We start from the raw sequence: 53,461 nt of genomic DNA on the forward strand, positions 1-53,461 counted from the left end.
CCGGTTCGCATGCGAAGATCTCGCTCGGATCGAACCACTCGATCTCGGCCCTGTCGGCGGAGATGACGCCGATGCCCGAGGCTGTCTCCCAGGCCTGGTAGTCATCGTCGATCCCCGGCACATCGTCGGGGTTGAAGCCAAGCTGTTCTGCCTCCTCCTTGCTGGAGTACGGGCAGAACACGTAGGCGCGCTCGACGCCCGGGCCGACAACCTCAGCAATGGTGAAGTCCTCCCCGGACTCCGCCGCCTCCCGCAGCCCCAAATCCGTGCCATGCGCGGCGCAGCCCGCAAGGGCGAATACGCCGGCGATGGCAAGAACTCGAGCGCGGACCATGATCTACTTGATGCTCTCCGGTGCCTTGCGCTCCGGGTAGATCTTCGGGCGCACGCCCGCGATCTCTTCGACGACGCGGACCACCTGGTGGGAGTAGCCGTACTCATTGTCGTACCAGACGTAGAGCACGAGATGGTTGCCAGAGGCAATCGTGGCCAGGCCGTCGACCACGGAGGCGTGGGTGGTGCCAAGCAGGTCGGTGGAAACCACCTCAGGTGACTGGATGTAGTCGATCTGCTGGCGCAGGTTGGAGTCGGTGGACACGCGGCGCAGGAAGTTGTTGACCTCTTCCTTCTCCACGTCCTTCTCCAGATCCAGGTTGAGCACCGCCATGGACACGTCCGGCGTAGGCACGCGGATCGCGTTGCCGGTCAGCTTGCCCTCGAACTCCGGCAGCGCCTTGGAGACCGCCTTCGCGGCACCGGTCTCGGTGAGCACCATGTTCAGGCCGGCTGCGCGACCACGACGGTCGCCCTTGTGGAAGTTATCGGCCAGGTTCTGGTCGTTGGTGTAGGCGTGGACGGTCTCCACGTGGCCGTGCTTGACGCCGTAACGGTCGTTGATCACCTTGAGCACCGGGGTAATGCCGTTGGTGGTGCAGGACGCTGCGGACAGCACCTTGTCGTCACCGATCATGTCCTCGTTGATGCCGTAAACGATGTTGGGGATGTCGCCCTTGCCCGGCGCGGTCAGCAGCACACGATCGACGCCCTTGGACTCGAGGTGCTGGGACAGTCCTTCGCGGTCGCGCCATGCACCGGTGTTGTCCACCACAATGGCATCGTTGATGCCGTAGGCGGTGTAGTCCACCTCAGACGGGCTGTTGGCGTAGATCATCTGGATCGGGGTGCCGTTAGCCCAGATGATTTCGTTCTCCTTGTCCACGGTGATGGTGCCGTCGAAAGGACCGTGGACGGAATCGCGGCGCAGCAGGGAGGCACGCTTGATGATGTCGTCCTCGCCCTTCTTGCGCACGACCACCGCGCGCAGGCGCACACCGCCGTACGCCGCCTCGCGCGCGATGAGGATACGGGCCAGGAGGCGACCGATGCGACCGAAACCGTAAAGCACCACGTCGCGAGCCTGCAGCTCAGAGGAAGTACCGACGACCTCGGACAGCTCCTCCTCGAGGAACTCGCGCAGGTCCTTGCCCTCGGTGCGGGAGTAGTTCTTGGCCAGGCGGCCCAGGTCGATGGACGCTGTGCCCAGGTCCATCTTCACCAGTTCCTGCAAGATGGGCAGCGTGTCGTCCAGCGGCAGCTCGCGCTCGACAATGCGGCGCGCGTAGCGGTGCGCCTTAATAATGTCGATGTCGGTCGCGCCCAGCAGCAGGCGACCGTAGATGGAGGTCACGGCGTTGTGCTCGCGGTGCAGCTGGCTGATCAGCGGCAGCATCTCCTGCGCGAGGGTGAGCTTGTGGTTCCAGTCGGCGGCGGGGGTAGTCGATTGTGTCACTGTAGTCCTCAAATACGGTCGTGGGTGTACAAGCAATGTGCCTTTCGGGGGCATTCCGAGGGCCCATATGCACCCTAGCTTAGCGCGTTTCCCAAACATTCAGGCCGCGCGTGCACCCGAAATTACACCCGCGCGCCCCCACTCCCGGCCTCGCTACGTCGGCGTAGCATGGCAGGCATGGATTTAAGCTCTCAATTGAACGCCAACATGCACTCCGGGGCGCAGGATCTGCGCGACGCCCTGTTTACCCCGAACACCGCTTTTCTCCCCACATCTTGGCAGGCTTCGCTCGATCAGCTCAGTTACTCGGTGATCGGTTTGTGGGACTCCATCGTGCGCGCAGTCGAGATGTTCCTGTTCTAGCGAAGCACCGAACGGTACTTCTCCGGGTCAGGCTGCGGCGCGAACTTCGGCTTCTGGTCCTTGTCCACCAGCACGGCGCGCACGCCCTCGGCGAAGTCGGGTTCGTGGCGCATGAGCTCGCCGAGCACACGTTCGTTTTCCAGCGAACCGGCGAGGTCGAGGGCAGCGTTTGCCTCGAAGAGCTCGGTTGCGGCCACCAGTGCCGAGGGAGAGGCCTGGGCGGTGAGCTCTTTCACCTTCTCGCCGAACTCCCCCACGCCGTCGAGACGCGCGTGAATGTCGGCCCACGAGCCGACAAAGACCTCTTCAATCTGCTCGTACCACTGCTCCAGGCTATTTTCCCCTGCGGGCAGCGCGACCTCGTCGAGCACGCCGACCCCTTCCTCGACGATCCGGTCGAGCAGCCCCTCGAGCGTTGCCACCTTGTGCGAGGCAAGCCCCAGCGCGAGCATCTCGTCGGTCTGAAGGCGGTAACCGGTCAGCCCCAGGAACTTGCCGAGCGCCAACGAGGGCTTCCCGGGCAGGTTCTGTAGTTTCCAGGACTGACCCACGTCGGTGACGTAACCGATGTTCATCTCCGGCATGGAGGCGAACGCGCCTTCCTGCACGACCATGTGCGACCCCAGCGCCGAGATCCCCATCCCGCCTCCCATGTTCACTCCAGAAACGAGCGCGATATAGGGCTTCGGGTAGTTCGCGATGTAGTTGTTCATCTCGTACTCCTCGGCGAAGAAGGCGCTGACCTCCTCCCCGTTGCCCGCAAGCACCCCTTCTCGCGCAAGCTTCACATCACCCCCGGAGCAGAAGTGCTTTCCGCTCGAATGCACTACCACCTGAGCCACCGCATCATCGTGCTCCCACGCTTTGAGCGTGGTGTAGATGCCGTGAATCATCTCGTCATTCAGCGAGTTCAAGGCCTTGGGTCGGTCGAGCATGATGACACCGGTGGTGCCGCGGACAGATGTGTTCAAGAATGCAGTCATGCCACCCAGTGTTACACATCACAGCGGCTGGGTCGAGCATTTTTCGCGGGTAGGGTGAGGGCAATGAATACTCCGCGTCTTGTAGCCCTGGATATGGATGGCACCCTGCTCACCCCCGCGGGGGCGATCCCCGAGCCCTTTTGGTCCACGCTCGAGGCAGCCCACGCCGCCGACATCACCGTCGCGCCCGCTTCGGGCCGCCAGCTGGCCACCCTGCGCGACATGTTCGCCCGCAACGCGCCGGAAACCTTCATCGCGGAAAACGGGGCGGTCGTGCAGCACAAAGGGAAAATCGTCGCCACCGCCACGATCCCCGAAGACACCGCCCGCCGCATCGTCGAAGCGCTCGAGCACATGCCCTTTTCCGCCCATCCGGTGCTGTGCGCACCCGAGGCCTCGTACACGCGCGCACACACCCCGCCCGAGGTGCAGCGCGAGGTGGACAAGTACTACCTGGCCAATGCACAGGTGCGCTCGCTTCTCGACGCCCCTTTGCACGAGCTCGTCAAAATCGCCCTCTTCGTCGACGGAGACGCTGAGACACTCGGCCTGCCGTGGGTCCAAGAACTCGCCCCAGAGCTGCACGCGCTGGTCAGCTCGACGCACTGGCTCGACATCATGCCGCCCGCCGCGTCGAAAGGCGCGGCGCTGCTCGCGCTTGCCGACACGCTTGGGATCGCGCAGGAAGACACCGCCGCGATCGGCGACTACCTCAACGACTACTCCATGCTGGAGGCAGCAGGGTATGCCGTCGCGATGGGCAACGCGCACCCGGAGCTCAAAGAGGTGGCCGATGAGGTGATTGGGACCAATGGGGAGCACGCGGCCGTCGCAAAGCTGGCGCAGTGGGCGGGCAAATGATTGACTTTTCGCAGCCTGCCGATATCGTGGCACCGCAACTGTTGGGCTGCCTGGTCACGCACAACGGGGTGACCGTGCGGCTCACCGAGGTCGAGGCCTACACCGGCGACAACGACCCGGCGGCGCACACGCACCGCGGGAAAACCGCGCGAAACGCCGCGATGTTTGGGCCTGGGGGCACGCTGTATGTCTACCTGTCCTACGGGATCCACCTCAACGGCAACATTGTGTGCGCGCCGGAAGGCCAGGGGCAGGGTTGCCTCATGCGCGGCGGCGAGATCATCGAGGGCGAGGCGGTCGCGCGAAAACGCCGACAGCGCCCGGACAGGAAGCCCATCCCCTTTGAAAACTTGGCGCGCGGGCCCGGCAACCTGGGGCAAGCCCTAGGGCTAGGCCTGGAAGATAACGGCACGCCGGTCGAGCTGACGATGCGAAATGCTGAACCCGAATGGGTGGCGGGCCCGCGCATCGGCATCAGCAAGAATGCGGATGCGCCACTAAGATTTTGGATCCCCAACGCGCCCACGGTCTCCACCCCGCGTGGGCGCCCAAAGCTGTGACCTACTTGTGCTTCTTTTTCTTCGACTTCTTCTCGACGCGGCGCTTCTCCAACTCAGCGGCAGCGTCGGGAACGTAGCGGAACTCCTCGCGCGGCGGGCGGGAGTAGTCCGTGATCTCCGGGCGCTCCGGGATCTCAGGCAGCTCAACCTCCACGTGCTCGTACGGCACGGTGGACAGCAGGTGGGAAATCACGTTGATGCGGGAGCGCTTCTTGTCCTCGCTCTCCACCGTGTACCAGGGAGCCGACGGGATGTCGGTGTGGACGAACATCTCGTCCTTCGCGCGCGAGTAGTCCTCCCAGCGAGTGATGGACTCCAGGTCCATCGGCGAGAGTTTCCACTGGCGCAGCGGGTCTTCCTTGCGGGACTGGAAGCGCTTGTACTGCTCCTCGTCCGAGACGGAGAACCAGTACTTGCGCAGCATAATGCCGTCCTCGACAAGCAGGCGCTCGAAGATCGGGGCCTGGTGGAGGAAGCGGCGGTACTCCTGCGAGGTGCAGAAGCCCATCACGCGCTCCACGCCCGCGCGGTTGTACCAGGAGCGGTCGAAGATGACGATCTCGCCGGCCGCGGGCAGGCGCTCGACGTAGCGCTGGAAGTACCACTGGCCGGACTCGCGCTCCGTGGGCTTCGGCAGTGCCTCGATGCGGCAGGTGCGCGGGTTGAGGTACTGGGTGATCCGCTTAATCGCGGAGCCCTTCCCGGCAGCGTCGCGCCCCTCCATCACGATGACGAGGCGTGCGCCAGTGCGCACCACCCACTGCTGCATCTGGACGAGCTCTGCCTGCAGTCGCAGAAGCTCCTTCTCGTAGGCCTTCTTGGAAAGCTTCGGCGGCTTCTTCCCCGCAAATTCTTCGCTCATACACTTCACCGTACTCAGGCGTTATGCATGTAAGCAAAGCGTGTGCACAGGTTAATCCTGGGCAGGCACCTGAAATTCCGCCATCGTGTCCCACTCGGTCTTGCCCTCGATGAGCGTGTTGATGATCGTCGGGGTCTTCTTCAGCACCTTGGGGAAGAGCTCCTGCGCGTCCTTGAAGTGCTGGGAGTTCACGTGCGCCTCCGCGGCATCGTCCTTGAAGGCCTCGATGAGCAGGTACTCATCCGGGTTATCGGTGGAGCGGTACCAGTCAAAAAAGAGGCAGCCATCTTCCGCGCGGCTCGCTTCGGTGAACTCGGCGACCACCTCGCGGAAGTTCTCGACGTATTCGGGCAGGGGCGAAAAACGGACGTTAATGAGAATCATGTGCCCCACCCTAGCGCAGGAAGTACTCCACCAGGTATGCAGTGTTGCCGTCCGCACTGCGGGCGATCGCCACGCCGAAACCAGTCGGGTTCGGGTGCGGAGTCGTGCTCAGGTTCTTGCGGTTGAGGAAGTCGAGGCGCTGCTGCGCGGCCGCATCGTCCAAGCGGTAGATCTGGCCGGTCCCCTCTTCCGTGTGGGTGACCCCGCGGCCGACGTCGCCGTTGAACTTCGCCTTGCCGTCAACAGCCTGCTGCGCCCACTCGGCGGCGATTTTCTCGGCCCGTGCGTCCTTGTGGTGTCCCTCCCGCGTCAGCTGCGCCTCGGAGTCCGCCACCAGCTGGGCGTCGACCTTGGCGCGCGAAGCCTCTTGGTCCTTGGTGCGTGGGTCGACGACGATGCGCTCTGGCACCTCGATACCAGCGCGCCCGGCCGCGTCGCGCACCTCCTTTGGCACCTCGATCGGCGGTACCGTTGGTACCTTGAAGGTGTTGGAAGATGACAAAGTGTCGAGTTGGAGCGAGACCAGCGGCGCGGGCTCGCTGGAGCCTTCCTGCGCGGTGGCGACGCCAGTGCCCGCGAGCATCAGTGCGGTGGCCGCGGCGAGTGCTCGGCGACCCTTACGAAAGTTATGTCCGTTCATTCTCATAAGTAATATTCTGTCACACTTTCCCCAAAAAGTGGCAGGAGAAGCGCGGGTGGCGTTGTCACAATTCCAATTGTTGAACAATTCTGGGATAGGCTTAGACGCGAGTGAAGGCTTGAGGCACAAGTACCGTTACAATGTTGCTTTACGCCTTTTGTTCGATCTTTTGTACATCAGAGCGCTAACTCAATATTGTCCTTGTTTCCCCACTACACACGGATACCATGCTTGCTCAAAACGTCGCCGCTGAAATCCGCCGCGCCATCTCGCGCGGTGAGTTTTCACCCGGCCAGAAGCTCAATGAAGTAGCTCTGGCCGAGCGCTTTGGCGTTTCCCGCAATACTCTGCGCGAGGCATTCGCCATGCTCACCTCCGAGGGCCTGTGTGAGCGCATCCCCAACCGCGGTGTCTTCCTTGCCACCCCTTCGCCGGAGTTCGTCACCGACACGTACCGGGCTCGGGCAGCAATCGAGCCCGCCGCGCTCTTGTGGGGCGAGCACCTCGATGTGGATCGCTTGGTCGAGCTCAACGAAGAAGCTCGCGAGGCAATCGCGCAGGACGACGACGACCTCGTCGCAGCAATCAACCAGGCTTTCCACCACGTCGTGCTTTCCGCGATGGGCTCAAAGACACTCGGCGACACGATGGATCAGCTCGACGCCTTCCTCCGCCTCGCCACCCTACCGATCGTACAGCGCACCCCGACGTTTAATCGCCAGTTCATCTCCGTGAATGAACACCTTGTCGAGCTCCTCTTGGACGGTCGCCGCCAAGAGGCCTCCGACTACCTGCAGGCCTCCCTGGAAGAGCAGGGCCGGATCGTCAACGAGCTCATCGCCAAGATCAACGACGGCGAGCCCATCTAACTAGCCCTCGAGCTCCTCGCCGAGCTCCAGCCATTGCATCTCCAGCTCGTCGCGCTCCTCTTTCAGCGCGCCAAGCGCTTGAGTTTTTTCCCCGATGGCCGCAAAATCGGGCGCGTCGGCGCTCGACATCGTGGCAATTTCAGCTTCGACTGCCTCGATCTCCTCATCGGCCTTGCCAATCTTGCGCTCCAGCGCCTTCATCTTCTTGCGTAGCTCCCGCTCCTCCTGCGAGCTCAGGCCGGTGGGCGCTTCCTGCGGAGCATCACCTTTTTCCCCCAGGTCGAGCGGGCCCGTCTCTTCGGCTGTTGCTGCGCGACGCTCAAGGTACTGGGCGATGCCGCCAGGCAGGTTGGTCAGCTTCCCGTCGCCAAACAGCGCATAAGTGACGTCGGCAATGCGCTCGATGAGGTAGCGGTCGTGCGAAATCACCACGAGCGTGCCCGGCCACGTATCGAGCAGGTTTTCCAGCTCCTGGAGGGTGTCGATGTCAAGGTCGTTCGTCGGCTCGTCGAGAAGCAGCACGTTCGGCTCGCTCATGAGCACGCGGGTCAGCTGCAGGCGACGACGCTCGCCGCCTGAGAGATCCTTCACGGGCGTGCGCTGCCGCTTCGGGCTGAAGCCGAGGCGCTCGGCCAGCTGCGAGGCGGAGATTTCCTTGTTGCCGATGTGGACGTAGTTGGCCACGTCCTCGACCGCGTCGATCACCCGGCGGGAGGGGTCCAAGTCGTCGAGCTCCTGGCGCAACCAGCCGATCCGCGTGGTCTGGCCCTCGATCCGCTTGCCCGCGGCAAGCTCGTATTCCCCGGCCAGCGCGCGCAGCAGCGTGGTCTTGCCGGAGCCGTTCACTCCAACCAGGCCGATGCGCTCGCCTGGGGCCAGTCGCCAGGTGAGGTGGTCAACCAGGGTGCGGCCGTCGGGCGCGTCAATGCGGGCGTCCTCCAGTTCGATGACGACCTTGCCCTGACGCTGTTTGGAAAAGGCCATGAGCTCGACCTTGTCGCGCGGGGCGGGCACGTCCGCGATCAGCGCCTCAGCGGCCTCGATGCGGTAGCGCGGCTTGGAGGTACGGGCCGGTGCGCCGCGGCGCAGCCACGCGAGCTCCTTGCGCGCCAAGTTCTGGCGGCGCTGCTCGATCGCATCCGCCTGACGGGCGCGTTCGGCGCGGGCGAAGGTCCAGTCGTTGTAGCCGCCCTCGTAGACGTCCACCGTACCGTCGTGAACCTCCCAGGTCAGCGTGGCGACGGTATCCAAGAACCAGCGGTCGTGGGTGACCACCACCACTGCCACCTTGCGCGACAGCAGGTGCTCGGCAAGCCACTGCACGCCCTCGACGTCCAGGTGGTTCGTCGGCTCGTCCAGCACCACCAGGTCCAGGTCCTGCACCAGTGCCGCGGCGATATTAACCCGGCGCCGCTCACCGCCGGAGAGGTTGCCCACCTGGGTATCCAGGCCGAGGTCTGCAACGCCGGTGCCCTGCAGCACCTCGCGCACCTTGGCGTTCGACGCCCACTCGTACGTCTGCAGGCCCAGCGGCTCCACCACTGCCTGGCCCACCGTCAGCGTCTCATCCAGATCAAAGCGCTGGGTGACCACCGCCATGCGCAGGTCCGAATTGTGGGAGACGCGGCCGGCGTCCGGGGTCTCCAGGCCGGTGAGCACCTCGAGCAGCGTGGTTTTGCCGCCGCCGTTGACGCCAACGATGCCGATACGGTCGTGCGATTGGACGCCGAGCGAGACGCCGTCCAGCAGCGTTTTTAAGCCCCAGGTTTTGGACACATTTTCCAGATTGATCAGGTTCACCATAGGGGCTCAAGTCTACTGTGCGCCCGGCGACGGCCCGGCGGCGGTCACCACCTCGTAGTCGGGAAAACGCTCCCGCAAGCTGGCCCTTGCTGAATTGGCGGCGTCTGCATCCGTACACAGCGCGGCGATTGTTGGGCCCGATCCGGAGATGATCGCGCGGAGCACCCCGGGTACGTCTTCCGCGGTGCCAATCACCTGCTGCAAACGAGGTTGCATCCGCAGTGCAGCCGCCTGCAGGTCGTTGTGGAGACTCTTGGCTAGGGCATCCTGGTCGCCACGGGTGAGCTGCTGACTCAGCGCGTTGGTGCTCAAGTGCGGGACGAGTGCCGGATCGTTGTGGCGCATATCGTCCAGCAGCCCGAAGGCTTTCCCAGTGGAAATGCCGACCTTGGGGTTGATAAATACCCAGTGCGTGGCACCCCGGGTAAGCATGTCCACCAGCTCGTCGCCGCGGCCGGTGCCGAGTGCGGTGCCACCCCGCAGGCAAAAGGGCACGTCGGCCCCCAGTTGGGCTCCGAGGCGGTGGAGTTGTGCGCGGTCCAGCTCCACGCCCGTGTAGGCGGCCACGTAGCGCGCCGCAGCAACCAGGGCGGCAGCGGCGTCAGCGGAGCCGCCCGCCATGCCGCCGGCGACGTAGACGTGCTTTTCCACCTCGATCCGCACAGGAGGCAGTGCCTGTGCGACCTGCCTGCACTCATCGACTACCGCGTCCACGGCGCGCCAGGCGAGGTTCGCCGGGGTGTCGATGTCCTCAGCCGGGCGCTGGACGAAGAACTCGGTGCGCATCCCGCGCACCACGCTGCCGGTGGTCACCGCCGGGCCGTCTTCGACGTGCAGGGTGACGTACTCGCGCCGGTCGACGGCCTGGAAGACAGTCACCAGTTCGTGGTAGCCGTCCGCGCGGGCCTCGCCCACTCCCAGGTGCAGGTTCACCTTGCCGGGAGCGGAGGCGCGGAAACTTTTTGGTACCTCAGACATCGTGTTCCCCCAGGCGGAGGAAGTCGTCGACGCCCAGCTTCTCGCCGCGCAGGCCCGGGTCGATACCGGCTGCCCGCAGGGCGTCTTCGGCGGCCTGTGGCGTGCCGTAGACCTGGGCGAGTGTGGATCTTAAGGTTTTGCGGCGCTGGGAAAACGCGGCGTCGATAAGCGGGAAGACTGCCTCGCGTTGGGCGCGGCGATCACTGTCAGCGGTGACATCGATGCGCACCAGGCCCGAGGCGATGTTCGGGGCCGGCCAAAAGACGTGCTTGCCGATCGTGCCCGCGCGCGAGACCTCGCCGTAGAAGGCGGCCTTCACACTCGGCACGCCGTAGATCTTCGATCCCGGGGTGGCAGCCAGGCGGTCGGCGACCTCTTTTTGCACCATGACCAGCACGCGGCGGATGGAGGGGAACTGCTCGAGCAAGTGGAGCAACACCGGCACGGAGACGTTGTAGGGCAGGTTTGCTACCAAGGCTGTCGGTGGAGTCTCCACATCCGCGGGCGTGACCGTCAGCGCATCGATGTTGGTGACGGTGAGTTTAGGAGCATGCTCAGGCGCGTAGGTGTGCACGGTCTGCGGCAGCCGCTGAGCCAAGCGCGGATCGATCTCCAGCGCCGTGACCTGGGAGGCCACCTCGAGCAGCCCAAGGGTCAGCGAGCCCAAACCAGGGCCGACCTCCACCACCGTATCCTCGGGCGAGAGATCGGCCGCGGCGACGATGCGCCGGACTGTATTGGGGTCGTGCACAAAGTTCTGGCCGAGCTTCTTTGTCGGCGTGATATCGAGCTCCTCGGCGAGCGCGCGGATCTCGACGGGGCCCAGCAGCTGGGAGGAAGCCATAAGCGCTTAGCGCAGGCCGAGCTTCGCGGTGCAGGCAGGCCACGCGCCCCAGCCCTGCGCCGCTTGGGTCTTCTCCGCGATCGCGATCTGCTGCTCGCGGGTCGCCTGGTCGGCGGTCGGGGCGTAGGCGGTGCCGCCGTAGGCAGCCCAGGTACCCGGGTTGAACTGCAGGCCGCCGTGGTAGCCGTTGCCAGTGTTGATGGACCAGTCGCCGCCGGACTCGCACTGCGCGATCGAGTCCCACACGGAGCCGTTCGCCACAGCCGGGGCCGCGGCACCGGTGTTGCCTTCAGCCTTCTTTGTACCGCGGATGATCACGGCGGGCTTGGCCTCGCGTGTCTCGTGCGCGGAGGCGACGAAGGTGTCCTCCGGCTGGCCGTTGACCAGCACGGTGTGGCGGATGACCTGCTTCTCGCCCAGGACGCCCTCCTCGCGGATCTCCTCGGTGCCCTCTTCCATCTCCGGGTCGTCGATGTACTTGGCCGGGGCCTTCACGTCGACGATCTCGCGGTCCTTGACAATCTCCACGCGGTCCAGGTTGATCTGCATGTTCGGGGTGACCGGTGCGTCCAGCGGGACGTTGAGGCGGTCGTTGGAGTCGAAAGTAATCCCGCGCTCGGTGAGCAGGTCGCCCACCGTCTTCGCTGCCGCGGAGGTGTAGGTCACCGCGCCACCGTCGTTAATCGCGACGATCTTCGGGGTGGTCACGTCCACGTTGAGGCCTTCAGTGACAGGCTGGTCGCGGTCGACATCCGTGGCGGCGTTGGCGGCCATCCCGGCCTCGTCCAGCAGGTCGCCCACGGTGGCGGCGGTAGACGTCAGCTCCTGCGCCACGCCATCAACGACCACAGCGACCGGCTTGGCCGTGCGCACGGTGAGCGTGTCGCCGTTGGCCAGCTTCTGGCCAGGTGCGGGGTAGACCAGGTCAGCGTCCGTGACCTCGACGCCCGCGGCCTGAAGCGCCTTATCCACATCACCGGAGAAGGTGGAGACAGTCGTTGCCTCACCGTTGACGTCGACGGTGATCTCCTTCTGTGCGGCGACAGCGGCGGTGGCGCTACCTACAATGGCCGCGCCGGCAACGGTGCTGGCGACAACGCGCTTAACGGCGGGGGTGCGGGAAGAGTTGCGGGACATAAGCGAAAAAGGGTTCTTTCTGCGAGATACAACCGTGTACTAATGCGGTAACAATACGGTAACAACGCGACGTTTACAAGATTGTGACCATTGCGCGTGTCGCATCACACACTTGTGCCCCCACAGGACTCTTCCCGCACCTCAGGCACAACTTTGGTCACAGATTAAACACGCGATCGAAGGTCGCCGAGACCTCCTCGGCGAGCGCCTCCACCGGCATGTCGCGGGCTTCTGCAACGACCTTCGCCGTGTGCCCAATCAACGCCGGCTCGTTCCTCGCGCCCCGAAACGGCTCGGGCGTCATGTACGGCGCGTCGGTCTCGATGAGCAGCTGGCCGGCCGGGGCGAGCTTCGCGGCTTCGCGGAGCTCGTCGTTGCGCTTGAACGTCACGTTGCCCGCGAAGCTCAACACGTAGCCGCGCTCAATCGCCTCCTTCGCCACCTCCACCGGCGAGGAGAAGCAGTGCAGGATCACCTCGCGCGGAGCGGGCGCGTCCGTGAGGATCCGCATCAGCTCCGCATCCCCCTCGCGGTTGTGGATCATGAGAGCTTTGCCACTTTCCACCGCCAGGTCGATGTGGAAGCGCAGCGCCTCCTCCTGCACCTCAAGCGGGGCGGTCCGCTCTGCGTCATGCTTCAGCCAGTAGGTATCAATGCCGGTCTCCCCCACCGCCACGCAGCGCGCATCTGCCGCCATCTCGCGCAGACGGGTGCGAGCGGCGTCGTCAAGCTCGTGCGCGCGGGTCGGGTGGATCGCGCAGGCGGCGAAGACTCGCTCGTTCATCTGCGCAGCAGCCAGCGCCAGCTCGGCCTCCTCCAGCCCATCGCCGACGGTGCACATCCGCTCGACGCCGGCGTCGACGGCGCGGTTTACGATTGCATCGACCTCGTCTTTGGTGCGGGCGCCGGTGGAGGCGAGGTGCGTGTGGGCGTCGACAAGCATGGCGATGCGCTCGGCGGGAACTGGTGTGGGGCGTGGCTTCTTTTTGCTCATACAGTAGAGCCTATGGCATTTACAGATTTGGACCCGCAGACCCGCGCCCAGCTCGACCGCGACCTGGCCGAGGCTGCGGGCCGCGGCATCAACGGCGACGTCGACGCGGTGGTGCGAAGCTTCGAGGACACACTCGCCTACTACCTCGGGCTTCCCGCCGACGTGCGCCGCAGCTACCCGCGCGGCGAGACCGCCCGCATCTTCGGCACCGCGCTCGGTGCGGCGCTCGTGCGCGACCACGGCTTTGCGTGGCGCTTGCTTATCGACGACTACGGCACCGACCTCGTCGTCGCCCGCAATGTAGACGACGCCGAACCGAAATACGCCGCACCCCTCGTGATCGTGGACACCCGCTTCGAGGACGAGGAGCCCGGCAAGCTCACCACCTTTGTGCAGCAGTTCCTGGATCGCTAGAGCAAGAGGTTCTCGACGAGCCCCGCCCCCGTCACCTCGCGGGTTCCCGGGCCCAAGCGCGGGTCGAGTTCCTTGGCGCACGGCACCATGTGGCCAAACCCATCGATGGTGACCAGGTGGACCGGGGCGGCGCCCTCCCAGGTGTCTAGGGTGACGTGCTCGCTCAGATGGGTCTCGCTGTGCAGCTGTGCTCCATTACGTTTCGCGAAATACTCGGCGGAGTGGTGCGCCGAGCGGGTCATGCCACGATTGTTGCCACCGATGCCGGCCATGCCGCCCTCGTACGGAACGAGCGGGTCGGCGGTGCCCTGCACGGAGAGAATCGGAGTCGGGTGCCAAGATCCCTTTGGCGGCAAGGTGTTGTCCTCGGTAGGCATGGAGGCACCGAAGAGTGCGGCGGCGGACAGGGTGCGCGGGGCGTCGAGAAGCATGCGGATGAGCATCTGGCCGCCGTTAGAGAAGCCACACCCGATGACGCGCTCGTGCGGGTACCGCGCAACTAATTCGGTGAGGAAGCCGACGTCATCGATGTCGAGTGTGCGCGCCGACTCCTGGAAACCGCGGCGCGCGTCGTTGAAGTGCCGGCCTACCCCGTCCGGGTAGAGGACGGTGTGGCCGAGCGACTCGAAGGAGCGATCCGTGAAATTGCGCGCGACGTTGCCGGATTGGCGAGAGCCGTGCAGGAACAGGATCAGCGTGCCGGTGTCTTCGCCAGGGACCTCGACCCACGTGCGTGTGCGTCCGCCAAATTCCAGCGATTGCTGTTCAGGCATTGATTACTGCACAGGTGCCCACTCGGGGCCGGTCTCGCCCAGCTCCGGGTCGAGCTTGGCCACCAGCGGCTTCGGCTTGGCAAGCTCGGTGCCGGCCTCGATGTTCACGCGGCCCCACACAGCTTGCTGGTCGGTGTAGTCGCCGGTAATCGTCAGGTACTTCTGCCCCTTCTCCGGCAAGCCTGTGCCGACGAGCTCGTAGTCCGCGTCGTCCGTGACCTCCTCGATGCCCGGGGCGGCAGCCCACACGCCGGTGCGCCCTAAGGTCTCGTGGACCTGCTGCGCGATGTGCGGGAGGAACGGGGTGAGCATCGCGTTGCAATCGGAGACCACCTGTAGCGCGGTCCACAGCACGGTGGCCAGGCGCTCGCGCTGGCTGTCATCCTTAGCCAGCTTCCACGGCTCCTGCTCGGCGATGTACGCGTTCGCCTCGCCGACGACGTGCATGATCTTGGTAATCGCAGCCTTGAAGTGAGCCTTGGACAGGTCCTCGCCTGCGGTGGCGAATGTCTGCTCCGCCAGATCCAGGATGCGGTGGTCCGAATCAGTGAGATCGCCCGGGGTCGGCACGGAACCGAAGTTCTTGTGCGCCATCGACACGGTGCGGTTGACCAGGTTGCCCCAGCCGTTCGCCAACTCGTTGTTCACGCGGCGGACGAACTCATCCCAGGTGAAATCCGTGTCGTTGTTTTCAGGACCGGCTACCGCGATGAAGTAGCGCAGCGGGTCCGGGCCGAACTCCTTGAGGAAGTCCTTAACGTAGATGACCACGCCCTTGGAGGAGGAGAACTTGGAACCGGACATGGTGAGGAACTCGGAGGAGACCACCTCGGTGGGCAGGTTCAGCTCACCGAGCTCGTGCGTCTCGCCGCCCTTCGTCCCCTTGCCCGCGTAGCCGAGCAGCTCGGCCGGCCAGATCTGGGAGTGGAAGGTGATGTTGTCCTTGCCCATGAAGTAGTAGCCCTCGGTGGCCGGGTCCTGCCAGAAGGTCTTCCACGCATCCGGGTCACCGGTGTGCGCGGCCCACTCGATGGAGGCAGAGAGGTAGCCCACGACGGCGTCGAACCAGACGTAGAGCTTCTTCGACGGGTTGTCCTGCCAATCCTCCACCGGGATCGGAATACCCCAGTCGATGTCGCGCGTCATCGCGCGCGGACGCATGTCCTCCAGCAGGTTCAGGGAGAACTTCAACACGTTGGGGCGCCACTCCTTGCGGGTTTCCAGCCACTGCGCGAGTGCGTCATGCATCGCGGGCAGATCCAGCATGAAGTGCTCGGTCTCCACAAACTCCGGGGTCTCGCCGTTGATTTTGGACACCGGGTTGATCAGGTCTGCCGGGTCGAGCTGGTTGCCACAGTCGTCGCACTGGTCGCCTCGCGCGCCGTCGGCCCCACAGATCGGGCAGGTGCCCTCGATGTAGCGGTCCGGCAGCGTACGCCCCGTCGACGGGGAGATCGCGCCCTTCGTGGTCTCCTTGAGCATGTAGCCGTTAGCGTAGAGCCCCTTGAACAGCTCTTGGACCACCGCGTAGTGGTTGCGGGTGGTGGTGCGAGTAAAGAGGTCGTAAGACAGGCCCAGGCCGGCGAGATCCTCGACGATCTGCGCGTTGTAGCGGTCCGCGAGCTCCTTGACGCTCACGCCTTCCTTGTCCGCCTGCACCAGAAGCGGCGTGCCATGCTCGTCGGTGCCGGAGACCATGAGCACGTTCTTGCCGCACATTCGCTGGTAGCGGGCAAACACGTCGGAGGGCACGCCAAAGCCAGCGACGTGGCCAATGTGGCGCGGGCCGTTGGCGTAAGGCCAGGCAACGCAGACAAGAACGTTCTCAGATGCAGTCATGGTAATTAAGCATAATCAACGCCAGGCTCGCGGCGAATCCGGGCATAGAAAATCCCCAGCCCCTCTTCACGAGGGTGCTGGGGATTTTCGTATCGGGGGCAGAGGCTAGTTCAGCTTACCGCCAAGAACTCGCTTGACCTGCTCCTTCTTCTGCTCCAGCTCGCGCTGGTCGCGGTGCATGCGACGCTCGATAGCCAGCTGGCGCGCGAAGCGCTCCTGTTCCTTGTGATCCAGGTAGATCGTGTCGTTGGACAGATCCTTCACGATCGCAAACATCAGGAGGATGAGGATGAGCAAGAAGGGGGTGGCGGCGACAATGGTCACCGACTGCAGCGAGTTCAGCGCGTCCGAGCCACCCGAGATCAGCAGGGTCAGGCCGACACCAGCGGTGGCAACGCCCCACATCGCGGCGAGCCACGGCTTCGCGTCCGACTTGCCGTTCTGCGACATCGACGCCATCACCGTGGAGGCAGAGTCCGCCGAGGTGATGAAGAAGGTGGCCAGCAGGATCAGAGCGAACACGCCCATGATGACGCCGCCGGGCAGGTTGTGCAGCAGGTTAAACAGCTGCTCCTCCGAGGAGCCCTCGCCGTAAATGGAGTTGCCCTCCTGCTCCATCTTGATCGCGGTGCCGCCAAAGATGGCGAACCACACGGTGGACAGGCCAGCCGGGACGAGCATGACGCCGAGGCAGAACTCGCGGATGGTGCGGCCGCGGGAAATGCGCGCCAGGAAGGTACCCACGAACGGAGACCAGGAGATCCACCAGGCCCAGTAGAAGATGGTCCAACCAGACAGGAACTCGCCTGCCTCGCCGTCAGCGCTTTCGGCGGTGCGGGCTGCCATCTCAAAGAAGTTCTGCAGGTAGGTGCCCACCGCCGTCGGCAGCATGTTGAGCTGAGCGACGGTCGGCCCGAAGACGAACACGAAGATTGCCAGCACCGAAGCCACGACCATGTTGGAGTTGGACAGCCACTGGATGCCCTTGGACACGCCAGACATCGCCGACAGAAGGAATGCGAGCAGCAGTACTGAGACGATGCCGATGATCAGCGTGTCAGAGGGGTTGTCCACAAAGCCGGAGGCTTCCAGGCCAGCACTAATCTGCAGTGCGCCAAGACCCAGGGAGCAGGCCGTGCCGAAGATGGTGGCGAAGATGGCGAAACCGTCGATGAACTTACCCAGTACACCGTCTGCGGCCTTCTGGCCGATCAGCGGAATAAACGCGCTCGACAGCAGCTGCTTGCGGCCGAGCCGGAACGTGGAGTACGCGATTGCGAGGCCGATGATGGCGTAGACCGCCCAGGGGTGGAGCGTCCAGTGGAACATCGTCTGCGCCATGCCGGTACCCACCTCGTGTGGCTGGTGACCTGGAACCCCGTCAAGGTACATCGACAGCGGCTCGGAGGCACCGTAGAACATCAGACCGATGCCCATACCAGCGGCAAACATCATGGCGATCCAAGAGCTTGTCTTAAACTCCGGCCGCTCATCGGCCGTCCCCAGGCGGATGGCACCGAACTTGGAGCAGGCGATCACGATGACGAAGAGCACAAACATGGTGCCGCCGAGCACGAAGGCCCAGCCCAAGTTGTCAATGACCCAGCCGAAGGCCACGTCAGCAAAATTGGAGAAGTTCTCCGGGGCCAATAGGCCCCAGGCCACCATGGCCACGACCAACACAGCGATGGGAGCAATGATGCCCCAGTCCACCGGAGCATCTGCCGCGTCGGCCTTGCGCTCGACCTGTTCTTCCGGATCGAGGTAGTTGCCGCGCGCGCCCGAGCTATCAGCGTCCAGCAGCGAGGCGAGCTCACCAGCTGCCGAAGGCGTGGGGGCTGTGGAATCGTTTCCAATCTGCGGATCTTCGCTCCGCGGCTCTGCGTCTGGATCGTGCGGATCCAGACCAGTCTCACGCTGAGACATTGATCACTCCTTGAATTTTAGCGGTAAAATCATATGACTTTTGCAGGGTAACGTAAATGAAGTCCAAGCACGAACCGGCGGCGAGCCCCGTGTTCTGGGGGAAAGTGCGGAGCGCCAGTCGTTTCCCCAGCGCGTGTGCATATATTCAGGCTGCGCGCGGCCTACTTCCGAGAGGCAAGCACCTCATCGTACAACTCGCCGGTTTTCACCCCGTGTGCCTTGGCGACGGCCTTGCACGCATCCTTCATCCGCTCGCCTTGCTCCACCCGAGCGAGCACTTCCCCGACGAGGTCAGCGGGTTCCTCTACCGCGGCGCGGCCACCCTCAATCACCACGGTGACTTCACCGCGCACGCCTTCTTCGGCCCACTGCGCCAGCTCGGAGAGCGTGCCACGCTTGACCTCCTCAAAGGTCTTGGTCAGCTCGCGGCACACGGCGGCCCGGCGATCCGCCCCCAGGACCTCTGCTGCCCGCGCCAGAGTGTCCGCCGTGCGATGCGGCGACTCGAAGAAACAAATAGCGCGCTCTTGTCCCACCAGCGAGCGCAGCCAGGTGTCCTTGGCACCGGGTTTGCGGGGTACGAAACCGTCGAAAAGAAAATGCCCGACATTGAGTCCTGACAACGCGAGCGCCGTCGTCACCGCGCTCGGTCCGGGCAGGCAAGTCACGGGGACGCCCTCCTCGTGCGCCGCGGCGACCAGGTTCAGGCCCGGATCGGACACGATCGGCATGCCAGCGTCCGTGACCACCAGCACCACGCCGGAGCGCGCCGCGCGCAGCAGTGAGTCGGTGCGCGCGGCCTCGTTGTGGTCGAAGTTGGAGACGAACTTTCCGCGCGGGTTCACCCCTAAGGCTGTGGCCAGCGCCCGGGTCCGCCGCGTATCTTCCGCGGCGATCACCTCGGCGCGCTCTAACATCTCGCGCAGGCGCTGGCTGGCATCACCGATATTGCCCAGCGGGGTTGCGGCGAGCACCACGCCCGAAGTAGGGAGCGCGTCCTGGGGCAGATCTGTCGAGGCAACCATAAACCTCAAGCATACGCACGACACAGTAAGATCCTTGTCCGTGAGTACCCAAGTGTCCCCCGCTGCCCCAGCCCCTGCCGCGAAGCGTTGGCGGCCAAAGCGCCCCGAACCCGCCGCGCCAAACACGGTGCCGTGGGCCCGGCGCGACACGATCGCCGCGAGCGTGATCGGGGTCTTGGCGCTCTTTACCCGCTTCCTTGGCCTGACGCAGCCCACCTCGGAGGGCACGCCGGTCTTTGATGAGAAGCACTACGTGCCGCAGGCCTGGGACATGGTCCGCGATTACATCAACCCGGTACTCGGCGGTATCGAGTCCAACCCGGGCTACGGCCTGGTCGTGCACCCGCCGCTGGGCAAACAACTGCTGGCGTGGGGCGAGCAGTTCTTCGGCTACGCACCACTAGGCTGGCGCCTGTTTACCGCGCTTTTCGGGGCGGCGACCATCGTGTTTGTCTTCCTCATTGCGCGCAGGCTCAGCCAGTCCACCACCATCGGTATCTTCGCGGGCACCATTGCGCTTTTCGACGGGGTGCTGCTGGTCGCCGCCAAATTCGGCATGCTCGACATGTTCCAGGTCTTCTTCGTCGTGGCCGCGGCCTGGACGTTGGCCGGCGACATGCAGCAGGTGCATAGGCGGTGGCACGACGCGTACCTCACGGGCAAGTTAGATGACGCGGGCCCGCTCGGCCCACGCCTGGGTTTCCGCTGGTGGCGCTTCGCCACCGGCGTGCTGCTCGGCCTGGCGCTTGGGGTGAAGTGGTCGGGCCTGTACTACATCGCGTTTTATGGGCTGCTTTCGGCATTTTGGGACCTGTGGCTGCGCAAGCGCTACGGCGTGGAGAAGCCGCTGGCGGGTGCGCTGCTGCGCGATGTGCCCTCCGCGCTTGCTTCGATCGTGCTGGTTCCAGCGCTGCTGTACATCTGGTCCTGGCGCGCCTGGTTCGCCTCCGAGACCTCGGTGTACCGCCACTCGGTCGCAGACGGCACCGTGGCGAACTCTGAGTGGCCGTGGCTGACCTCCCTGCCCTCGCCAGCCGCGGAATGGCTCTACTACCACTTCTCGGTCCTCGAGTTCCACGGCTCGCTGACCTCCTCATCCGGCCACTCCCACCCGTGGGATTCCAAGCCCTGGGCCTGGCTGGTCGCCTCGCGGCCGATCCTCTACTACTCCAACACGGACTTGAGCTGTGGTAATGGCAACACGTGCCGGGAGATGATCTACCTCTTCGGCACGCCCGCGATCTGGTGGCTGACCATCCCGGTCCTCCTCTGGGCAGCATGGGTGTGGGTCACCCGCCGCGACTACCGCGTCATCCTGCCATTGGTGGCGTTCATGGCCGGTTTCCTGCCCTGGCTTGCGGCCTTTGACCGCCAGATGTACTTCTTCTACGCCACCGCCCTGGTGCCGTTCACCGCAGTGCTGCTCGGACTTGCGCTTGGCAACATCGCGAAGAAGGGCGCGCCCACCGGCAACGCGCTCGTGCTTCGAGTAGCGGGGGCTGACTTGCGCACTGGCCAGCTGGCGGTGCTTGCCTACCTGGCGCTGGTGGTGACCAACTTCTTCTACTTCTCGCCTATCTTCTACGGCTACATGATCCCGGAGGGCTACTTCCAGTCACTGATGTGGCTGCCCAGCTGGAAGTAGCGCGCTAGTTCGGGTTGGCGTCGAGCAGGTGCCAGGCGCGGCGGATCTCGATCCCGCGGTCCGCCACCCAGGTCCACACCAGCCCCATCAGCGTAAACAGAGGGATAAACACGATGCTGGGCACGAACTCGCCAATCGAGAGCACCCAGTCACGCACCGCGAAGCCCGCGGTAAAGGTGAACATCGTGCCCACGATGAGCAACACGCCGGGGATCTGCCGCGGCCGCCACGCGCTCACCCCGAGCGCGAGCGCCACGCCGAAGCGCACCGCCGCGGTCGAGGTCATCAGCCCATCCGATGCATCAGTGCCCAGCAGTGGTTGCACCGCCCACCAGGCCCACACGAGCGCGGCATTAACCAGCGCGATCCGACCGATCGCGAGAGTGACTAGGCGTCGCTGCGCCAGCTTGCGCCACTTCTCGTCCACCCCGGCCAGGATCACTTTGGACAGGTCGCCCGGCGGGGCCATCCCGCCGTCGACCTCAGCGAATCGCACCTTTTCCGAGAGCGCGAGCGAGCGTTCCCAGAAAGCGGTGCACTCGGCGCAGGAGGCCAGGTGGGCGTCGATAAGCGAGTCCTCGAGGCCCGGTGCCTCGCCGTCGATGCGCGCCGAGAGCGCGGCCTGGACTTGTTCGTGGCTAATCACGGGTCAACACCCCGTCCAAGCTCGCGCGGCCGGTACCGAAGACCACGAGCGAGAACAGCGCCGCGGCAAGCACCAAGGTGTACTCCATGCCCCCGTCGGCGACGAAGAAACCGTTGCCCAGGTGCACAAAGTAGGTTGCTGCGACAGTGAGCAAGAGCAGCAACGACGCAGCGATCGTAGTGAGCAGGCCGATCACCAGGAAAGTGCCGCCGATAAGCTCCACGGTCCCAGCGACGTAGGCGCTTAAGGTAGGCTGCGGCACGCCAAAGCGGGCGAATTCCTGGGCGGTTGCGCTCATGCCGGAGGCGAACCAATGCTGGTAGCCGTGGGCGATGAAAACTGCCCCAACGACCAGGCGCATCAGCAGGAGGGCGAAGTCTCGAACGGCGGGCCTGTTCATGCCAATTACCCTACCGATGGAACCGAAGCGCCATAAATTGAGTCAAATATATATGAACAATTTCTACGAAGAACCCAAGTCCCTGCCCATCACCTGCGACGACGGCCTGGTGCGCCCACCCTGGGCCGCCACCGACCCGCTGCTGCGCACCTACTATGACACCGAGTGGGGCATGCCGCTTTTCGACGAAGCGTCGCTCTTCGAGCGCCTCTGCCTCGAAGGATTCCAAGTCGGACTGTCCTGGCGCCTCATTCTGTCCAAGCGCGAGGCCTTCCGCGAGGCCTTCTTCGGGTTCGATCCGGACAAGGTCGCTGCGATGGAATCGATCGATCACCTGATGGACAACGCGTCGCTGATCCGCAACCGGCAGAAACTCAACGCCGCCATCACGAACGCGAAAGCAACCGTTGCGCTTCGCGACGAGGGCACGCACCTCGGCGAACTCATCTGGTCATACAAACCAGAAACGACTCCACGGCCGCGCACGGCAGAAGAAGTGCCCACTTTCTCGCCCGAGTCGAAGGCACTGGCTCGGGATCTGAAGAAGCGCGGTTTTACCTTCGTCGGCCCGGTGACCATGTACGCGCTCATGGAGTCCGTCGGCATCGTGGACACCAACCTCGTCGGCACCTGGCGCCGCGGCGCCTCCGGAGTGTGGGGCGACTAGCACTCGCCCATATCCTCGAAGGCCTCCTCCACCGAGGCGTGCTCCTCGCGGGACTCCTCCCATACTTCCTTAGCCGCCGAAAGGTTGATCGCGGCGATGATCGCCCCGACCACGATGTCGAACCAGGCAGTCGGCCATACGAAGGTGAGCAGGCCCGCGACGATGATGAGCACGTTCGCCAGCGCGTCGTTGCGCGCAGCCAGCCACGCTCCCTTCGCCAGCGAGGATCCCTGGTCACGCAGCTTGAGCAGGATCACCGCGCAAATGAGGTTGACTGCCAACGCGCCCAGCGCCACGCCGGTCAGCCCCTCCGGCGAGGGCGGGACAGGGTTGAGGATCTTGGTCACCACCATGACGATCGCCGCGACCGCCGGAATGAGGATCAGACCCGCAAGCACGCTGCCGGCCACCCGGCGGCGGTGCGCGGGCCACGCCACCGCGAAGAAGACGAGCAGATTAATCGCTGTGTCCTCGAGGAAGTCGGCGGAATCCGCGGCAAGCGACGCCGACCCAATCGCCAACGCGGCGATGAACTCCACGAAGAAGTACGCCAGATTCAGCAGCGCAACGATAAGGACTGCGCGGCGAAGCTTCTCAGTGGTCACGGGTTCCTCCTGTCAGGGGCCGGTAATAGCGGAGCAAGGATACGCCGACGTATCTCTTCGCAGCAAACAGCTGGAGCCTGCGGGGCTACGTAGTAATCGTCGCTCCTTGTCCAATAAGTCATTGGACTCCGTGTCCAAAAACTTCATGCACATAACACCCATTACCTAAATGGAGCTAGCTCCATTTAGACCTGTCCCACCCGCAAAACGCCAGGTCGCGCGAAACCGGACACCCTAAACGGAGCTAGCTCCATTTGGACCTGCCCCGACCACAAAACACCAGGTCGCGCAAAACCAGATCCCCTAAATGGAGCTAGCTCCATTTGGACCAGCTCCCCACCACCGCATGCACGCACACGAAGAAACCCCCAGGCCGTGAAGACCTGGGGGTGTGTATCCAGTGGAGCTAAGGGGAATCGAACCCCTGACCTTCGCATTGCGAACGCGACGCTCTACCAACTGAGCTATAGCCCCGTGCTGGGAAGCAACGTTACTCCTCCCTCACCAGCTGGTGAAATCCGCTGGTGAGAGGCCTGCAACGTTAGCTCGCGCGCGGCGTGTAGTTGCGTGGATCGCCGTAGTACTCGTCGCGTTCCTGTTCGCGGCGGTAGACCGGGAGCGTCTCGAAGTCGGGGTGTTCTTCGTCCATGTCCAGGATGACGGAGCCGACGCGGCGACGCTCGCCAGGCGCGGGCTGCGGGCGCTGGGCGAGGTCCACGCCCATGCGTGCGCGGCGCAGCTGGCGTACGCGTCGCTGGTGGAGGGCACGCTCCTTGCGCACCGCACCGCGGGCGGCAATGAAGAACCACGCATTGAGCCCGACTGCGATCGCAGGCAGGATCCAAGTCCACCCACCCGCGACGAAGGCGATGACGAAGGTGGCCACGAAGAAGATGATCAGGCCAAGGAAGGTGCGCTGACGGCGACGGAAACGCTCCGCGCGCGCGGCACGCTCGCGCTCCGGGTCGTAGCCACCGCGGCCGCGGCGCGTCTTGGCGAAGGCAATGTCGCTGTCGTCCGGCTCGAGCGAGTCCGCACCTACCGGTGCCGGCTCGGGCGTATCCTCCTGCGCGCGCTCGACCTTTGGTGCGTCCTCGTCGACGTAGCCGAAGTCGGCCGGGGACTCGTAGGCCTCGCGAAGCTCGTAGTGCTGATCGTCAGCGTCCTCAGAGTCTTCAGCGTCCTCGGAGTCCTCAGAGTCCTTCATGTCTGCAGCATCCCCCGTGGACTCACCATCCAGCTCCACGCGGGTCGAGCCACCCTCTGCCGTCTCGTCCTGAGTCTCAGCGTCTTCAGCCGCCTCCTCAACCGGCTCGGCGTCGATCACCATGGGGGTTTCCTCGGACGGTTCGACATCTTTGCGGAAGATGGTGCGCAGGGGTGGCGCGTCGTCGATAAGCACCTGCTCATCCTCGGCCTCGACGAGCTCGACGTCCTCATCGGCCTCGGCGTGCTGGTGCACGTCGGCGGCGGTGAGCTTCGGGCGACGGCGCGAGACTACGGGTTCGGTGCCGCCCTCGTGCAGCACGCGCGTCTCCTCATAGCCCTCGCCGGAACGGCGGATCTTCTTCACGCTGCCCGAGAGCATCGGGGCAAGCACGATGATCCACACGACGAGGATGAGGACGATGATCAAGCTCAGGCTGCCCATGGGCAAAGCCACCTTTCAACGCGACAGACGACGGCGATGGAGATAAGAAACTGCACTAACGCTAACCGCGCTAGCCTCGCACAACCGCCAGGCACGCCGAGTGTGGCGGAAGAATTTAGCGTACGCGTCCTTGCTCCCGCAGCCGCGCGACCGCGCTCTGCGGAAAGTCCTCGGCGTTGAGCGCCACGAAGTGATGATCGCGCCATTGCCCGTCGATGTGCAGGTTCTTGCGGAAGTAGCCTTCCTCGCGGTAGCCGTTCGCCGCCAGCACGCTTCTCGACGCCGGGTTGTCCGGCAGAAAGGTCGCCGTCACCCGGTGCAGCCCCACCCTGCCGAGCGCATGGTCCGTCCCCAAAGCACAGGCCGCCGTGGCGATCCCGCGCCCCATAAATGGCGAGTGGACCCAGTAGCCGATCCAGCACTCCCCGACCGCGCCGTGCTGGATGTTGCCAAGGGTGACCTGCCCGGCGAAGTGGCCGTCGGCCTCGATGACTAGCGGGATCACCACCCCGCCGAGCGCCAACTTGCGCAGGTTCAGCCAGTTGGCACGCCAGGCCTGGGCCGAGTGCGCCTCCTCCCACGTCCCGGAGACGGTCGGCTCGACTGGTTTGAGCCACTGCTCATCCAGGATGCGGGTTTCGCGCCAGGCGCGTCCGTCGCTGGATTGTAGGGGGCGGAGTTTGAGCGTGGTGCCGTCGGCAAGCTGCAGCGTGGGTGTGTCTTCGGGCCAGCCGGGCGTGGGCTCGCGGAACAGGGACAGCAGCGACATTGGTTAGCTGCGCTGTTGCAAAAACTCGACATCCACCACATCGCCCGGGCGCACGTCGGTGATGTCCTCCGGCAGGCAGATCATGGCGTTGGCCTCGGCAAAGCCGGCCAGCAGGTGGGCCGGTCCGCCCTCGGCGGTGCCGAGCGACTCCACCAGGTATTCGCCGGTTTCAATATCCCGCATCAGGCGGGCACGGATGAAGGCGCGGCGGCCCGGGATGGACTCGATCGCGCGCACCGAGCGCGCCTGTACGAGGCGGCGCTGCACCTGCGCCTTGCCAAGCGCCTGCCGGATCGCCGGGCGGACGATCGTCTCCGTGATCACCAGTGCGCTGACCGGGTTCGCGGGCAGCAGGAACACCGGCGTGCGCTCCTCCCCCAGCAGCCCGAAGCCTTGGACAGAGCCCGGGTGCATGGCTACGCGCTGGGTGTCAATCTCGCCCATCTCGCGCAGCACGTCTTGGACCACGTTGGCACCGGAGCCGCCCACGGCACCGGTGATGATGACCATCTCCGAGCGGGTGACGTGCCCGGCGATCGTCTCGCGCAGTCGGCGCGGCTCCGCCTGGATCAGCCCGGCGCGCACCACGTCCGCCCCGGCCTCTTCGGCGGCGGCGGCCACGGCGTAGGAGGCCACGTCATAGACCTGGCCCAGCCCGGGTGTGCGGTCCACGTCGACGAGTTCCAGACCAAAGCTGATCACGGTCACGCGCGGGCGGGGGTAGACCAGTACCTTTTCGCGGCCCGCGGCGGCAACCAGGCCGATCTGGGCGGGCCCGAGCACTGCGCCCTGGCGCACGGCGACGTCGCCGGGCTGGATGTCCGCACCCGGCTTACGCACGAAATCGCCGGTGTGCACCGTGCGGGTTGGGGTGAGTCGCTTGCGGCCGCGGTCGGTCCACTCCAGGGGCAGGACGGCGTCGGCAAGCGTGGGCAGCGGCGCACCGGTTGCGACGCGCACTGCCTGGCGCGGCTGCAGGCGCAGCGGCTTCTGCGAGCCCGCCGCGACCTCGCCTACCACCGGCAGGGTGCGGTCGCGGCCTGCGGAAGCTTCCTCCTCTTGAGCCTCGCGGGAGCCACGCAGGCCAGCGGCACCGCCCACGTCAACCGCGCGGACGGCATAGCCGTCGACGGCGGCCTGGGCAAAGCCGGGAAGCGGTGCGGTGGCGGTGATCTCCTCGGCGCACATCAGGCCGAGGGCATCTAAAATTCCGACGCGGATCGGCTCAGGCGTCACCGCCGCGTCAACCACCATTGCTCGCTGGTCTTCAACGCTGCGCATTCGACCAATTCTAGTAAGAGTTAACGGACAACATCGGGGTTCTCTGCTTCGAAGTCGCTGATAATCTGCTTCAGCGCGGTGTAGAGGGCCGGGCCGTACTTCTCGCTGCGCAGACCGAAGTCCACGTTCGCCGGAATGTAGCCGCCCGGGTTACCCAGGTCGTGGCGCTTGCCGTCGTGGACGACCACGTGCACCGGGTGGCCCTCGGTAATCATCAGCTCGATGGCATCGGTGAGCTGCAGCTCACCGCCCTTGCCGGGCGTGATCCTACGCAGGGCGTCGAAAATCGCCCGGTCCAGCAGGTAGCGGCCGGTGGCAACGAGCGTCGACGGGGCGTCTTCCACCGCGGGCTTTTCCACCATGCCAAGCACGCGCTTGACCTCAATGCCCTCGACCTCAGCATCTGCCTCGGCCACGTCGAACACACCGTAGTTAAAGACCTCTTCGGGCGTGACGTTGAAAGCGCACAGCACCGAGCCGCCAAGCTGCTCGCGCACCTTGACCATCTTCTCCATCACACCGGCCGGCAGCACCAGGTCGTCCGGCAGCATGACGGCCACAACGTCCTCGTCCTCATCGAGAGCAACCTCTGCGCAGCCAACCGCGTGGCCCAAACCGAGCGGCTTGTCCTGCGTTACCGAGATCGCGTCGATCAGATCAGCGGCGCGCGCCACCTTCGCCACCTGCTCGTCCTTACCGCGGGCGGCAAGGGTTTCGCGCAGGGTGGAAAACTCCCCGAAGTGCGCCATGATCTCCTCTTTTTGCGGGGCAACCACAATGGCCAGGCGCTGCGCACCCAGCTGTGCGGCCTCCTCCGCAATCAGCTCAATGCCCGGGGTGTCCACCACGGGCAGAAGCTCCTTCGGCACAGTCTTCGTCGCAGGCAAAAAGCGGGTCCCCATACCTGCCGCCGGCACCACAACTGTCTTGACCGCGCCAGAGGTCGACGCGGCGGTCGTTTCGCTAGAATTCCGCATAAATACCCAGCCTACATCGCGCAAAACTGCTATTTCGTTCCGACTCCCGCCCGCACGAAACTTCCCGGGCGTTTTACAAGCATTCACAGTCACCACCAGCACGAAAGGATCCCGATCGATGTCCCCGCGATCTTCCTCAGCAAAGCAGGCACTGCGCGCGCAGCTCACTGAAGCCCGCCGCGCACTGCGCGATGACCCGCAGCGCAAGGCGCTTCTCGACGCCGCGCTGCTCAAACACACCGTGTCGTTTTTACACGACATAGGTGCCCAGGACTCCAACATCGCGGCATACAACCCGCTGCCCACCGAACCCGGCGCGGACAACTTCGCGGACATGTTGCGCGCGCACGCCCGCAGAGTCTTCGTGCCGCTCTCGCTTCCCGACGGCGTACTTGCGTGGGCGGTACAGGACGATGCACCCGCAGCGGAAGGCGCGCTCGGTATCAGCGAGCCCGCCGGGCCGCGCTACACCTCGCGTGTACTCAGCTCCTGTGGCGCGCTCATCGTGCCCGCTTTGGGTGTGGACGCTAGCGGCATGCGGCTGGGCAAAGGGGCCGGGTACTACGACCGGGCCCTGTCAGTCACCGACGCCCCGACCGCCGCGGTGGTTTACGACGACAACGTGGTCAATGCCGTGCCGCACGACGCACACGATGTGGCAGTTCAAGCGGTGATCACCCCGTCTGGCTGGTGGTGGGCAGAAAGAAAGTAGCCAGAAAAAGGGAACCTCGGGGGCGGCGGCTGCGTCTAATAGGCATGGATCTTGCAACGCGCCTGCGCACCCCAGGCTATCGCCGCACCGTACTGCTGCGGCGGGTGCTCGCCGCCCTACTTATTGCCGCCGCCTGCGTCAGTGCGCTGGTGCGCGCCACGCACACCGACCCGGTCGCCGTCGTCTTTGCGCGCGATGTGCCCGCCGGCACCCGCTTAAACCCGGAGGACGTCACGCTGCGCCGCGTGCCCGAAGAGGTGCTGCCGGACCGTGCCTTAAGCGAGGAGGCACTCGCGCACTCCCACATTCTGGCCGCCTCGGCCGCGGCGGGTGAGGTGGTCACCACCACGCGGCTGGTCGGCCCCGACCTGGTCAGCGACCTCATCGCCGACGCTCCCTCCGGGGAGCCGTTTACGATGGTGCCGATCTCACTTGCCGAGCCCGACATCCTGCCGATGCTGCACCACGGTGCCCGGGTAGAAATCGTGACCGAGGGACCGCGCACAGTGGCCACCGGCGGGCGCATCGTCACGGTCAGCGATGAAGACTCGGGTGGGAAAGACACGGTGCTGGTACTGCTGCGCCAGTCTCAAGCGGCGGCGGTCGCGGCGTCGTCGTTAGCCGAGCCGCTCGCGGTGGTTTTGACTCCGGATGAAACTTCGGCATAGACTCCGTACTCTTGACATTTGCCATGGATGATCGCGCAACTTCGCCACCATGGTGACTTTCCCCCATGACTTAAAACAAGGAGTGTTTCCATGCTCAAGGGCTTCCGCGACTTTATTCTCCGCGGCAACGTCATCGACCTGGCCGTCGGTGTGGTTATCGGTGCCGCGTTCACCGCCGTGGTCACCGCGTTCTCTGACGCAATCATCTCCCCGCTACTGAACATCTTCGGCGACGCCGAGGTCGGCGAAGGCTGGAAGATCCCGATCATCCCGGGCCGCCCCGAGACCGCACTTGACCTGGGGATGCTGATCTCCGCGATCATCAACTTCCTGCTCATCGCGGCAGTGGTCTACTTCTTCATCGTCGCCCCGATGAACAAGCTCGACGAGATGCAGAAGCGTCACCGCGGCATCTCCGAGGACACCCCGGCACCGACCGAGACCGAGCTGCTCACCGAGATCCGCGACATGATGGCTGGCCAGACCCCGCAGCAGGCTGGCAGCTCCACTCCGCCGGCAACCGGCGAGAGCCCAGAAACCAAGTAGCTTTTCCAGCTGCTCGTAGCGCCCGCTCGCACCTACTCACCGTGGTGCGGCGGGCGTTCGTTTTCGTAGAAAGCCCGGCCGGTCAGCTCCGGCTCGGCGTCTTCTTCCAACGCAACCTCGCGCAGACTGTCTGCACCGGCGGGCTCGTCCTGGAAGGTGCCCGTCGGCGCGTCTGCGGTGCGGTCGTAGTCCACGTCCGCGACGCGGCGTGCCCTGCGGCGCTGTCGTGCCATCCCTACTGCACCGTGTAGCTGTTGAGTTCGCCGATGAGGTGCTCCACCAGCGGGGCGATCGTGGCAACACCGTCCCGGATGGCCTGGCGGCTCGGCGCCAGGTTCACCACCACCGTCGAGCCGGAGACGCCGCAGATGCCGCGCGAGGTCGCCGCATCTACCGCGCCGCAGGACTGCCCCGAGGAGCGGATGGCCTGCGCTACGCCCGGCACCATCTTGTCAATCACGGTGCGGGTGGCCTCCGGCGTCTTATCGCGCGGGCCCACACCGGTGCCGCCGAGCGTGAGCACCAGGTCGACGCCGCCGACCACGCCGGTCTCGATCACCTTGCGGATCTCCGACTTCTTCGACTTGGTCCGCACGACGCCATCGACGTGGTAGCCGTACTCCCCCAGCAGCTCGGCGACCATCTTGTCGGTATTGTCCCCCGGCGACTCGTAGCGGTGATCCCCCACGAGCACCACGATCGCACGGGTCTGCGCCGGAGCGGACTGCTCGAGCTCCACGGCGCGCAGGAACGTCTCGTCCGGCTCCGCGTCGTCAAACGCACCCAATGTCTTGGTCGTCCCCGTTGTCCCCGTTGTCTCTGCCATAACCTTCTTCCTCGACGTCCCACTCCGGCAGGCACCGGAGTTTTTGCCCATAATGTAGCCCTTAACTTACTCGGAACTGAGCGTCACATCTACGGAAACGGGATCCTCCTCCCCCGGGCGCTCCACCTGCAGGGTGACGGTCTCCCCGAAGTCGTGCGAACGCGTCGCGGCGATCAGCGAGTCGGCCGAATCGATGAGCCGGTCGCCTAGTTTCACGATCACGTCACCGGCGTGCAGTCCGGCCTGTTCCGCGGGGCTGCCGGGTTCGACGGCGGCGACCCGGGCACCCTCGGTGCCGTCGTCGAGCGCGTTGACTCTGACCCCGAGCATGGGCTGGGTGGCCACGCCGTCGTCGATAAGCTGCTGCGCGACGCGCTTGGCAAAGTTCGAGGGGATGGCAAAGCCCAAGCCGATCGAGCCGCCCTGCTGCCCGCCGAACGAGCCTGCGGACAGCGAGGCGATCACCGAGTTCATGCCGATGAGGTTGCCCTGCATGTCCACTAGCGGGCCGCCGGAGTTGCCTGGGTTGATCGCCGCGTCGGTTTGGATGCCGTCCATGAGCGAGCTTTCGCCGCCGCCCTGGTTCGCGCGCACCGGGCGGTTCAGGGCGGAGACGATACCGCTGGTCACCGTCGCGGACAGGCCGAGCGGCGAGCCGACGGCGACGACCTCCTGGCCCACGGCGAGCTGGTCGGAGTTGCCGAACTTCATCGTGGGCAGGTTGCTCACGTTTTCAATTTTGAGCACGCCGACGTCCGTGTTCACGTCGCTGGCCACGTAGGTCGCGTCGTGCCGCGTGCCGTCGTTGAGCGTGACCTGGATGCGCGCCTGCGGGCTCTGCGCATCCGCGATGACGTGGTGGTTCGTCAGCACATAGCCGTCCGAGGAGATGATCGAGCCGGAGCCCTCCGAGCCCCCGCGTGGCGTCTGCACCATGATCGAGACGACCGCGGGGAGCACCTGCGCCGCCACGTCCTCCACCGAGCCCTTCGGTGCCTGCGTTTTCTCCCCCTCAGGCTCGTTTGCCGACTCGGCGGGCTGTGCCTCGAGCGCATTGTAGGTCTCACCCGACTGCTCAGCCCCGCGGCTTCCGGCGACATACCCCGCCCCACCGCCGGCGATCAGCGACGCAACCAGGGCCGTGGCGATCATCGCGCCCGGACCGAAGCGCTTCCCGGATGACGCCTGCTGCGGCGGGTTCGCAACGTGGTAAACAGTCTGCTGGGTGTGGTTCGCGCCTTCTGGGTTGCGCGGTTCCTCCGGAAAAGTCATGCGTCCAATTATGCGGGACCGCGCTGCGCGTGAACTTGAGGCACAGCGCTACCCAACGTAGCACTTCCTGGACACTTCCTGTGCGCGATGCGCTGGGTGAAGTGCCCTACTCGCCCTCTTCAGGGCGGCGGCCCGGGAAGACCACGCGCATACGCGTGCCGCCGTCATCGGACTCCTCCACGAAGATCTGCGCGCCGTGGCGGTCGAGCACCTGCTTCACGATCGCGAGCCCCAGCCCAGAGCCCGGCATTGCGCGCGATTCCGGGGCACGGTAAAAGCGTTCGAAGACGCGCTCGCGCTCGCGCGGAGCAATGCCCGGGCCGGAGTCGTCCACAATCAGGACGGCCTTGGTGGTCGCGGCCTTCAGGGAGATACGCACCGTGCCGCCCGGTGGTGACCACTTCGCGGCGTTGTCGATCAGGTTGATCGGCGCGCGCCCCATGGCGAAGTGATCGCCCTTCATGATCCACGGGTCCGCATGGAACTGGAAGGTCACATCGAGGCGGCGACGGCGCACCCGGTCCAGGGCTTCCTCCAAGATGGCGTCCAAGCGCAGGTCCACAAATTCGGTATTCGGGGAGTCCTCACGCGCCAGGTCAACCAGGTCGCCGATGAGCGTGGACATCTCCTCCATCTGTGCAAGCACGTCGTGCTCGAGGTTGTCGCGCTCCTCCTGGGAGATCATGTCCTGGTGCCCGGACTTGTACATCATCATGAACAGCTCGATGTTCGTGCGCATCGACGTCAACGGCGTCTTCAGCTCATGGCCCGCATCTGCAACGAGCTGCGTCTGACGCGTGCGTGAATCCTGCAGGGTACGCATCATCTCGTTGAAGGAACGGCTGATCTTTGCCAGCTCGTCGTCGCCCTCCACCGGCAGCGGCTTCAGCTCCTCGGTCCGAGTGACCTCGTCCACCGCGCGGTGCAGTCGCCGCAACGGGTAGAGCGCCGCCGCAGCAACAATCGTGGACACCGCCCACGCCATCCCGGCACCCAAGGCCATGATCACGAGCAGAGCCGCACCGGAACTGCCCTGCAGACGCCTCGAGGGGTCGACCTGCTCGGCAAGTGCAACGGATGCGCCACGTTCTGAACGCAGCACCAAGATGCGCTCCCCGCCCGCAGTGCGGGTGGAAATCTGCTCGCCTTCCTTCTGCGAGTGGAAGGCACCGCCAACCGGGACGGCGTCGCCAAAGTACTTGTTGGAGCCCACCGGCGAGACGGCGGCCTTGATCCCCGGGTTGTATTTCTTGAACTGCGCGATCTCCGCTTCGAGGTCAGCCTCTGAACCCTTCTCCGCCTCCCGGGCAATGGCATAAGCCTTCGAGCTCAAGTCATTGTCCATGGAGTTAGTAATCGCAGTCGTGGCAGCCCAATAACTGACCATCGCGGTGACCAGCACCGCAAAAGCCACCATCACCCCGGTGAGCACCACCAGCTGTTGGCGCAGTGAAAGGCCGAGACCTAGAAAGCGCGAATTTCGAAACTGCGTCGGCTGCATCTCCTCTGGAGTAAGCTGCCAGGCGTCCTGGTCGCGCTGAAAGGTCTCGGCGGATTGCCGGAGGATCACGGGGCAGTCTCCCGCAGCACGTAGCCCACGCCACGCACGGTGTGGATCAGACGAGCCTCGCCTGCCGCCTCGGTCTTGCGGCGCAGGTAGCCGATGTAGACCTCAAGTGCATTGCCCGAGGTGGGGAAATCGTAGCCCCACACTTCTTCCAGAATGGTCTGACGCGACAGCACGCGGCGCGGGTTCTGCATCAGCAGGTGCAACAGCGCAAACTCGGTGCGGGTGAGCGAAATCGTCCGGGTCCCGCGAGTCACATCGCGAGTTTCCGGGTTCAGCGTGAGGTCCTCGAACTTCAGCGACGAAGACTCATGCGAGTTCTCGTCGATCGAGTCCGCCCGGGCGCGACGCAGCAGCGAGCGCACGCGCGCGAGCAACTCCTCGAGCGCAAAGGGCTTAGGCAGGTAATCGTCCGCGCCCGCGTCCAGGCCGGCGACCCTGTCAGAGACGCCGTCGCGCGCGGTGAGCATGAGCACCGGCCGGTCGTACCCGGAAGAGCGCAGCGTACGACACACGCCGAGACCATCAAGCTTGGGCATCATCACGTCGAGGATGGTCAGATCCGGCTCCTCGGTGCGGATCATGTCCAATGCCTCTTCCCCATCTTGGGCCAGGCACACCTCGTACCCGTTGAAACGGAGAGAGCGCTTGAGCGAATCGCGGACGGCCTGCTCGTCGTCAGCCACTAAAATTTTCATGTACCTATTATGGCCTATCAGTTATCTTTTCGTACACAACATCACAAAAGGCCGGATCCCGAGAGCGGAATCCGGCCTTTTCGCGCGCTTAGTTAAGCAACAACGCGAGCACTCACTAGAACTGCTCGACGTCGATCAGGCCAGCCTGAGCGGCCTTGACCAGGCGGCGCGGGATGCGCACTTCCTGGCCGTCGATCTTGACAACCTGCAGCTGGGCGTTGTCAGCCTTCCACTGCGAACGGCGCATACGGGTGTTGGCGCGGGACTTCTTAAACTTCGGTGTAGCCATTTCTCAATTCCTCCTTCTACGCCTTTACTTAGCGGTCTTCTTCTTGCGGCGAGCCATGCCACCGAAGCGCTGGTTGAACTTCTCAACGCGGCCAGCGGTGTCCATGAGACGCTGTGCGCCGGTCCAGAACGGGTGGGACTCAGCGGTCACGTCAACGACGATGAGCGGGTACTCGTTGCCGTCTTCCCAGGTATCGGTGCGGTCGGAGGTCTTGGTGGAGCGCGTCAGGAACTTGTGGCCCGTGTTCGCGTCCTGGAAAATCACCGGGTGGTAATCCGGGTGAATGTCCTTCTTCATCTACTTCGTCTCCCTCAGGATTGAACTTCAGGTCGGTTCCCTTGTCTCAAGGGATCGTGCCTGAGTTGGGTGCGAAAATGGTCAAGTGCACAGCGATTGCTGAACAACCTGCAGAATTATACTTCTCCGCGGCACTTTCTCCTAATCGCGTGCTTTCGCTTTTCGACGCCACAGCACCACCGCCCCAGCCAACGCCTGCGCCAGGCCGAGCACTACCCACGCAGCGTTGCCCAGCTCAACCGGATAGGCCAAGCTCAACACCGCAAGCATGAGGTGCATCCCGCCGTGCGAGCCTGCGGCCCACCAGAAGCTGCCAAAGCGGTAGACCAGCGCCGCACCCAAAATGGACATCCCGAAGGGCATCACCAGGTAGACGACGTGGTCCAGCACACTTTGTTGCCCGCCGGAAGAAGTCAGGTGAATCAACGTGAAGGCGGCAGTCGTCCAGGCGATGGTCAGCACCTCGCGGTGGCGCGTGACGTCGAAAAGCCAGCCGCGATAAAGCAGCTCTTCGGGGATGCCTTGTAGCAGGTATGCGCGCACGAGGATCCATGCGATGATTGCGACCAGTGGGTAGTCGCTGGCATCAACTGCTTCAGGTACCGTCGGCTCGGGCCCGAGGATCGCCGCGAGTACTGCCCAGCCTGCGAGCATCGGCACGGCGACCACGAGCGTACCGCCGACAAGCCCCCAGGCCCCGCGCCAATTGATGCTGGAGCGCTCAACGTAGCGCACCCACACGACGACGAACGCGACCACCAGGACTGGAGTCAGGCAGAACAGGAGTGTCTCATCCACGTAGGGGGCGAGCGGGACCCGAGCGAAGTTTGCTCCCATGAGCACGCCCATAGCGATGAGGGCGCGAAGCACAAGACCGAATGCATTGACAGGAATTCTTGGGTTCATGGTGCACGACTTTATGGAGCGCACGCGGGCGTGAATAGTGGATGCGGTCACCAAAAACCATGACCCGAGTCACGGGTGCCAGCCGGTAGGTTGGGCCCATGAACCGTGTCCACCTCTATTTTTTGGACAGCATCTTGGTGTTCACCATCCTGCTGTATCTCAACTTCACGCCCACGGAGCTCGCGCGACAGGGAGTAGCGCTGACGGTCGCCCTGCCCACCATCGTGGCATGGGTGGCGTGGCGCAAGACAGAGCACAAGGTTGCCGCAGTGGGCTTCGCACTGTGCGCGTTCGGCGTCTTTGCCACTGCAAACAACCCGATCAGCATCCTCGTCCTATGGTGCGCGGTCGTTGCGGTGCACGTGAGCCTGGGCAAACGGGCAGCCTATGTCTACGCTGGTGCGATCGTCGTGGCTTCCTTTCTCGTACAGCTCAAGGTCCAGGCCCCGGTGAGCAAGGTCGCACTCGAGACTCTCGCCGGCGCCGCTGCAGCCGCAGCAGGCCTCAACCTGGCTTCCACGGTTGCTCGGCAGCGCTGGCACGAGGCGCACCAGCAGGATATGGCGATGGCAAGGGAGCGCGAAAGAATCGCGGCAACGCTTCACGACGCCCTCGGGCACCGCCTCACCACCATCGGGCTCAGCCTCGACTATGCGCTCCGGATCCCCGACCCGGACAAGCGTGATAGTGAGATCGCGCATGCACGCGCAAGCGTCTCGGAGGCCTTGCACGAGATGCGTGCGACAGTCCGCGCGATGAAGCCTGCCGCGCACCCTGATGAGGACATCGAGTCCGCGCTGTCCCACTTGGCGGAGTCTTTCGCCACCACCTCTTTGGACGTCCAGTTCTCTCACGCTTCTTACGCGCCACAGGCGAAGTACTCCACCGAAGAACAGATGCTCATGCTGCACTTTTGCCAGGAGGCGCTGACCAATGTGCTGCGCCACTCGCACGCGACGAAAGCCCAGATCGTGCTTGATCGCCGGACTCTGACCGTGACCGATAGCGGCATAGGCACGACCGGGCCGGAGGCGTTCGGCATCACCTCGCTTCGCGAACGCGCAGCAGGCCTCGGAGGCGAGATCACTACGCTCGCCCACGGCGGCATTGACGGCGGGTTCCGCATCGAATTGCACCTCAAGGAGAAGTCATGACCATACGCGCGCTGCTTATCGACGACCACGAGATGCTCCTGCGCGGCCTCAGACTCATCTTGGACACCGACGACCGAGTCGAGGTCGCCGCCACGACTACCGACGGTGCCCAAGCGCTGGAGCTCGCCCGCCGCCACAACGTCGACGTGGTGGTTACCGACGCCGCCATGCCGGGAACCGATGGGCTCGGGGTCGTGCGCGCCTGCAGCCCGCATATTCCTGTTCTCGTGCTCACCACGTTCGACGACGCAAACTTGGTGACGAGCCTGCTCGACGCTGGTGCCTCCGGCTACATCCTGAAAGATGTATCCCCGGAAGAATTGGCACACGCCATCGTCGCCACCGCCCAGGGCGGCCTCGTCCTCGACCCGCGCATCGCCCGCTACGCTGCGGGGAACCCGCAACTGGCAATCTTGACCCCGACCGAGCGCTCCGTCGCTGAGCAGGTCGCACGAGGAATGAGCAACCAGGAAATTGCCGGTGTGCTCTTCCTCGCCGAAGGGACCGTGAAAAACCACGTGTCTGCCTTGCTCCGGAAACTCGAAGCGCGTGACCGCACGGTGCTTGCCTTGAGGTTAGCCAAGGCTTTGGGGATCTAGACTCTTCCTCCGTGCGCCTTACCTCTATATTTTGGCCAACGGCTGCCGTCGTGCTGTTCGCCGTCCTAGCGCTGACGGACACCTCTGCCGCCACGGCAGTGGCCGCGCGCCTGTTGCCCGTGTTGGTTTTTGCAGGTGCGATGTCGGCGATGGTCAACCTCGCCGCACAGGCGGGTGTTTTCGAGGCGCTTGCCGCACGGATCGAGCGCACGCGCTTCGTCTGGCCGGCTTTTCTCGTGCTGTGTGTCTTGGTCACCATCTTCCTCTCCCTGGACACCACGGCGATCATGCTTACGCCGCTGGCAGTGGCGGTGGCGCGGCGTAATGGGCTGAGCGTCGTGGCCTTATCGCTGTCAGTGGTGTGGATCGCCAACCTCGGCTCAATGCTGCTCCCGGTCTCCAACCTGACCAACCTTTTGGCGCTGAGGCACTATTCGGGCACATACGACTTTGTCGCCTCATCCTGGCGGCCAGCTCTCGTCGGTATCGCGGTAGCGGTCGCGGCTTCCTACGTTGCGCGCTTCATCTTTGCCGCGGAAAAGCAGCAGCACTCCCCGAGCACCCCGCCTCACCCCGGCGCTCCGCTGTGGATTCTCGGGCTGACCGTTGTCGCATTACTCACCCCAATCCCCTTTTGGGTGACCAGCGTGGTCGGCGCTGTGGCGATGGCGTTGGCGATGGGCGTCGAAAAGCGCAGCGAGCTTGTGCCGTGGCAGTCGCTGGCGCTTGTGGTCGCCATCTCCTCTGCAGTAGCGCTGCTGCCGCCACTGCACCCCGACGCTCCCGCTGCACTTTCTGGCGCGGTTGCCGCAAACCTGGTCAACAACCTCCCGGCGTACTTGCTCTTGGAGGGAGATGAGCCGATGCAGCTGCTCGTCAGCGTGAACTTCGGGCCACTGATTACGCCCTGGGCCTCGCTGGCTACACTCCTGTGGCACAGTCAGCTCAAGCGCGCGGGGATACAGATCCCGTGGCGCGTGTTTATCGCCTTCGGGTGCGTGCTGGCCCCGCTGGCCGTGTGGCTGGGAAGCGCGGTCGCATGAGATTAGGAGATTTGGCGCGAAACATGTATTGTTGACTCTCGCTGTTGTCGAAGTACACGTTTACGCCTACGTCAACCGATTGCACTCGACGCTTTTCGCGGACCCTCACACCGCTTTGTCAGTGGCGTCATCCTCACAAGTGATCAGTGCGTGGGCGGCAGAAGAGAAAGAAGTCAACCCATGTCGGCACATTGCCAGGTCACGGGACGGAAGCCGCAGTTCGGCAAGACCGTCTCGCACTCGCACCGCCGCCACTCGCGCCGTTGGAACCCCAACGTGCAGAAGCGCCGGTTCTACCTGCCCTCCGAGGGCCGTACCATTACTCTGACCGTTTCTACCAAGGGTCTGAAGATCATCGACCGTGACGGCATCGAGTCCGTCGTGGCAAAGATCCGCGCACGAGGTGAGAAGATCTAATGGCACGTAACGATATTCGCCCGATCATCAAGCTGAAGAGCACCGCGGGCACTGGTTTTACCTACGTCACCCGCAAGAACAAGCGCAACAACCCGGATCGCATCACGCTGAAGAAGTACGATCCGGTTGTGCGTAAGCACGTTGAATTCCGCGAGGAGCGATAAAGAATGGCGAAGAAGTCCAAGATCGCTAAGAACGAGAAGCGCAAGGAAATCGTTGCTCGCTACGCTGAGCGTCGCAACGAGCTCAAGGCAATCATCCGCAACCCCGAGACCTCGGACGAGGATCGCCTGGAAGCACAGTTCGAGCTGAACCGTCAGCCGCGTGACGCTTCCCCCGCGCGCGTGCGCAACCGCGATTCCCACGACGGCCGTCCGCGCGGTTACCTCCGCAAGTTCGGTCTGTCCCGTGTCCGTATGCGCGAGATGGCTCACCGTGGTGAGCTGCCTGGCGTTCGTAAGTCTTCGTGGTAAGGAGGATTTGACCAATGAAGCGCAATAATCACCGCAAGGCGCGCATGGAGCAGTCCCGCCGCCCGAAGAAGAACCCGCTCAAGGCCAAGGGCATTGAGTCGGTCGATTACAAGGATGTAGAGACCCTGCGTCTGTTCATCTCGGATCGTCACAAGATCCGTTCCCGCCGCGTCACCGGCTTGACCCCGCAGCAGCAGCGTCAGGTTGCTACCGCAGTCAAGAACGCGCGCGAGATGGCTCTCCTGCCGTTCACCACCCGCTAAGCAGCGGTTGACAGCAGCGTAGAGTCTTTCGACTTAAAAAGCGCCCGCCCCGTCCTCATCGTGAGTACGTGGCGGGCGCTTTTCATTCCTTAAGCACCCCACCTCCGCGCAAAACTACCTTTCAACCGATTGAAAGATAGAGATGCAGTAAACTAGTCAGGCACGTAAGGCACATGGAGAGGAGCAGCGCATGACGCGAACCGTAGGGCGCCCCCGCAAGAACCGGCCCCGCCGCCGCGGGAAGACCGCCCGCGAGGAGATCCTCGACGCTTCCTCGGAGCTGTTTACCCGCCGCGGTTTCTCCACCACCTCTACCCACCAGATCGCAGAGGCCGTGGGCATCCGCCAGGCCTCGCTCTACTACCACTTCCCCTCGAAGAACGACATCTTCCTCACGCTGCTTAAGGGCACGATTCAGCCCGCGCTGGACCTAGCCTCGGACCTGGCGGAGTCCGACGCCTCGCCCGCGCTGAAGCTGTGGGCGCTGTGCGCGGCGGAGACGCGCATCCTGCTTTCCTCGAATTGGAACATCGGCCGCCTCTACCAGCTGCCCACGTTGGACTCGGAGGAGTTCAAGGAGTACCACGAGGACCGCGCGAAGCTGGAGGGCATCTACCGCGACTTGGCGGCGGAGATCGTCGGTGATGACGACCCGCGCATTGACTTGCCCTTCCACATGACGCTCGCCGCGATCGAGATGCGCGATAACACGGGCACCGCGCCCTATCCGCTTGTCGACGATGCGTTGCCTGCCCCCTCCGTCATGATCGCCGATGCCGTGCTCGATGTCCTCCACGCGGAGCTTCCCTCCTGCCGCGGTGAACGCACCCTCGAGCTGGTGGCCAAGGTATCCGGGGAGCAGGCCTAGCCGACAGCGGGCTGGCAAGCCGCCGGAGCAAAAGAGTCTGCCCGCTCCCCCAGTCGCTGCGCCATCGCGGAAAGCATCTGCTGGCCGGTTTCGTAGGTGCCGTCGACAGGCAGCGCCGTGAGCGCCACGGGGACGTAGGTTCCGTCGCCGCGCGGCAGCAGGCCGAACTGGCGCACCTGGTACATCCCGGAATCGTCCGGTCCCCACCCGCCTTTGAACAGCGCGCCCTGCGTGCCGAGCCCATAGGACTGCCCGGGGTCGACCTGACCCATCAGCCCGAGCACCTCGCCCGCCCCGGACACGCACGCCAGGGTGTTGGCCAGGGTCGCCTCGTCCGCCACGCTCAGGGGTGTTTGGCCGAAGGTGGAAAACTCCGGGCGAAGCGGGGCGGTGTTGACGCCGGTGGCAAGCCCGAGCTCAGCAAGCACCGCGTTTGTCCCGGCCTCGCCCGCGACCGCATAGAGGCGCTGGGCGGCATCGTTGTCCGAGGCGGTAATCGCAGCTGCGGCGTCCGCGCTTAGCGACGGGTCGGCGCGAAGGGCAGCGACCGCGATCGGCACCTTGATCGTGGACCAGGCCGGGGTGGGTTCAGTGAGTCCTGCAACCACGATGCCTTCCGGGCCGCCGACGGCCGCGCCGGCGGTGCCGAGGTGCGAGGCGGCCTGCACGGCGGCGTCGACAAGCGGGCGCACATCCGCAGGTGCTGGGGCGGGCTCCGCGGACTCTGCTGGCGGCGGGACGAACTCGGTGGAGGTCACCACCACCGTCGGGGGTGCTTCGGTCGGCCCGCAGGCGCTCAGGTACAGGGCCGCTGCGGCAAGTACGCCGAGCGTGCGACGCGCTACCAAATCTTCACGCGCGCGTTGTCGCCGCCGTAGCAGTACACCGTGGACCCGCCGCTGCACGACATAGTGTAGGTACTGCCGGTGACGGGGCTGTAGACGTTGACCGTGACGTTCGGGCTACCCGTGCTGTTGTAGGCGTCCACGAAAGCGCTGTACACGTTCGCCGCGAACGGGCCCGAGGTTTTACTGGACGCCGCCGCGTAGTGGCCATACGCCTGGCGCGACGCGGCCGGGGCCGACACGGGCTCCGCCGCGGGTGCCGGTGCCTGCTGCTGGGCCGGTTCCTGCTTGAGCGTCTGGGTCTCTACCTCGGTGACCACGACGGGGTCTTGAGAGGCGCTCGAGCGCTGGAAGGCACCCGTGCCGCCCAGGTAGGCCACCACGCCGACGACCGTGGCGAGCAGGATACCGAGCACGCCAATGATCCACGGCAACGCCTTGTTGCCGCTCTGCTGCGGGTATGGGTACGGATTTTGCGCGTAGGCAGGTGCTGGGTACTGCTGGGGCGGATAGCCCTGGGAAGGAAACTGCTGTCCTCCGGCTTCGGGGACTGCCCACTGCTCAGTGTCTGGATTGGGGGCACCCTGTCCGTATTGTCTACTCACTATCGGCCTTTCCCCTCGATGTCGGCTACTGCCTCGGGGTATGTCTGCAAATGGATACGAGTAGATCATAGCCAAACCCTGGACACTTCATGAAAGTTACCGAAAAACTTTCCGGCAATACTGTGCGCAAGCTATCGCGTCGACGTCGGTGTCGTGGTCTTTTTCGGTGTCTTTTTCAGGGTCTTTTTCGAGCTTGTCGTCGTCTTAGCGGAAGCCGATCCGCTCTTCGTGGAACTTCCTGCTGTCTTCTTCGTTGTGCTCTTCTTCGGCGAGGTCTTCGTCGTGGTGTTCGTCGCTGCCGTCTTTGTCGCAGGCGTTGAAGAGGTTGGTGGATGCGTTGTCACGACGCGCGTCGTGGTCACTTCAGTCAGTCGCGTAGACGTCACCACGACTGTGTTCGTCACAGGGTCGGGTGTCTTTCCGCCCTTGGCAAGGCTCATGGCGGAGGCTGCGAGAAGTACACCAATCACGAGAGCTGCGAGCGCAACTAACACTCCGACGACCCAGACACCGGTGCTTCGAGCAGAGGGGCCCTCGTCGGTATCGTCGTCCACATCGTCGTCCCACAGCTCATCCTGCCCGTGGGTGTCCTCAGGGGCGAGTGCAGGAAGCTCTGCGGTAGGCGGGTCGTCGCCCTGATGTGCGTCGGGGTCGACCACGCGCTACCGCCTTCCTCCGCGCTCTTCGTCAGCGCGCTCGTCTTCGTCCAGATCTCGGAAGAGGTTAGCAGCGTGAGGTTGGTAAACCGCCGCGCATTCCCTCAATGCCGCGTGCGAGTTCGTTGAGCATCTGGGTACTCTCGGCGTAGCCGCCGTTGCTGAACGCGGTGATCGCCACCGCGATGTCACCGTTCGGGCCCGGGATCAGGCCGAACTGGCGCGTGAGGTACCCGCCCTGGTGGACGTTCCAGCCGCCCTTGAAGCGTGCACCGCCGATCTGGCCCAGGCCCCAGCGCTGGTCGCGGGTGATCTGGCCCATGAGTTCCAGCACGGGCTCGTGACCTTTCACGCAGCGCAGGCCGGAGGCGAACTGGGCCTGATCCGCGGTGGTCCACAACGCGCTCATCTGGTAGCCGGCGGGCGTGGTCGTCTTTGAGCCGGCCTCGGCAATCACGCCGGCGTAGGCCGAAGCAGGCACCTGCGCGAACATGCGGTGCGCCGCCGGGTTGTCCGAGACGGTAATCGCCAGGCGCGCGTCACCTGCAAATGCCGGGTTCTGGCGCAGCGCCGCAATGGACAGCGGCACCTTCATCGTGGAGAACGCAGGCTCCGCCCGGTTGTCCCCCACCGTGATCTGCCTGCCCTCGCCAGCGATGGAAATCGCCGCGCGCCCGCCGTGGCGACCCACCACGTCCTGGACCAGCTGGTGCAGCTTCGCCTGCGCGTCGGGCGCAACCGGTGTCGGTTTCTCCGGTGCCTTCTTCTCCTGCCCCGGCAGCTTGGGGCGCAGCTGCGGCGGCACCTGCTGCTTCACGTTCGCAGGCAGGTTGTTGTAGGCCTGCACGTACGCATCCCCGATGACGGGGAGTTCCTCCACACGTGGGACGACGGGCAGGGCGATGCCCATGGCCGTCAGCGCAGCGATGATCTGCTTGGCCCAGGGCTGGGAAGAGAGCTGGGAAGACACGGGCGTGCTCCTTTAGTACAAACTGCAAAGACACATGGATGGTAGCAGGAAAAGCACATGCCGCCTATGCAAACGCCGCGTGGCCTTGAAACAGGCCACGCGGCGTCGAAAAGCGGCGAATTAGTGCGCGAAGTGGCGGGTGCCGGTGAGATACATGGTCACGCCGGCTGTCTCCGCGGCGGCGATGACCTCCTCGTCGCGGATGGAGCCGCCAGGCTGCACCACGGCCTTCACGCCGGAGTCGGCGAGCAGCTGGAAGCCGTCGGCGAACGGGAAGAACGCATCGGAAGCGGCCACCGCGCCGTTGGTGCGGTTCTTGCCCTCGTCCAGGGTGTTCGCGCGGTCGACCGCCAGCTTGGCCGAGTCGACGCGGTTGACCTGGCCCATGCCAATGCCTACCGACGCCCCGTTGTCCGCAATCAGGATCGCGTTCGACTTCACACAACGCACGCTGCGCCACGCGAACTCCAGGTCCGCCAGAGTCTGCTCGTCGGCGGCCTCGCCGGCGACCAGCTTCCAGTTTGCGGCGGCGTCGCCCTCAGCCTGGTAGGAGTCGCGCTCCTGGACAAGCCAGCCGCCGGAGATCTGGCGGCGCTCCTCGCCCGGCTGCTGCGGGTCGACCTGCAGGATGCGCAGGTTCTTCTTCTCCTTGAGCACCTCGATCGCGCCGTCCTCGTACGACGGGGCCAGGATGACCTCGGTGAAGATCGGCTGGACCTGCTTGGCCATTTCTACGGTGACCTCGCGGTTCGCAGCAACCACGCCACCGTAGGCAGAGACCGGGTCGCAGGCGTGCGCCTTCGCGTGTGCATCGGCAATGGAGGTATCGGAGACAGCCACGCCGCAGGGGTTCGCGTGCTTGATAATGGCGACGCAGGCGCGCTCGTGGTCCCAGGCCGCGCGCCAGGCGGCGTCGGCGTCCTGGTAGTTGTTGTAGCTCATTTCCTTGCCGCCGAACTGGGTGGCGTTCGCAATCCCCCAGCCCTCGTTGACCAGGCGGGCGGCCTGGTGCGGGTTCTCGCCGTAGCGCAGCTCGTCGCCCTCGGCGGAGCCAGCCTCCAGCTGCCCCTTCAGCCAACCGGACACCGCCGCGTCGTACTGCGCGGTGTGGGTAAACGCCTCCAGGGCGAGGCGCTTGCGGTCTTCCAGCTCGAAGCCGTCGCCCTTCACAGCCTCGATGACCTCTGCGTAGCGCGCGGGGTTGGTCACCACGGCCACCGACGGGTGGTTCTTCGCGGCAGCACGCACCATGGACGGCCCGCCGATGTCGATCTGCTCCACGCAGGCGTCGAAATCCGCACCGGAGGCCACGGTCTCCTCAAACGGGTACAGGTTCACCACGACCAGCTGGAAGGGCTCGATGCCCAGCTCCTTGAGCTGCTCCGCGTGGCTTTCCTTGCGCAGGTCCGCCAGGATGCCGGAGTGCACGCGCGGGTGCAGGGTCTTCACGCGCCCCTCGAGCACCTCGGGGAAGCCGGTCAGCTCGGCGACCTCGGTGACCTTGACACCGGCGTTCGCGATGCGCTTTGCGGTGGAGCCGGTGGAGACGATTTCCACGCCGGCCTCACCCAGCGCGCGGGCGAGGTCCTCCACGCCCGTCTTGTCGTAGACGCTGATCAGCGCGCGCTTAATCTGAATTCCCATTGAAGACTACCTTCCCGTTGGAAATGGAGGCGCGACGCAGCAGATCCACAATCTGCTCGCGCTCGGCCTGTTTGATTCTTTCGTGCAGAGTGGATTTCGTGTCGCCCTCCTCAACGCGCACCGCGCGCTGCGCGATGATTTCACCGGTATCCATTCCGGCGTCCACGTAGTGGACCGTGCAGCCGGTGACCTTTACGCCGTAATCCAGCGCATCATCCACGGCGTGCGCTCCCGGGAACGCGGGCAGCAGGGAGGGGTGAGTGTTGATGGTGCGTCCCTCAAACTTGGTGAGGAACTCCGGCCCAAGAATCCGCATGAAGCCTGCGGAAACCACCACGTCCGGCCGTGCTTTCGCCACGGTCTGGGCAAGCTCCGCGTCCCAGGCGGCGCGGTCTGCTTCCACCGGGACAACCGCGGTGCTGACCCCGGCGTTTTTCGCGCGCTCGATACCGGCGCAAAGTTGATCCGCGACGACAAGGTCGACGCGGTAGGGACTTGCTGTATCGTCCAAAATCGCCTTAAGCAGGCTTCCGGTGCCGGAAACCAGCACCACGACGGACAAAGGTTGGCTACTCACGGCCCATAGCTTAGTCGCCCTCAGGCTTTGCGGCTTCAGGGGCCGGATGCTTCTCGACGCCACACTCCCGCGCCCACGCCACACACCACACCAACAGCGCGATCACGGCCACCCACGCGAACATGAGCCCGCCGAGCATCCAGTAGGTCGGCCCGACCGTGCCGTACGCGCCCGCCACACCGGAGGCCAGCGCACCAAGCACGAGCCCGTAGACGCCGGACCACGCCCCGATCGCGCCCGCGGTGGCCGCACTCGGGCGCACCTTCCACAGCGACGCGACGATCACGGCCGCCGGGATCACCATCGCCACCGGTGCCCAGGCAGGCACGCTCGCCGGCACCGCAGCGAGCAGCGGCAGCGGCGGCAGCGCCACATTGCCGGTAACGAACAGGGAGGTCGCCACGCCCGCGTACTCGAAGGCACCGCCGAGCAGCACCGCGAGCGTGGCGATCGCCGCATTCGGCAGGTAGAGCAGGCAGACAAGCAGAAGCCACACCCCGCCGGTGGCCCCGAGGTTGGGGAAGCTCGCGATGGCCTCGCCCACGCGCTGGTAGTTAAACGCCAAGAGGATGAGGAATACTGCCCCACCGGCGGCGAGCAGGTTGCGGGTGGCGTCTGCGGCGGTGAGCGCGGCGTCGATAAGCATTGGCGGGACGCTGATTCTTTTCGCCAGCGCGCGCCACAGCACGGTGCGCAGGCCGAAGCAGAAGCCGATGAAGTGCAGCGCGAGCGGGTAGCTCAGCGCTTGCCACGCGGGCGGGGCGCTGGTGGCGTAGACCTCCGAAGCATCCGCGACCATAAACAGCGCGATGGCGGAGAGCACGAGCGGGATGGCGAGCGTGAGCCCGAGCAGCGCCCACAGGTCCAGGATGCTCACGCGGTGTTCGGTGGCCGCGCGCACTCGGGTCGCCACCAGCGCGACGACGCCTACGGCGGGCAGCAGCGGGACTGCCCCCAGGGTGACCCCGTCGATGGTGGCGGGCACACCGTGGCCGACGAGCCAGAACTCGCCGATCGTCAGCGGCAGATACGGCAGGGGCCAGCCGCCGATCAGGAGCACCGCGAAGCACACCGCGACGGCACCGAGTGCGAGCACCGCGTTCGGCACAATGGCGAACGCGAAGTAGTGGCGGAGGCGCTCCTGCCAGGTTTCCGGCGCTTTCGTATTGTCGCGCTTCGGGGCGCGCTCGGCGCGCTGCGACCGTGCCTTGGAGCGGCTGCGGGCGGCGGCGCGGTCGCGGGTGCGGCTATCGCTGCGCGCGCGTGATGACGGGGCGGACCGGGGATTCGAATTCGTGCTCATCGTCAACTAACTCTGCCACCTCTCCCCTTATCGCCTGAACTACAACACTCCACCGGCCCGCTACACCCGGATGTGTAACGAAAAGTGAGGTAGGCAACGATTAAGAATTTTTTGAGGAATCCAGTTGCCTTACCGAGACCAATTCGTTACAGTAACCACTCGTAGATAACAGGAAGGTTACAATCCGGGGCCGCCAAGGTCACGGAGTCGGATTTTCTAAGGGGACCTATGTTCAAGGCATCGAAGCAGGGCGGCAAGCACCGGAAGCAGTCTCCCAATAAGGGTCGCGTCGCCATGGTAGCCGTGGCAACTGGTGCAGTCTCCACCGCCGGCCTGAGCGGTGCCGCAGCGGCAACACTCGCCTCCGAGGGCACCGCTGCGAACGACGTCGCACTGGCTGCAGATACCGACCAGCTGGTCGCCGATGCAACCTCCGCCCTGGAGTCCGCCCCGCAGATCCTGGCGATCTCCGAGTACAAGCCGGTAGTCAACCTGGCCGACCAGCTGGACAAGGCAGTCGCCCACTCCGATGAGGTAGCCAAGGCCGACGAGGCCGCTCGCGCACCGCAGGTCGCTCGCCCGGCAGAGGGTGCTTTCACCTCCGGCTTCGGTCCGCGCTGGGGCTCCTTCCACTACGGCGTCGACATTGCGAACGCCCCCGGCACCCCGATCCTGGCTGTCATGGACGGCACCGTGATCGACTCTGGCCCGGCCCAGGGCTACGGCAACTGGATCCGCCTCAAGCACGACGACGGCTCCGTGTCCGTCTACGGCCACATGCAGAGCCTCGACGTTGCTGTCGGCGAGCGCGTCACCGCTGGCCAGAAGATCGCCGGCATGGGCAGCCTCGGCTTCTCCACCGGCTCCCACCTCCACTTTGAGATCCACCCGGACGGCGACACCCCGGTCGATCCCGCTCCGTGGCTGGCACAGCGCGGCATCCAGCTCTAGGCTCATTCCTCTTCGCCCCGGCACTGTTGTGCCGGGGCATTTTTGCGTTTCTTGCCGGTGACGCACCACCCTCGACCAGCCATCACACTGGTAACAATTTTCACTCCAGTAACAGCGCGCTGGCCTGCGCTAACGACTGAAAATGACACACCTTTTCGACAAAACTGCACGTCAAGGCGTTGCTTGGGCGGCAAATGCGCGCTAGATTCTAACGCGGTATTCGCTTTCCTAAAAGAAAAGGTTTGGAGCACATGCATCGTCGCCTGCTTCCCGCGGTCCTGGCCGCGGCGCTTGCGTTTTCCGCCACGCCGGCCATCGCAGCCCCAGCGTTCACGCTCAACGGCGCACCCGTCGCCACCCAGCAGGAGGCAGTACAGCACCTCGCTAACGCCGCCGACTCCATCCTGAAGGACGGCGCGACGCTGACCGTGGGCGACTACAGCATCGTCTACGACCCCCGCGCCCTCGGCCAGGAGATCAGCAGCCAGTTCACCCCCGACGCCGGCACCAGCAACGGTGGAGTGACCATGCAGCGCGGCCGCACCTCCGACGGCCGCACCGTAGTCACCCCGACGACGGGCACCTTTACCTCCGGCTACGGCCAGCGCTGGGGCGCGATGCACCGCGGCATCGACATCGCCAACAGCCTGGGCACCCCGATCTACTCCGTCATGGACGGCACCGTGATCAACGCCGGGCCTGCCCAGGGCTTCGGCAACTGGGTCGTGATCCAGCACGACGGCGGCGAGGTCTCCGTCTACGGCCACATGGCGCACTACAACGTTGCCGTCGGCCAGCGCGTGCGTGCCGGCGAGCAGATCGCCCAGATCGGCAACGAAGGCCAGTCCACCGGCCCGCACCTCCACTTCGAGATCAAGCCGGACGGCGTAAACCAGGTCGACCCGGTGCCCTGGTTCGCCCAGCAGGGCATCCGGATCGCCTAAGCAGCCTAGCTAGAGCTTTTCCATCGGCACCCCGCCGATGAGCATAAGCCGCACGGTGCCGGAGGAACCGAAATCCACCGTCACCGTCTCGCGCACCCCGGATCCCTCCACCGTGAGTACGGTGCCCAGCCCGTACTTGGCGTGGTTGACGCGGTCGCCCGGCGCGAGGTCGAGGTGCTTGTTCACCCGCACCCCGCCGCTGCGGCCGGCACTCGGGCGGCGGTGGGCGCGCTGCCCGCCGAGCGGGGCGGGTTGGCCCCATGCATCGGAGCTGCCGGCAGGTTCGGTCCTGCGCCAGTCGATGAGGTCCTCCGGGACCTCTGCGAGGAAGCGACTGGCGGGATTGGTCACCGGGTTGCCCCAGGAGGAGCGCAGCATCGCGCGGGTCAGGTACAGCCGCTGCTTGGCGCGGGTAATGCCCACGTACGCCAGGCGGCGCTCCTCGGCGAGCTCGTCCGGGTCGCCCAGGGCGCGCAGGTGCGGGAACTGCCCGTCCTCCCAGCCGGTAACAAACACGGTAGGAAACTCCAGACCCTTGGCGGTGTGCAGGGTCATCATGGTCACCACGCCCTGCTCGTTGTCTGGCAGCTGGTCCGCATCCGCAACGAGCGAGACTTTCTCTAGGAAGGCCTGCAGGGAGCCGGGGGCCGGCTCACCTTCCTCCATGACGGAGTCCAGCTCCTCGTCCGTCATGTAGGCGATTTGGTTCGCGGCCTCGGAAGAGAACTCGCGCGCCACGGAGACCAGCTCGTTCAAGTTGTCCAGGCGCGCCCCGTCCTGCGGGTCGTTCGAGGCTTCCAGCTGCTCGCGGTAGCCGGTCGCGTCCAGGATCCGGGAAACGAGCTGGCCAAGGTCCGGCATGCCGGTGGCCTCGTTGCGCATCTCGGGCATTTCTCTGCGCAGCCCGTCCATCAGCTCCACAAAGCCGGCGATGGCGTTTTTGCCGCGGGATGCGAGCATGTCGACCTTGCCCGCTGCGGCGTCGATAAGCGCCTGCCCAAAGCTGATCCCCTGGTTCTCCGCGTGCAGCGCGACCATGGCCTGCGCCTTGTCGCCGATGGCGCGCTTGGGCACGTTGACGATGCGGCGCAGGCTCACGGTGTCATCCGGGTTGTCCAGCACCTTCATGTAGGCGACGATGTCGCGGATCTCGCGGCGCTCGTAGAAGCGCGTGCCGCCGACAACCTTGTACGGGATGCCGGAGCGGATGAAGATGTCCTCCAGCGCGCGGGAGGCGTTGTTGGTGCGGTACATCACCGCCATGTCGGAGTACGGCACGCCGTGATCGGCGAGCTCGTCGATCTCGGCGGCGATGAAGCGGGCCTCGTCGTGCTCATTGTCTGCGACGAATCCGATGATCTTCTCGCCTGCGCCGTGATCCGTCCACAGCTTCTTCGGGCGGCGGCCCTCGTTCTGCGCGATCACCGCGTTCGCCGCGTTCAGGATGTTCTGGGTAGAGCGGTAGTTCTGCTCCAGCAGGATCGTGCGGGCGTTGGGGTAATCGCGCTCGAACTCCTCAATGTTGCGGATCGTGGCACCGCGGAAAGCGTAGATGGACTGGTCCGAGTCGCCCACCACGGCCAGCTCGGGCGCATCCGGTCCGGTGCCGACGAGCGTGTGGATGAGTTCGTACTGCGCGTGGTTCGTGTCCTGGTACTCGTCCACCAGCACGTGGCGGAAGCGGCGGCGGTAGTACTCGGTGACCTGCGGGTGCTCCTTGAAGATGCGCACGACCTCCCCCACCAGGTCGTCGAAATCGAGCGCGTTGGACTGGCGCAGCCGCCGTTGGTACTCGGCGAATACCTTCGCCACCGTGGTCTCAAAAGGGTTGCGGGTTTGCTCCGCCTTCGCCAGCGCCTCGTCCGGGCCGATCAGCTCGTTCTTCAGGTTAGAGATGGCATTCGCCAATGTGCGCGCCGAAAACTTCTTCAAATCAAGGCTAAAGTCCTTCGCGATCATGGAAAGCAAACGGCGAGAATCGTCCGCATCGTAGATGGTGAAGTTTGTATTCAGCCCCGGCACGAGCTGCGCCTGCTGGCGCAGGATACGCACGCACACGGAGTGGAAGGTGGCCACCCACATCCGCTCCGATTCCGGCCCGACGAGCTGGGCTACGCGCTCCTTCATCTCTGCGGCGGCCTTGTTGGTAAAGGTAATGGCGAGGATCTGCCACGGTGCCACTCCGCGCTGTTGTAAAAGGTAGGCAATACGGCGGGTAAGCACCGCGGTCTTGCCGGAGCCTGCGCCGGCGACGATGAGCAGCGGAGAGCCTTCGTGCTGCACGGCAGCCTGCTGCTGAGGGTTGAGTCCTAAGGTGAGATCAGTCATGCACCTCAGGGTACCCACCGCCTACAACATCGCCTGACGGTTGTTCGAACATGCTGGTTGGATTGGCTTGCTTAGGCAGCGTGGCATAATGCAAGACCATGAGCGATTTTGCAATCCGCATGCCCTCCGGCACCGATGACCCCTTATCGGACGCGGAGATTCAGCAGTACCGCAAGGAGATCGACCGGCTCGACCGGGTCATCCTGGACGCGGTGAAGCGCCGCGCGGAAGTCTCCCGCGCGATCGGCAAAACCCGGATGGGTTCGGGCGGCACCAAGCTGGTACACACCCGCGAGGTCGCCATTATTAACCAGTTCCGCGACGAGCTGGGCGAGGAAGGCCCGGCGCTGGCCAACATCCTGCTGCGGCTTGGCCGCGGGAAACTGGGCTAGGCAAAACTGGGCTAGGCCCCCTTTAGTCGCGCTCGAGCGAGTCGAGCACGACGTCAAACTCGAGCAGCTCTGCCTTCTGCGAGACGGGTTTCTTCGGTGCCTCGCCGGAATCGCCGTGCGCGTGCGCGGCCTGGCCAGCACCCTCCCACCAGGCTTGGTAGGCGGCCTCGTCGGCCCAGCGGGTGACCACAAAGTAGCGGTCCTCGCCCTTCGTCGGGCGCAGCAGCTGGAAGCCTTCGAAGCCGGGCTGGGAGTCGATGGCGTGCTTGCGTGCGGCAAAGCGCCGCTCCAGTTCCTCGCCGGCACCTTCGGGGACAGTAATCGCGTTGATCTTCACAATGCTCATGGGCCCCATTATGCACATTCCGGGCGACTTGGTGACGGGTTTTTGACTACCGTGGGTCGTATCCAATCCGATCTTTGCTGGAGGAATGATGACCGACATTACGTCCACGTCTGCCTGGAAGAACCTGGAACAACTGCACGCTGAGAAGTCGCAGACCACGCTGCGCGATCTCTTCGCGGCCGACAGCGGGCGCGCGCAGACGCTCAGCTTCGAGGCAGCCGGGCTGCATGTGGACATGTCCAAGCAGCTTATCGACGCCGACGTGCTCCACGCCCTCACCCAACTCGCCGACGAGGCGGGCCTGGCAGAAAAGATCGAGGCGATGTTTGGCGGCGCCCACATCAACAACACCGAGGACCGCGCCGTGCTCCACACCGCGCTGCGCCTGCCGGCGGAGAAGGACCTCGAAGTTGACGGCCAGGACGTGGCCGCCGATGTGCACGAGGTGCTGGGCCGGATGCGCGATTTCGCCTCCGCGCTGCGCTCCGGCGAGTGGCTGGGGCACACCGGCCGCACGATCAAGAAGGTGGTCAACATCGGCATCGGCGGCTCCGACCTGGGCCCAGCGATGGCCACGAAGGCGCTGCGTGCCTATGCCACCGCCGGGATCACCGCCGAGTTCGTCTCCAACGTCGACCCGGCAGACATGGCCGCGGTGCTGGACCGCTGCAACGCCGAGGAGACGCTGTTCATCATCGCCTCGAAGACTTTTACCACCCAGGAGACGCTGACCAACGCGCACGCGGCGAAGCGCTGGCTGCTCGACCAATTCGACGGTGATAAGTCTGCGATTGCTAAGCACTTCGTCGCGGTCTCCACCAACGAGAAGAAGGTCGCCGAGTTTGGCATCGACACGGCCAACATGTTCGGCTTCTGGGACTGGGTCGGCGGCCGCTACTCCATGGACTCCGCGATCGGCCTGAGTCTCATGGCCGTAATCGGCCCGCTGGACTTCATGCGCATGCTCGAGGGCTTCCACGCGATGGACGAGCACTTCCGCACCACCGAGTTCTCCCGCAACGTCCCGGCCCTGATGGGCCTGCTCAACGTGTGGTACCGCAACTTCTACGACGTCCAGACCCACGCGGTGCTGCCGTACTCGGAGGACCTCTCGCGCTTCCCCGCTTACCTGCAGCAGCTGACCATGGAGTCCAACGGCAAGTCCGTGCGCCACGACGGCACCCCGGTTGCTTACGACACCGGCGAGATCTACTGGGGCGAGCCGGGCACAAACGGCCAGCACGCATTCTTCCAGCTCCTCCACCAGGGCACCACCATGGTCCCGGCCGACTTCATCGGCTTTGCCCGCCCCAAGGAGGACTTCCCCACCGCCGACGGCACCGGTTCCATGCACGACTTGCTCATGGGCAACTTCTTCGCCCAAACCAAGGTGCTCGCCTTTGGCAAGGACCAGCAGACGATCGAGGCCGAGGGTGTCAGCTCCGAGCTGGCCCCGCACAAGGTCATGCCGGGCAACCGCCCCACCACCACGATCCTGGCTGAGGAGCTCACCCCGTACACCCTGGGCGCGCTCGTCGCGCTCTACGAGCACATCGTGTTTACCGAGGGCGTGATCTGGGACATCAACTCGTTTGACCAGTGGGGCGTGGAGCTGGG

Annotated in this window: 61 protein-coding genes and 1 tRNA gene (1 of these 62 cut by a window edge); 22 read left to right on the plus strand and 40 right to left on the minus strand. The window is 64.8% G+C overall.

Annotated elements, in window-relative coordinates; translation table 11 throughout:
* Window positions 1–334: hypothetical protein (locus HMPREF2990_RS13055; RefSeq protein ID WP_168167148.1), on the minus strand; the 334-nt coding region annotated here is incomplete at its 3' end.
* Between the two features lie 3 nt (window positions 335–337).
* Entirely contained in the window at window positions 338–1,789 is a 1,452-nt protein-coding gene (locus HMPREF2990_RS11385) for a glyceraldehyde-3-phosphate dehydrogenase (protein ID WP_070764732.1), read from the minus strand.
* Between the two features lie 177 nt (window positions 1,790–1,966).
* Here HMPREF2990_RS11385 and HMPREF2990_RS12780 point away from each other — a divergent pair, with 177 nt between their 5' ends.
* A complete protein-coding gene (locus HMPREF2990_RS12780) occupies window positions 1,967–2,152 on the plus strand; it encodes a hypothetical protein (RefSeq protein ID WP_141757909.1) in 186 nt (61 codons plus the stop codon).
* Here the strand turns inward: HMPREF2990_RS12780 and HMPREF2990_RS11390 are convergent.
* A complete protein-coding gene (locus tag HMPREF2990_RS11390; RefSeq protein ID WP_070764733.1) occupies window positions 2,149–3,135 on the minus strand; it encodes a 3-hydroxyisobutyryl-CoA hydrolase in 987 nt (328 codons plus the stop codon). The two genes, HMPREF2990_RS12780 and HMPREF2990_RS11390, sit on opposite strands and share 4 nt — an antisense overlap.
* A gap of 63 nt (window positions 3,136–3,198) precedes the next feature.
* Here HMPREF2990_RS11390 and HMPREF2990_RS11395 point away from each other — a divergent pair, with 63 nt between their 5' ends.
* Together HMPREF2990_RS11395 and HMPREF2990_RS11400 are read left to right on the plus strand one after the other, a co-directional pair.
* Window positions 3,199–3,996: a Cof-type HAD-IIB family hydrolase gene (locus HMPREF2990_RS11395; RefSeq protein ID WP_070764734.1), complete on the plus strand. Its 798-nt coding sequence runs from the start codon at window positions 3,199–3,201 to the stop codon at window positions 3,994–3,996.
* Entirely contained in the window at window positions 3,993–4,556 is a 564-nt protein-coding gene (locus HMPREF2990_RS11400) for a DNA-3-methyladenine glycosylase (protein WP_070764735.1), read from the plus strand. The genes HMPREF2990_RS11395 and HMPREF2990_RS11400 overlap by 4 nt, the downstream gene beginning before the upstream one ends.
* Window position 4,557: 1 nt before the next feature.
* On the opposite strand, the gene ppk2 is transcribed toward HMPREF2990_RS11400, so the two are convergent.
* Genes ppk2 through HMPREF2990_RS11415 form a run of 3 tightly spaced genes read right to left on the minus strand, consistent with a single transcriptional unit; the run spans window position 4,558 to window position 6,448 of the window.
* The gene (gene ppk2, locus HMPREF2990_RS11405) at window positions 4,558–5,418 is read right to left on the minus strand and encodes a polyphosphate kinase 2 (protein WP_070764736.1); all 861 of its coding nucleotides are present in this window, start codon (window positions 5,416–5,418) and stop codon (window positions 4,558–4,560) included.
* A 51-nt stretch (window positions 5,419–5,469) separates the two neighbouring features.
* The gene (locus HMPREF2990_RS11410) at window positions 5,470–5,802 is read right to left on the minus strand and encodes a putative quinol monooxygenase (protein ID WP_070764806.1); all 333 of its coding nucleotides are present in this window, start codon (window positions 5,800–5,802) and stop codon (window positions 5,470–5,472) included.
* A 10-nt stretch (window positions 5,803–5,812) separates the two neighbouring features.
* Complete coding sequence (locus HMPREF2990_RS11415; protein WP_141757911.1) at window positions 5,813–6,448, minus strand: hypothetical protein; 636 nt, start codon at window positions 6,446–6,448, stop codon at window positions 5,813–5,815.
* Window positions 6,449–6,669: 221 nt separating this feature from the next.
* On the opposite strand from HMPREF2990_RS11415, the gene HMPREF2990_RS11420 reads away from it, so the two are divergent.
* On the plus strand, window positions 6,670–7,311 hold the full coding sequence (locus HMPREF2990_RS11420; protein ID WP_070764738.1) for a GntR family transcriptional regulator: 642 nt from the start codon (window positions 6,670–6,672) through the stop codon (window positions 7,309–7,311).
* Here the strand turns inward: HMPREF2990_RS11420 and HMPREF2990_RS11425 are convergent, their stop codons facing one another.
* From HMPREF2990_RS11425 to HMPREF2990_RS11445, 5 genes are all read right to left on the minus strand, one after another.
* The gene (locus HMPREF2990_RS11425) at window positions 7,312–9,114 is read right to left on the minus strand and encodes an ABC-F family ATP-binding cassette domain-containing protein (RefSeq protein ID WP_070764739.1); all 1,803 of its coding nucleotides are present in this window, start codon (window positions 9,112–9,114) and stop codon (window positions 7,312–7,314) included.
* Between the two features lie 12 nt (window positions 9,115–9,126).
* Window positions 9,127–10,092, minus strand: a complete 966-nt coding sequence (locus HMPREF2990_RS11430; RefSeq protein ID WP_070764740.1) for a 4-(cytidine 5'-diphospho)-2-C-methyl-D-erythritol kinase — start codon at window positions 10,090–10,092, stop codon at window positions 9,127–9,129.
* Window positions 10,085–10,936: a 16S rRNA (adenine(1518)-N(6)/adenine(1519)-N(6))-dimethyltransferase RsmA gene (gene rsmA / locus HMPREF2990_RS12785; RefSeq protein ID WP_070764741.1), complete on the minus strand. Its 852-nt coding sequence runs from the start codon at window positions 10,934–10,936 to the stop codon at window positions 10,085–10,087. Before rsmA ends, HMPREF2990_RS11430 begins: the two co-directional genes overlap by 8 nt.
* Window positions 10,937–10,942: 6 nt before the next feature.
* Window positions 10,943–12,073 carry a resuscitation-promoting factor gene (locus HMPREF2990_RS12790; protein WP_070764742.1) on the minus strand — a complete coding sequence of 377 codons (1,131 nt, stop codon included), beginning with the start codon at window positions 12,071–12,073 and terminating at the stop codon, window positions 10,943–10,945.
* 157 nt (window positions 12,074–12,230) lie between these two features.
* Window positions 12,231–13,067 (minus strand): TatD family hydrolase, encoded by an 837-nt coding sequence (locus HMPREF2990_RS11445; RefSeq protein ID WP_070764743.1) that lies wholly within the window; start codon window positions 13,065–13,067, stop codon window positions 12,231–12,233.
* Between the two features lie 12 nt (window positions 13,068–13,079).
* Between HMPREF2990_RS11445 and HMPREF2990_RS11450 the strand changes: the two genes are divergently transcribed.
* Window positions 13,080–13,481: a DUF3806 domain-containing protein gene (locus tag HMPREF2990_RS11450; RefSeq protein WP_070764744.1), complete on the plus strand. Its 402-nt coding sequence runs from the start codon at window positions 13,080–13,082 to the stop codon at window positions 13,479–13,481.
* Here HMPREF2990_RS11450 and HMPREF2990_RS11455 read toward each other — a convergent pair.
* From HMPREF2990_RS11455 to rsmI, 4 genes are all read right to left on the minus strand, one after another.
* Window positions 13,478–14,254 (minus strand): CE1 family esterase, encoded by a 777-nt coding sequence (locus HMPREF2990_RS11455; protein ID WP_070764745.1) that lies wholly within the window; start codon window positions 14,252–14,254, stop codon window positions 13,478–13,480. The genes HMPREF2990_RS11450 and HMPREF2990_RS11455 overlap by 4 nt on opposite strands.
* Window positions 14,255–14,257: 3 nt before the next feature.
* Complete coding sequence (gene metG, locus HMPREF2990_RS11460; RefSeq protein ID WP_070764746.1) at window positions 14,258–16,093, minus strand: methionine--tRNA ligase; 1,836 nt, start codon at window positions 16,091–16,093, stop codon at window positions 14,258–14,260.
* Window positions 16,094–16,198: 105 nt separating this feature from the next.
* A complete protein-coding gene (locus HMPREF2990_RS11465; protein ID WP_083317169.1) occupies window positions 16,199–18,019 on the minus strand; it encodes a BCCT family transporter in 1,821 nt (606 codons plus the stop codon).
* Window positions 18,020–18,180: 161 nt separating this feature from the next.
* Complete coding sequence (rsmI, locus tag HMPREF2990_RS11470; protein WP_070764747.1) at window positions 18,181–19,044, minus strand: 16S rRNA (cytidine(1402)-2'-O)-methyltransferase; 864 nt, start codon at window positions 19,042–19,044, stop codon at window positions 18,181–18,183.
* Between the two features lie 40 nt (window positions 19,045–19,084).
* Here rsmI and HMPREF2990_RS11475 point away from each other — a divergent pair, with 40 nt between their 5' ends.
* Entirely contained in the window at window positions 19,085–20,689 is a 1,605-nt protein-coding gene (locus HMPREF2990_RS11475; protein WP_371576191.1) for a dolichyl-phosphate-mannose--protein mannosyltransferase, read from the plus strand.
* A gap of 4 nt (window positions 20,690–20,693) precedes the next feature.
* Here the strand turns inward: HMPREF2990_RS11475 and HMPREF2990_RS11480 are convergent, their stop codons facing one another.
* Complete coding sequence (locus HMPREF2990_RS11480; RefSeq protein ID WP_070764749.1) at window positions 20,694–21,335, minus strand: zf-HC2 domain-containing protein; 642 nt, start codon at window positions 21,333–21,335, stop codon at window positions 20,694–20,696.
* Window positions 21,328–21,735 (minus strand): DoxX family protein, encoded by a 408-nt coding sequence (locus tag HMPREF2990_RS11485; RefSeq protein ID WP_038589254.1) that lies wholly within the window; start codon window positions 21,733–21,735, stop codon window positions 21,328–21,330. Before HMPREF2990_RS11485 ends, HMPREF2990_RS11480 begins: the two co-directional genes overlap by 8 nt.
* Window positions 21,736–21,787: 52 nt before the next feature.
* Here HMPREF2990_RS11485 and HMPREF2990_RS11490 point away from each other — a divergent pair, with 52 nt between their 5' ends.
* Window positions 21,788–22,402 (plus strand): DNA-3-methyladenine glycosylase I, encoded by a 615-nt coding sequence (locus tag HMPREF2990_RS11490; protein WP_070764750.1) that lies wholly within the window; start codon window positions 21,788–21,790, stop codon window positions 22,400–22,402.
* Here the strand turns inward: HMPREF2990_RS11490 and HMPREF2990_RS11495 are convergent.
* From HMPREF2990_RS11495 to HMPREF2990_RS11520, 6 genes are all read right to left on the minus strand, one after another.
* Entirely contained in the window at window positions 22,399–23,007 is a 609-nt protein-coding gene (locus HMPREF2990_RS11495; RefSeq protein ID WP_070764751.1) for a cation efflux transmembrane domain-containing protein, read from the minus strand. The genes HMPREF2990_RS11490 and HMPREF2990_RS11495 overlap by 4 nt on opposite strands.
* Before the next feature lie 401 nt (window positions 23,008–23,408).
* Window positions 23,409–23,481 (minus strand) — tRNA-Ala (locus tag HMPREF2990_RS11500).
* Between the two features lie 67 nt (window positions 23,482–23,548).
* Window positions 23,549–24,658 carry a divisome protein SepX/GlpR gene (gene glpR, locus HMPREF2990_RS11505; RefSeq protein WP_070764752.1) on the minus strand — a complete coding sequence of 370 codons (1,110 nt, stop codon included), beginning with the start codon at window positions 24,656–24,658 and terminating at the stop codon, window positions 23,549–23,551.
* Window positions 24,659–24,773: 115 nt separating this feature from the next.
* Window positions 24,774–25,427: a GNAT family N-acetyltransferase gene (locus tag HMPREF2990_RS11510; RefSeq protein WP_070764753.1), complete on the minus strand. Its 654-nt coding sequence runs from the start codon at window positions 25,425–25,427 to the stop codon at window positions 24,774–24,776.
* A 3-nt stretch (window positions 25,428–25,430) separates the two neighbouring features.
* The gene (gene glp, locus HMPREF2990_RS11515; protein ID WP_070764754.1) at window positions 25,431–26,708 is read right to left on the minus strand and encodes a molybdotransferase-like divisome protein Glp; all 1,278 of its coding nucleotides are present in this window, start codon (window positions 26,706–26,708) and stop codon (window positions 25,431–25,433) included.
* A 20-nt stretch (window positions 26,709–26,728) separates the two neighbouring features.
* Entirely contained in the window at window positions 26,729–27,685 is a 957-nt protein-coding gene (locus HMPREF2990_RS11520; protein ID WP_070764755.1) for a UTP--glucose-1-phosphate uridylyltransferase, read from the minus strand.
* A gap of 118 nt (window positions 27,686–27,803) precedes the next feature.
* On the opposite strand from HMPREF2990_RS11520, the gene HMPREF2990_RS11525 reads away from it, so the two are divergent.
* The 3 genes from HMPREF2990_RS11525 (at window position 27,804) to mscL (ending at window position 29,611) form a co-directional block, all read left to right on the plus strand.
* Window positions 27,804–28,397 carry a 5-formyltetrahydrofolate cyclo-ligase gene (locus HMPREF2990_RS11525; RefSeq protein WP_070764756.1) on the plus strand — a complete coding sequence of 198 codons (594 nt, stop codon included), beginning with the start codon at window positions 27,804–27,806 and terminating at the stop codon, window positions 28,395–28,397.
* A 44-nt stretch (window positions 28,398–28,441) separates the two neighbouring features.
* Window positions 28,442–29,065 (plus strand): SAF domain-containing protein, encoded by a 624-nt coding sequence (locus HMPREF2990_RS11530; RefSeq protein ID WP_070764757.1) that lies wholly within the window; start codon window positions 28,442–28,444, stop codon window positions 29,063–29,065.
* A gap of 90 nt (window positions 29,066–29,155) precedes the next feature.
* Window positions 29,156–29,611 (plus strand): large conductance mechanosensitive channel protein MscL, encoded by a 456-nt coding sequence (mscL, locus tag HMPREF2990_RS11535; RefSeq protein ID WP_070764758.1) that lies wholly within the window; start codon window positions 29,156–29,158, stop codon window positions 29,609–29,611.
* A 32-nt stretch (window positions 29,612–29,643) separates the two neighbouring features.
* On the opposite strand, the gene HMPREF2990_RS11540 is transcribed toward mscL, so the two are convergent.
* The 8 genes from HMPREF2990_RS11540 to HMPREF2990_RS11575 form a co-directional block, all read right to left on the minus strand.
* Window positions 29,644–29,844 (minus strand): hypothetical protein, encoded by a 201-nt coding sequence (locus HMPREF2990_RS11540; RefSeq protein ID WP_070764759.1) that lies wholly within the window; start codon window positions 29,842–29,844, stop codon window positions 29,644–29,646.
* 2 nt (window positions 29,845–29,846) lie between these two features.
* Window positions 29,847–30,437 (minus strand): MogA/MoaB family molybdenum cofactor biosynthesis protein, encoded by a 591-nt coding sequence (locus HMPREF2990_RS11545; protein ID WP_070764760.1) that lies wholly within the window; start codon window positions 30,435–30,437, stop codon window positions 29,847–29,849.
* Window positions 30,438–30,503: 66 nt separating this feature from the next.
* On the minus strand, window positions 30,504–31,709 hold the full coding sequence (locus HMPREF2990_RS11550) for a S1C family serine protease (protein ID WP_083317170.1): 1,206 nt from the start codon (window positions 31,707–31,709) through the stop codon (window positions 30,504–30,506).
* Between the two features lie 106 nt (window positions 31,710–31,815).
* Window positions 31,816–33,279, minus strand: coding sequence for a sensor histidine kinase (locus HMPREF2990_RS11555; RefSeq protein WP_070764761.1), 1,464 nt, complete (start codon window positions 33,277–33,279; stop codon window positions 31,816–31,818).
* The gene (locus HMPREF2990_RS11560) at window positions 33,276–33,974 is read right to left on the minus strand and encodes a response regulator transcription factor (protein WP_038589215.1); all 699 of its coding nucleotides are present in this window, start codon (window positions 33,972–33,974) and stop codon (window positions 33,276–33,278) included. The genes HMPREF2990_RS11555 and HMPREF2990_RS11560 overlap by 4 nt, the downstream gene beginning before the upstream one ends.
* A 115-nt stretch (window positions 33,975–34,089) precedes the next feature.
* Complete coding sequence (gene rpmF, locus HMPREF2990_RS11565; protein WP_038589212.1) at window positions 34,090–34,263, minus strand: 50S ribosomal protein L32; 174 nt, start codon at window positions 34,261–34,263, stop codon at window positions 34,090–34,092.
* A 24-nt stretch (window positions 34,264–34,287) separates the two neighbouring features.
* On the minus strand, window positions 34,288–34,560 hold the full coding sequence (locus HMPREF2990_RS11570) for a type B 50S ribosomal protein L31 (RefSeq protein ID WP_038589209.1): 273 nt from the start codon (window positions 34,558–34,560) through the stop codon (window positions 34,288–34,290).
* A gap of 141 nt (window positions 34,561–34,701) precedes the next feature.
* Window positions 34,702–35,466: a CPBP family intramembrane glutamic endopeptidase gene (locus tag HMPREF2990_RS11575; protein ID WP_083317171.1), complete on the minus strand. Its 765-nt coding sequence runs from the start codon at window positions 35,464–35,466 to the stop codon at window positions 34,702–34,704.
* A 98-nt stretch (window positions 35,467–35,564) separates the two neighbouring features.
* On the opposite strand from HMPREF2990_RS11575, the gene HMPREF2990_RS11580 reads away from it, so the two are divergent.
* The 8 genes from HMPREF2990_RS11580 (at window position 35,565) to HMPREF2990_RS11615 (ending at window position 40,283) form a co-directional block, all read left to right on the plus strand.
* Complete coding sequence (locus HMPREF2990_RS11580; RefSeq protein ID WP_070764763.1) at window positions 35,565–36,620, plus strand: sensor histidine kinase; 1,056 nt, start codon at window positions 35,565–35,567, stop codon at window positions 36,618–36,620.
* Window positions 36,617–37,219, plus strand: coding sequence for a response regulator (locus tag HMPREF2990_RS11585; RefSeq protein WP_070764764.1), 603 nt, complete (start codon window positions 36,617–36,619; stop codon window positions 37,217–37,219). The genes HMPREF2990_RS11580 and HMPREF2990_RS11585 overlap by 4 nt, the downstream gene beginning before the upstream one ends.
* A gap of 11 nt (window positions 37,220–37,230) precedes the next feature.
* Complete coding sequence (locus HMPREF2990_RS11590) at window positions 37,231–38,262, plus strand: SLC13 family permease (protein WP_246817551.1); 1,032 nt, start codon at window positions 37,231–37,233, stop codon at window positions 38,260–38,262.
* 180 nt (window positions 38,263–38,442) lie between these two features.
* Window positions 38,443–38,679, plus strand: a complete 237-nt coding sequence (gene rpmB / locus HMPREF2990_RS11595; RefSeq protein WP_038589200.1) for a 50S ribosomal protein L28 — start codon at window positions 38,443–38,445, stop codon at window positions 38,677–38,679.
* Complete coding sequence (rpmG, locus tag HMPREF2990_RS11600; RefSeq protein WP_006841072.1) at window positions 38,679–38,843, plus strand: 50S ribosomal protein L33; 165 nt, start codon at window positions 38,679–38,681, stop codon at window positions 38,841–38,843. Before rpmB ends, rpmG begins: the two co-directional genes overlap by 1 nt.
* A gap of 3 nt (window positions 38,844–38,846) precedes the next feature.
* A complete protein-coding gene (rpsN, locus tag HMPREF2990_RS11605) occupies window positions 38,847–39,152 on the plus strand; it encodes a 30S ribosomal protein S14 (protein WP_038589196.1) in 306 nt (101 codons plus the stop codon).
* Window positions 39,153–39,166: 14 nt separating this feature from the next.
* Window positions 39,167–39,415, plus strand: coding sequence for a 30S ribosomal protein S18 (gene rpsR, locus HMPREF2990_RS11610; RefSeq protein ID WP_038589193.1), 249 nt, complete (start codon window positions 39,167–39,169; stop codon window positions 39,413–39,415).
* A gap of 190 nt (window positions 39,416–39,605) precedes the next feature.
* Complete coding sequence (locus HMPREF2990_RS11615; RefSeq protein ID WP_070764766.1) at window positions 39,606–40,283, plus strand: TetR/AcrR family transcriptional regulator; 678 nt, start codon at window positions 39,606–39,608, stop codon at window positions 40,281–40,283.
* On the opposite strand, the gene HMPREF2990_RS11620 is transcribed toward HMPREF2990_RS11615, so the two are convergent.
* From HMPREF2990_RS11620 to HMPREF2990_RS11650, 7 genes are all read right to left on the minus strand, one after another.
* The gene (locus tag HMPREF2990_RS11620; RefSeq protein ID WP_246817552.1) at window positions 40,280–41,131 is read right to left on the minus strand and encodes a hypothetical protein; all 852 of its coding nucleotides are present in this window, start codon (window positions 41,129–41,131) and stop codon (window positions 40,280–40,282) included. The two genes, HMPREF2990_RS11615 and HMPREF2990_RS11620, sit on opposite strands and share 4 nt — an antisense overlap.
* Complete coding sequence (locus tag HMPREF2990_RS11625) at window positions 41,125–41,733, minus strand: hypothetical protein (protein ID WP_141757915.1); 609 nt, start codon at window positions 41,731–41,733, stop codon at window positions 41,125–41,127. The genes HMPREF2990_RS11620 and HMPREF2990_RS11625 overlap by 7 nt, the downstream gene beginning before the upstream one ends.
* 131 nt (window positions 41,734–41,864) lie before the next feature.
* Window positions 41,865–42,392: a hypothetical protein gene (locus tag HMPREF2990_RS11630; RefSeq protein WP_070764767.1), complete on the minus strand. Its 528-nt coding sequence runs from the start codon at window positions 42,390–42,392 to the stop codon at window positions 41,865–41,867.
* 64 nt (window positions 42,393–42,456) lie between these two features.
* Window positions 42,457–43,359, minus strand: a complete 903-nt coding sequence (locus HMPREF2990_RS11635) for a serine hydrolase (RefSeq protein ID WP_083317173.1) — start codon at window positions 43,357–43,359, stop codon at window positions 42,457–42,459.
* Between the two features lie 120 nt (window positions 43,360–43,479).
* Complete coding sequence (gene purH / locus HMPREF2990_RS11640) at window positions 43,480–45,003, minus strand: bifunctional phosphoribosylaminoimidazolecarboxamide formyltransferase/IMP cyclohydrolase (protein WP_070764768.1); 1,524 nt, start codon at window positions 45,001–45,003, stop codon at window positions 43,480–43,482.
* A complete protein-coding gene (purN, locus tag HMPREF2990_RS11645) occupies window positions 44,987–45,580 on the minus strand; it encodes a phosphoribosylglycinamide formyltransferase (protein WP_210399985.1) in 594 nt (197 codons plus the stop codon). The genes purH and purN overlap by 17 nt, the downstream gene beginning before the upstream one ends.
* A gap of 10 nt (window positions 45,581–45,590) precedes the next feature.
* Window positions 45,591–46,883: a cell division protein PerM gene (locus tag HMPREF2990_RS11650; RefSeq protein WP_070764769.1), complete on the minus strand. Its 1,293-nt coding sequence runs from the start codon at window positions 46,881–46,883 to the stop codon at window positions 45,591–45,593.
* Window positions 46,884–47,111: 228 nt separating this feature from the next.
* On the opposite strand from HMPREF2990_RS11650, the gene HMPREF2990_RS11655 reads away from it, so the two are divergent.
* Window positions 47,112–47,834 carry a M23 family metallopeptidase gene (locus tag HMPREF2990_RS11655; protein WP_070764770.1) on the plus strand — a complete coding sequence of 241 codons (723 nt, stop codon included), beginning with the start codon at window positions 47,112–47,114 and terminating at the stop codon, window positions 47,832–47,834.
* A gap of 251 nt (window positions 47,835–48,085) precedes the next feature.
* Window positions 48,086–48,778, plus strand: a complete 693-nt coding sequence (locus tag HMPREF2990_RS11660; protein ID WP_070764771.1) for a M23 family metallopeptidase — start codon at window positions 48,086–48,088, stop codon at window positions 48,776–48,778.
* A 9-nt stretch (window positions 48,779–48,787) separates the two neighbouring features.
* Here HMPREF2990_RS11660 and pcrA read toward each other — a convergent pair whose 3' ends face one another.
* On the minus strand, window positions 48,788–51,106 hold the full coding sequence (gene pcrA / locus HMPREF2990_RS11665) for a DNA helicase PcrA (RefSeq protein ID WP_070764772.1): 2,319 nt from the start codon (window positions 51,104–51,106) through the stop codon (window positions 48,788–48,790).
* Window positions 51,107–51,204: 98 nt separating this feature from the next.
* On the opposite strand from pcrA, the gene HMPREF2990_RS11670 reads away from it, so the two are divergent.
* On the plus strand, window positions 51,205–51,498 hold the full coding sequence (locus HMPREF2990_RS11670) for a chorismate mutase (protein ID WP_038589172.1): 294 nt from the start codon (window positions 51,205–51,207) through the stop codon (window positions 51,496–51,498).
* A 22-nt stretch (window positions 51,499–51,520) separates the two neighbouring features.
* On the opposite strand, the gene HMPREF2990_RS11675 is transcribed toward HMPREF2990_RS11670, so the two are convergent.
* Window positions 51,521–51,844, minus strand: coding sequence for an antibiotic biosynthesis monooxygenase family protein (locus HMPREF2990_RS11675; RefSeq protein WP_038589170.1), 324 nt, complete (start codon window positions 51,842–51,844; stop codon window positions 51,521–51,523).
* Window positions 51,845–51,932: 88 nt separating this feature from the next.
* On the opposite strand from HMPREF2990_RS11675, the gene pgi reads away from it, so the two are divergent.
* A protein-coding gene (gene pgi, locus HMPREF2990_RS11680; protein ID WP_083317174.1) for a glucose-6-phosphate isomerase crosses the window boundary here: on the plus strand, window positions 51,933–53,461 show its 5' portion. It continues 109 nt past the right edge of the window; the window shows 1,529 of its 1,638 coding nt (coding positions 1–1,529); the start codon lies at window positions 51,933–51,935; its stop codon lies off the right edge, out of view.

The sequence above is a fragment of the Corynebacterium sp. HMSC071B10 genome, from assembly GCF_001814825.1.
Classification (GTDB): Bacteria; Actinomycetota; Actinomycetes; order Mycobacteriales; family Mycobacteriaceae; genus Corynebacterium.

What these genes read in the sequence shown, in the direction of transcription:
- glp (WP_070764754.1), bottom strand. Translation starts at nt 26,708, where the DNA reads ATGCGCAGCGTTGAAGACCAGCGAGCAATGGTGGTTGACGCGGCGGTG.
- HMPREF2990_RS11520 (WP_070764755.1), bottom strand. Translation starts at nt 27,685, where the DNA reads ATGCGGAATTCTAGCGAAACGACCGCCGCGTCGACCTCTGGCGCGGTC.
- HMPREF2990_RS11560 (WP_038589215.1), bottom strand. Translation starts at nt 33,974, where the DNA reads ATGAAAATTTTAGTGGCTGACGACGAGCAGGCCGTCCGCGATTCGCTC.
- mscL (WP_070764758.1), top strand. Translation starts at nt 29,156, where the DNA reads ATGCTCAAGGGCTTCCGCGACTTTATTCTCCGCGGCAACGTCATCGAC.
- HMPREF2990_RS11390 (WP_070764733.1), bottom strand. Translation starts at nt 3,135, where the DNA reads ATGACTGCATTCTTGAACACATCTGTCCGCGGCACCACCGGTGTCATC.
- HMPREF2990_RS11650 (WP_070764769.1), bottom strand. Translation starts at nt 46,883, where the DNA reads ATGAGCACGAATTCGAATCCCCGGTCCGCCCCGTCATCACGCGCGCGC.
- rpsR (WP_038589193.1), top strand. Translation starts at nt 39,167, where the DNA reads ATGAAGCGCAATAATCACCGCAAGGCGCGCATGGAGCAGTCCCGCCGC.
- HMPREF2990_RS11550 (WP_083317170.1), bottom strand. Translation starts at nt 31,709, where the DNA reads ATGACTTTTCCGGAGGAACCGCGCAACCCAGAAGGCGCGAACCACACC.
- HMPREF2990_RS11655 (WP_070764770.1), top strand. Translation starts at nt 47,112, where the DNA reads ATGTTCAAGGCATCGAAGCAGGGCGGCAAGCACCGGAAGCAGTCTCCC.
- rsmI (WP_070764747.1), bottom strand. Translation starts at nt 19,044, where the DNA reads ATGGTTGCCTCGACAGATCTGCCCCAGGACGCGCTCCCTACTTCGGGC.
- HMPREF2990_RS11510 (WP_070764753.1), bottom strand. Translation starts at nt 25,427, where the DNA reads ATGTCGCTGCTGTCCCTGTTCCGCGAGCCCACGCCCGGCTGGCCCGAA.
- ppk2 (WP_070764736.1), bottom strand. Translation starts at nt 5,418, where the DNA reads ATGAGCGAAGAATTTGCGGGGAAGAAGCCGCCGAAGCTTTCCAAGAAG.
- HMPREF2990_RS11585 (WP_070764764.1), top strand. Translation starts at nt 36,617, where the DNA reads ATGACCATACGCGCGCTGCTTATCGACGACCACGAGATGCTCCTGCGC.
- HMPREF2990_RS11420 (WP_070764738.1), top strand. Translation starts at nt 6,670, where the DNA reads ATGCTTGCTCAAAACGTCGCCGCTGAAATCCGCCGCGCCATCTCGCGC.
- purH (WP_070764768.1), bottom strand. Translation starts at nt 45,003, where the DNA reads ATGGGAATTCAGATTAAGCGCGCGCTGATCAGCGTCTACGACAAGACG.
- glpR (WP_070764752.1), bottom strand. Translation starts at nt 24,658, where the DNA reads ATGGGCAGCCTGAGCTTGATCATCGTCCTCATCCTCGTCGTGTGGATC.
- rpsN (WP_038589196.1), top strand. Translation starts at nt 38,847, where the DNA reads ATGGCGAAGAAGTCCAAGATCGCTAAGAACGAGAAGCGCAAGGAAATC.
- HMPREF2990_RS11485 (WP_038589254.1), bottom strand. Translation starts at nt 21,735, where the DNA reads ATGAACAGGCCCGCCGTTCGAGACTTCGCCCTCCTGCTGATGCGCCTG.
- HMPREF2990_RS11395 (WP_070764734.1), top strand. Translation starts at nt 3,199, where the DNA reads ATGAATACTCCGCGTCTTGTAGCCCTGGATATGGATGGCACCCTGCTC.
- HMPREF2990_RS11575 (WP_083317171.1), bottom strand. Translation starts at nt 35,466, where the DNA reads ATGAACCCAAGAATTCCTGTCAATGCATTCGGTCTTGTGCTTCGCGCC.
- HMPREF2990_RS11540 (WP_070764759.1), bottom strand. Translation starts at nt 29,844, where the DNA reads ATGGCACGACAGCGCCGCAGGGCACGCCGCGTCGCGGACGTGGACTAC.
- HMPREF2990_RS11430 (WP_070764740.1), bottom strand. Translation starts at nt 10,092, where the DNA reads ATGTCTGAGGTACCAAAAAGTTTCCGCGCCTCCGCTCCCGGCAAGGTG.
- HMPREF2990_RS11410 (WP_070764806.1), bottom strand. Translation starts at nt 5,802, where the DNA reads ATGATTCTCATTAACGTCCGTTTTTCGCCCCTGCCCGAATACGTCGAG.
- HMPREF2990_RS11525 (WP_070764756.1), top strand. Translation starts at nt 27,804, where the DNA reads ATGTCCCCGCGATCTTCCTCAGCAAAGCAGGCACTGCGCGCGCAGCTC.
- rpmF (WP_038589212.1), bottom strand. Translation starts at nt 34,263, where the DNA reads ATGGCTACACCGAAGTTTAAGAAGTCCCGCGCCAACACCCGTATGCGC.
- HMPREF2990_RS11580 (WP_070764763.1), top strand. Translation starts at nt 35,565, where the DNA reads ATGAACCGTGTCCACCTCTATTTTTTGGACAGCATCTTGGTGTTCACC.
- HMPREF2990_RS11545 (WP_070764760.1), bottom strand. Translation starts at nt 30,437, where the DNA reads ATGGCAGAGACAACGGGGACAACGGGGACGACCAAGACATTGGGTGCG.
- HMPREF2990_RS12790 (WP_070764742.1), bottom strand. Translation starts at nt 12,073, where the DNA reads ATGTCCCGCAACTCTTCCCGCACCCCCGCCGTTAAGCGCGTTGTCGCC.
- HMPREF2990_RS11425 (WP_070764739.1), bottom strand. Translation starts at nt 9,114, where the DNA reads ATGGTGAACCTGATCAATCTGGAAAATGTGTCCAAAACCTGGGGCTTA.
- HMPREF2990_RS11570 (WP_038589209.1), bottom strand. Translation starts at nt 34,560, where the DNA reads ATGAAGAAGGACATTCACCCGGATTACCACCCGGTGATTTTCCAGGAC.
- HMPREF2990_RS11465 (WP_083317169.1), bottom strand. Translation starts at nt 18,019, where the DNA reads ATGTCTCAGCGTGAGACTGGTCTGGATCCGCACGATCCAGACGCAGAG.
- HMPREF2990_RS11490 (WP_070764750.1), top strand. Translation starts at nt 21,788, where the DNA reads ATGAACAATTTCTACGAAGAACCCAAGTCCCTGCCCATCACCTGCGAC.
- rsmA (WP_070764741.1), bottom strand. Translation starts at nt 10,936, where the DNA reads ATGGCTTCCTCCCAGCTGCTGGGCCCCGTCGAGATCCGCGCGCTCGCC.
- HMPREF2990_RS11445 (WP_070764743.1), bottom strand. Translation starts at nt 13,067, where the DNA reads ATGAGCAAAAAGAAGCCACGCCCCACACCAGTTCCCGCCGAGCGCATC.
- HMPREF2990_RS11615 (WP_070764766.1), top strand. Translation starts at nt 39,606, where the DNA reads ATGACGCGAACCGTAGGGCGCCCCCGCAAGAACCGGCCCCGCCGCCGC.
- HMPREF2990_RS11675 (WP_038589170.1), bottom strand. Translation starts at nt 51,844, where the DNA reads ATGAGCATTGTGAAGATCAACGCGATTACTGTCCCCGAAGGTGCCGGC.
- rpmB (WP_038589200.1), top strand. Translation starts at nt 38,443, where the DNA reads ATGTCGGCACATTGCCAGGTCACGGGACGGAAGCCGCAGTTCGGCAAG.
- HMPREF2990_RS11415 (WP_141757911.1), bottom strand. Translation starts at nt 6,448, where the DNA reads ATGAGAATGAACGGACATAACTTTCGTAAGGGTCGCCGAGCACTCGCC.
- HMPREF2990_RS11530 (WP_070764757.1), top strand. Translation starts at nt 28,442, where the DNA reads ATGGATCTTGCAACGCGCCTGCGCACCCCAGGCTATCGCCGCACCGTA.
- HMPREF2990_RS12780 (WP_141757909.1), top strand. Translation starts at nt 1,967, where the DNA reads ATGGATTTAAGCTCTCAATTGAACGCCAACATGCACTCCGGGGCGCAG.
- metG (WP_070764746.1), bottom strand. Translation starts at nt 16,093, where the DNA reads ATGACTGCATCTGAGAACGTTCTTGTCTGCGTTGCCTGGCCTTACGCC.
- rpmG (WP_006841072.1), top strand. Translation starts at nt 38,679, where the DNA reads ATGGCACGTAACGATATTCGCCCGATCATCAAGCTGAAGAGCACCGCG.
- HMPREF2990_RS11455 (WP_070764745.1), bottom strand. Translation starts at nt 14,254, where the DNA reads ATGCCTGAACAGCAATCGCTGGAATTTGGCGGACGCACACGCACGTGG.
- HMPREF2990_RS11660 (WP_070764771.1), top strand. Translation starts at nt 48,086, where the DNA reads ATGCATCGTCGCCTGCTTCCCGCGGTCCTGGCCGCGGCGCTTGCGTTT.
- pcrA (WP_070764772.1), bottom strand. Translation starts at nt 51,106, where the DNA reads ATGACTGATCTCACCTTAGGACTCAACCCTCAGCAGCAGGCTGCCGTG.
- HMPREF2990_RS11400 (WP_070764735.1), top strand. Translation starts at nt 3,993, where the DNA reads ATGATTGACTTTTCGCAGCCTGCCGATATCGTGGCACCGCAACTGTTG.
- HMPREF2990_RS11670 (WP_038589172.1), top strand. Translation starts at nt 51,205, where the DNA reads ATGAGCGATTTTGCAATCCGCATGCCCTCCGGCACCGATGACCCCTTA.
- HMPREF2990_RS11450 (WP_070764744.1), top strand. Translation starts at nt 13,080, where the DNA reads ATGGCATTTACAGATTTGGACCCGCAGACCCGCGCCCAGCTCGACCGC.